The 55,022-nt window shown below is 71.6% G+C and carries 56 protein-coding genes; 35 read left to right on the forward strand and 21 right to left on the reverse strand.

The window, feature by feature from the left end; translation table 11 throughout:
• Positions 1 to 203: 203 nt before the first annotated feature.
• From pstB to ABZY57_RS05205, 6 genes are all read right to left on the reverse strand, one after another.
• Positions 204 to 980 (reverse strand): phosphate ABC transporter ATP-binding protein PstB, encoded by a 777-nt coding sequence (gene pstB, locus ABZY57_RS05180; RefSeq protein ID WP_356508290.1) that lies wholly within the window; start codon positions 978 to 980, stop codon positions 204 to 206.
• Positions 981 to 1,008: 28 nt separating this feature from the next.
• Positions 1,009 to 2,091 (reverse strand): phosphate ABC transporter permease PstA, encoded by a 1,083-nt coding sequence (gene pstA, locus ABZY57_RS05185; RefSeq protein ID WP_356508292.1) that lies wholly within the window; start codon positions 2,089 to 2,091, stop codon positions 1,009 to 1,011.
• Positions 2,091 to 3,080: a phosphate ABC transporter permease subunit PstC gene (pstC, locus tag ABZY57_RS05190; protein ID WP_356508294.1), complete on the reverse strand. Its 990-nt coding sequence runs from the start codon at positions 3,078 to 3,080 to the stop codon at positions 2,091 to 2,093. The genes pstA and pstC overlap by 1 nt, the downstream gene beginning before the upstream one ends.
• A 131-nt stretch (positions 3,081 to 3,211) precedes the next feature.
• Positions 3,212 to 4,348, reverse strand: a complete 1,137-nt coding sequence (gene pstS / locus ABZY57_RS05195; protein ID WP_356508296.1) for a phosphate ABC transporter substrate-binding protein PstS — start codon at positions 4,346 to 4,348, stop codon at positions 3,212 to 3,214.
• Between the two features lie 379 nt (positions 4,349 to 4,727).
• Positions 4,728 to 5,684, reverse strand: a complete 957-nt coding sequence (locus ABZY57_RS05200) for a CHAD domain-containing protein (RefSeq protein ID WP_356508298.1) — start codon at positions 5,682 to 5,684, stop codon at positions 4,728 to 4,730.
• Positions 5,665 to 7,995, reverse strand: coding sequence for an RNA degradosome polyphosphate kinase (locus ABZY57_RS05205; RefSeq protein ID WP_356508300.1), 2,331 nt, complete (start codon positions 7,993 to 7,995; stop codon positions 5,665 to 5,667). Before ABZY57_RS05205 ends, ABZY57_RS05200 begins: the two co-directional genes overlap by 20 nt.
• Before the next feature lie 459 nt (positions 7,996 to 8,454).
• On the opposite strand from ABZY57_RS05205, the gene ABZY57_RS05210 reads away from it, so the two are divergent.
• Complete coding sequence (locus ABZY57_RS05210; RefSeq protein ID WP_356508302.1) at positions 8,455 to 8,739, forward strand: hypothetical protein; 285 nt, start codon at positions 8,455 to 8,457, stop codon at positions 8,737 to 8,739.
• A 56-nt stretch (positions 8,740 to 8,795) separates the two neighbouring features.
• On the opposite strand, the gene mshD is transcribed toward ABZY57_RS05210, so the two are convergent.
• Positions 8,796 to 9,728, reverse strand: coding sequence for a mycothiol synthase (mshD, locus tag ABZY57_RS05215; protein WP_356508304.1), 933 nt, complete (start codon positions 9,726 to 9,728; stop codon positions 8,796 to 8,798).
• A 296-nt stretch (positions 9,729 to 10,024) separates the two neighbouring features.
• Here mshD and ABZY57_RS05220 point away from each other — a divergent pair, with 296 nt between their 5' ends.
• Complete coding sequence (locus ABZY57_RS05220) at positions 10,025 to 11,845, forward strand: 5'-nucleotidase C-terminal domain-containing protein (RefSeq protein ID WP_356508306.1); 1,821 nt, start codon at positions 10,025 to 10,027, stop codon at positions 11,843 to 11,845.
• A 62-nt stretch (positions 11,846 to 11,907) separates the two neighbouring features.
• Here ABZY57_RS05220 and ABZY57_RS05225 read toward each other — a convergent pair whose 3' ends face one another.
• On the reverse strand, positions 11,908 to 12,687 hold the full coding sequence (locus tag ABZY57_RS05225; protein WP_356508308.1) for an alpha/beta hydrolase: 780 nt from the start codon (positions 12,685 to 12,687) through the stop codon (positions 11,908 to 11,910).
• A gap of 124 nt (positions 12,688 to 12,811) precedes the next feature.
• Between ABZY57_RS05225 and ABZY57_RS05230 the strand changes: the two genes are divergently transcribed.
• A complete protein-coding gene (locus ABZY57_RS05230; protein WP_356508310.1) occupies positions 12,812 to 13,381 on the forward strand; it encodes a helix-turn-helix domain-containing protein in 570 nt (189 codons plus the stop codon).
• A 76-nt stretch (positions 13,382 to 13,457) separates the two neighbouring features.
• The gene (locus ABZY57_RS05235) at positions 13,458 to 14,438 is read left to right on the forward strand and encodes a phosphatidylinositol-specific phospholipase C (protein ID WP_356508312.1); all 981 of its coding nucleotides are present in this window, start codon (positions 13,458 to 13,460) and stop codon (positions 14,436 to 14,438) included.
• On the opposite strand, the gene ABZY57_RS05240 is transcribed toward ABZY57_RS05235, so the two are convergent.
• The 5 genes from ABZY57_RS05240 to ABZY57_RS05260 all read right to left on the reverse strand — a co-directional run bounded on the left by ABZY57_RS05240 (position 14,418) and on the right by ABZY57_RS05260 (position 19,954).
• Positions 14,418 to 15,866: a HAMP domain-containing sensor histidine kinase gene (locus tag ABZY57_RS05240; protein ID WP_356508314.1), complete on the reverse strand. Its 1,449-nt coding sequence runs from the start codon at positions 15,864 to 15,866 to the stop codon at positions 14,418 to 14,420. The genes ABZY57_RS05235 and ABZY57_RS05240 overlap by 21 nt on opposite strands.
• Positions 15,863 to 16,606: a response regulator transcription factor gene (locus ABZY57_RS05245; RefSeq protein WP_356508315.1), complete on the reverse strand. Its 744-nt coding sequence runs from the start codon at positions 16,604 to 16,606 to the stop codon at positions 15,863 to 15,865. Before ABZY57_RS05245 ends, ABZY57_RS05240 begins: the two co-directional genes overlap by 4 nt.
• Before the next feature lie 52 nt (positions 16,607 to 16,658).
• Positions 16,659 to 17,876 (reverse strand): trypsin-like peptidase domain-containing protein, encoded by a 1,218-nt coding sequence (locus ABZY57_RS05250; RefSeq protein WP_356508317.1) that lies wholly within the window; start codon positions 17,874 to 17,876, stop codon positions 16,659 to 16,661.
• 214 nt (positions 17,877 to 18,090) lie between these two features.
• A complete protein-coding gene (locus ABZY57_RS05255; protein ID WP_356508319.1) occupies positions 18,091 to 19,113 on the reverse strand; it encodes a LacI family DNA-binding transcriptional regulator in 1,023 nt (340 codons plus the stop codon).
• Positions 19,114 to 19,183: 70 nt separating this feature from the next.
• A complete protein-coding gene (locus ABZY57_RS05260) occupies positions 19,184 to 19,954 on the reverse strand; it encodes a response regulator transcription factor (protein ID WP_356508321.1) in 771 nt (256 codons plus the stop codon).
• Between the two features lie 510 nt (positions 19,955 to 20,464).
• On the opposite strand from ABZY57_RS05260, the gene ABZY57_RS05265 reads away from it, so the two are divergent.
• The 13 genes from ABZY57_RS05265 to ABZY57_RS05325 all read left to right on the forward strand — a co-directional run bounded on the left by ABZY57_RS05265 (position 20,465) and on the right by ABZY57_RS05325 (position 30,284).
• A complete protein-coding gene (locus ABZY57_RS05265; RefSeq protein WP_112449116.1) occupies positions 20,465 to 20,719 on the forward strand; it encodes a MoaD/ThiS family protein in 255 nt (84 codons plus the stop codon).
• A gap of 10 nt (positions 20,720 to 20,729) precedes the next feature.
• Positions 20,730 to 22,172, forward strand: a complete 1,443-nt coding sequence (locus ABZY57_RS05270) for a hypothetical protein (RefSeq protein ID WP_356508324.1) — start codon at positions 20,730 to 20,732, stop codon at positions 22,170 to 22,172.
• A gap of 130 nt (positions 22,173 to 22,302) precedes the next feature.
• The gene (locus ABZY57_RS05275; protein ID WP_356508326.1) at positions 22,303 to 23,016 is read left to right on the forward strand and encodes a DUF2993 domain-containing protein; all 714 of its coding nucleotides are present in this window, start codon (positions 22,303 to 22,305) and stop codon (positions 23,014 to 23,016) included.
• 164 nt (positions 23,017 to 23,180) lie between these two features.
• Positions 23,181 to 23,264: a putative leader peptide gene (locus ABZY57_RS05280; protein ID WP_350206375.1), complete on the forward strand. Its 84-nt coding sequence runs from the start codon at positions 23,181 to 23,183 to the stop codon at positions 23,262 to 23,264.
• Between the two features lie 203 nt (positions 23,265 to 23,467).
• On the forward strand, positions 23,468 to 24,313 hold the full coding sequence (locus tag ABZY57_RS05285; protein WP_356508328.1) for a sulfurtransferase: 846 nt from the start codon (positions 23,468 to 23,470) through the stop codon (positions 24,311 to 24,313).
• A gap of 68 nt (positions 24,314 to 24,381) precedes the next feature.
• Positions 24,382 to 24,672, forward strand: coding sequence for a DUF1416 domain-containing protein (locus ABZY57_RS05290; RefSeq protein ID WP_243339454.1), 291 nt, complete (start codon positions 24,382 to 24,384; stop codon positions 24,670 to 24,672).
• Between the two features lie 176 nt (positions 24,673 to 24,848).
• Positions 24,849 to 25,112: a DUF3099 domain-containing protein gene (locus ABZY57_RS05295; protein WP_356508330.1), complete on the forward strand. Its 264-nt coding sequence runs from the start codon at positions 24,849 to 24,851 to the stop codon at positions 25,110 to 25,112.
• Between the two features lie 113 nt (positions 25,113 to 25,225).
• Positions 25,226 to 26,029, forward strand: a complete 804-nt coding sequence (locus ABZY57_RS05300) for a hypothetical protein (RefSeq protein WP_356508332.1) — start codon at positions 25,226 to 25,228, stop codon at positions 26,027 to 26,029.
• Positions 26,026 to 26,868 carry a hypothetical protein gene (locus ABZY57_RS05305; protein ID WP_356508334.1) on the forward strand — a complete coding sequence of 281 codons (843 nt, stop codon included), beginning with the start codon at positions 26,026 to 26,028 and terminating at the stop codon, positions 26,866 to 26,868. The genes ABZY57_RS05300 and ABZY57_RS05305 overlap by 4 nt, the downstream gene beginning before the upstream one ends.
• Entirely contained in the window at positions 26,865 to 27,803 is a 939-nt protein-coding gene (locus ABZY57_RS05310; protein WP_356508336.1) for a hypothetical protein, read from the forward strand. The genes ABZY57_RS05305 and ABZY57_RS05310 overlap by 4 nt, the downstream gene beginning before the upstream one ends.
• Positions 27,804 to 28,105: 302 nt before the next feature.
• Complete coding sequence (locus ABZY57_RS05315) at positions 28,106 to 28,678, forward strand: FABP family protein (protein WP_356508338.1); 573 nt, start codon at positions 28,106 to 28,108, stop codon at positions 28,676 to 28,678.
• 146 nt (positions 28,679 to 28,824) lie between these two features.
• Entirely contained in the window at positions 28,825 to 29,283 is a 459-nt protein-coding gene (locus ABZY57_RS05320; RefSeq protein WP_356508340.1) for a Fur family transcriptional regulator, read from the forward strand.
• Positions 29,284 to 29,315: 32 nt separating this feature from the next.
• Positions 29,316 to 30,284 (forward strand): folate-binding protein, encoded by a 969-nt coding sequence (locus tag ABZY57_RS05325; protein ID WP_356508342.1) that lies wholly within the window; start codon positions 29,316 to 29,318, stop codon positions 30,282 to 30,284.
• Positions 30,285 to 30,294: 10 nt separating this feature from the next.
• Here the strand turns inward: ABZY57_RS05325 and dtd are convergent, their stop codons facing one another.
• Positions 30,295 to 30,720 (reverse strand): D-aminoacyl-tRNA deacylase, encoded by a 426-nt coding sequence (gene dtd / locus ABZY57_RS05330; RefSeq protein WP_356508344.1) that lies wholly within the window; start codon positions 30,718 to 30,720, stop codon positions 30,295 to 30,297.
• Positions 30,721 to 30,927: 207 nt separating this feature from the next.
• On the opposite strand from dtd, the gene ABZY57_RS05335 reads away from it, so the two are divergent.
• The 6 genes from ABZY57_RS05335 to ABZY57_RS05360 all read left to right on the forward strand — a co-directional run bounded on the left by ABZY57_RS05335 (position 30,928) and on the right by ABZY57_RS05360 (position 35,265).
• Positions 30,928 to 31,494: an ABC transporter substrate-binding protein gene (locus ABZY57_RS05335; RefSeq protein WP_356508346.1), complete on the forward strand. Its 567-nt coding sequence runs from the start codon at positions 30,928 to 30,930 to the stop codon at positions 31,492 to 31,494.
• 66 nt (positions 31,495 to 31,560) lie between these two features.
• Positions 31,561 to 32,805 (forward strand): GNAT family N-acetyltransferase, encoded by a 1,245-nt coding sequence (locus ABZY57_RS05340; RefSeq protein ID WP_356508348.1) that lies wholly within the window; start codon positions 31,561 to 31,563, stop codon positions 32,803 to 32,805.
• 56 nt (positions 32,806 to 32,861) lie between these two features.
• Entirely contained in the window at positions 32,862 to 33,632 is a 771-nt protein-coding gene (locus tag ABZY57_RS05345) for a putative protein N(5)-glutamine methyltransferase (protein ID WP_356508495.1), read from the forward strand.
• Between the two features lie 88 nt (positions 33,633 to 33,720).
• Positions 33,721 to 34,167 (forward strand): helix-turn-helix transcriptional regulator, encoded by a 447-nt coding sequence (locus ABZY57_RS05350; protein WP_356508350.1) that lies wholly within the window; start codon positions 33,721 to 33,723, stop codon positions 34,165 to 34,167.
• A gap of 80 nt (positions 34,168 to 34,247) precedes the next feature.
• The gene (locus tag ABZY57_RS05355) at positions 34,248 to 34,802 is read left to right on the forward strand and encodes a hypothetical protein (protein WP_356508352.1); all 555 of its coding nucleotides are present in this window, start codon (positions 34,248 to 34,250) and stop codon (positions 34,800 to 34,802) included.
• A gap of 124 nt (positions 34,803 to 34,926) precedes the next feature.
• Complete coding sequence (locus ABZY57_RS05360) at positions 34,927 to 35,265, forward strand: DUF2516 family protein (protein ID WP_356508354.1); 339 nt, start codon at positions 34,927 to 34,929, stop codon at positions 35,263 to 35,265.
• Positions 35,266 to 35,323: 58 nt separating this feature from the next.
• Here the strand turns inward: ABZY57_RS05360 and ABZY57_RS05365 are convergent, their stop codons facing one another.
• From ABZY57_RS05365 to ABZY57_RS05375, 3 genes are all read right to left on the reverse strand, one after another.
• On the reverse strand, positions 35,324 to 36,559 hold the full coding sequence (locus tag ABZY57_RS05365; protein ID WP_356508356.1) for a SpoIIE family protein phosphatase: 1,236 nt from the start codon (positions 36,557 to 36,559) through the stop codon (positions 35,324 to 35,326).
• A 261-nt stretch (positions 36,560 to 36,820) separates the two neighbouring features.
• Positions 36,821 to 37,870 carry an NlpC/P60 family protein gene (locus ABZY57_RS05370; protein ID WP_356508358.1) on the reverse strand — a complete coding sequence of 350 codons (1,050 nt, stop codon included), beginning with the start codon at positions 37,868 to 37,870 and terminating at the stop codon, positions 36,821 to 36,823.
• A 151-nt stretch (positions 37,871 to 38,021) separates the two neighbouring features.
• The gene (locus tag ABZY57_RS05375) at positions 38,022 to 38,831 is read right to left on the reverse strand and encodes a class I SAM-dependent methyltransferase (protein ID WP_356508360.1); all 810 of its coding nucleotides are present in this window, start codon (positions 38,829 to 38,831) and stop codon (positions 38,022 to 38,024) included.
• A 250-nt stretch (positions 38,832 to 39,081) separates the two neighbouring features.
• Here ABZY57_RS05375 and mshA point away from each other — a divergent pair, with 250 nt between their 5' ends.
• Both mshA and ABZY57_RS05385 read left to right on the forward strand, forming a co-directional pair.
• Positions 39,082 to 40,383, forward strand: a complete 1,302-nt coding sequence (gene mshA / locus ABZY57_RS05380; RefSeq protein ID WP_356508497.1) for a D-inositol-3-phosphate glycosyltransferase — start codon at positions 39,082 to 39,084, stop codon at positions 40,381 to 40,383.
• On the forward strand, positions 40,376 to 40,885 hold the full coding sequence (locus ABZY57_RS05385; protein ID WP_356508362.1) for a YbjN domain-containing protein: 510 nt from the start codon (positions 40,376 to 40,378) through the stop codon (positions 40,883 to 40,885). The genes mshA and ABZY57_RS05385 overlap by 8 nt, the downstream gene beginning before the upstream one ends.
• On the opposite strand, the gene ABZY57_RS05390 is transcribed toward ABZY57_RS05385, so the two are convergent.
• Positions 40,857 to 42,230, reverse strand: coding sequence for an MFS transporter (locus ABZY57_RS05390; protein WP_356508364.1), 1,374 nt, complete (start codon positions 42,228 to 42,230; stop codon positions 40,857 to 40,859). The genes ABZY57_RS05385 and ABZY57_RS05390 overlap by 29 nt on opposite strands.
• 163 nt (positions 42,231 to 42,393) lie before the next feature.
• On the opposite strand from ABZY57_RS05390, the gene ABZY57_RS05395 reads away from it, so the two are divergent.
• Together ABZY57_RS05395 and ABZY57_RS05400 are read left to right on the forward strand one after the other, a co-directional pair.
• Complete coding sequence (locus ABZY57_RS05395; protein WP_356508365.1) at positions 42,394 to 43,155, forward strand: phosphoglyceromutase; 762 nt, start codon at positions 42,394 to 42,396, stop codon at positions 43,153 to 43,155.
• 405 nt (positions 43,156 to 43,560) lie between these two features.
• A complete protein-coding gene (locus ABZY57_RS05400; protein ID WP_356508367.1) occupies positions 43,561 to 44,031 on the forward strand; it encodes a hypothetical protein in 471 nt (156 codons plus the stop codon).
• A gap of 104 nt (positions 44,032 to 44,135) precedes the next feature.
• Here the strand turns inward: ABZY57_RS05400 and ABZY57_RS05405 are convergent, their stop codons facing one another.
• Positions 44,136 to 44,288 (reverse strand): hypothetical protein, encoded by a 153-nt coding sequence (locus tag ABZY57_RS05405; protein ID WP_356508369.1) that lies wholly within the window; start codon positions 44,286 to 44,288, stop codon positions 44,136 to 44,138.
• Positions 44,289 to 44,400: 112 nt separating this feature from the next.
• Positions 44,401 to 45,078: a phosphate signaling complex protein PhoU gene (gene phoU, locus ABZY57_RS05410; RefSeq protein WP_030858619.1), complete on the reverse strand. Its 678-nt coding sequence runs from the start codon at positions 45,076 to 45,078 to the stop codon at positions 44,401 to 44,403.
• 226 nt (positions 45,079 to 45,304) lie between these two features.
• On the opposite strand from phoU, the gene ABZY57_RS05415 reads away from it, so the two are divergent.
• Together ABZY57_RS05415 and ABZY57_RS05420 are read left to right on the forward strand one after the other, a co-directional pair.
• Complete coding sequence (locus ABZY57_RS05415) at positions 45,305 to 46,549, forward strand: ATP-binding protein (protein WP_356508371.1); 1,245 nt, start codon at positions 45,305 to 45,307, stop codon at positions 46,547 to 46,549.
• The gene (locus ABZY57_RS05420; RefSeq protein WP_030387286.1) at positions 46,546 to 47,226 is read left to right on the forward strand and encodes a response regulator transcription factor; all 681 of its coding nucleotides are present in this window, start codon (positions 46,546 to 46,548) and stop codon (positions 47,224 to 47,226) included. Before ABZY57_RS05415 ends, ABZY57_RS05420 begins: the two co-directional genes overlap by 4 nt.
• Positions 47,227 to 47,316: 90 nt before the next feature.
• Here the strand turns inward: ABZY57_RS05420 and ABZY57_RS05425 are convergent, their stop codons facing one another.
• A complete protein-coding gene (locus ABZY57_RS05425; RefSeq protein ID WP_356508374.1) occupies positions 47,317 to 48,000 on the reverse strand; it encodes a DUF461 domain-containing protein in 684 nt (227 codons plus the stop codon).
• Between the two features lie 613 nt (positions 48,001 to 48,613).
• On the opposite strand from ABZY57_RS05425, the gene ABZY57_RS05430 reads away from it, so the two are divergent.
• The 6 genes from ABZY57_RS05430 (at position 48,614) to ABZY57_RS05455 (ending at position 54,983) form a co-directional block, all read left to right on the forward strand.
• Entirely contained in the window at positions 48,614 to 49,096 is a 483-nt protein-coding gene (locus tag ABZY57_RS05430; protein WP_003953493.1) for a CarD family transcriptional regulator, read from the forward strand.
• A 247-nt stretch (positions 49,097 to 49,343) separates the two neighbouring features.
• Positions 49,344 to 50,099: a 2-C-methyl-D-erythritol 4-phosphate cytidylyltransferase gene (gene ispD, locus ABZY57_RS05435; RefSeq protein WP_356508376.1), complete on the forward strand. Its 756-nt coding sequence runs from the start codon at positions 49,344 to 49,346 to the stop codon at positions 50,097 to 50,099.
• A complete protein-coding gene (gene ispF, locus ABZY57_RS05440; protein ID WP_356508378.1) occupies positions 50,089 to 50,643 on the forward strand; it encodes a 2-C-methyl-D-erythritol 2,4-cyclodiphosphate synthase in 555 nt (184 codons plus the stop codon). Before ispD ends, ispF begins: the two co-directional genes overlap by 11 nt.
• Before the next feature lie 105 nt (positions 50,644 to 50,748).
• A complete protein-coding gene (gene cysS / locus ABZY57_RS05445) occupies positions 50,749 to 52,149 on the forward strand; it encodes a cysteine--tRNA ligase (RefSeq protein WP_356508380.1) in 1,401 nt (466 codons plus the stop codon).
• Positions 52,150 to 52,258: 109 nt separating this feature from the next.
• A complete protein-coding gene (rlmB, locus tag ABZY57_RS05450) occupies positions 52,259 to 53,230 on the forward strand; it encodes a 23S rRNA (guanosine(2251)-2'-O)-methyltransferase RlmB (protein ID WP_356508382.1) in 972 nt (323 codons plus the stop codon).
• Between the two features lie 187 nt (positions 53,231 to 53,417).
• Entirely contained in the window at positions 53,418 to 54,983 is a 1,566-nt protein-coding gene (locus ABZY57_RS05455) for a DoxX family membrane protein (RefSeq protein WP_356508383.1), read from the forward strand.
• Positions 54,984 to 55,022 lie beyond the last annotated feature (39 nt).

The following is a 55,022-nucleotide window of genomic DNA, read 5'->3' on the forward strand; positions in this document are numbered from 1 at the left end:
ACACCCCCCCCCCCCCCCACCGCCATTCGATCGCCGGTGAGTGGTTTTCACTCGTGTGCTCTTCCGACCTGCGCCCGGCACGCGACGGGGGCCGGCCCCCCCCCCCCCGGGGGCGCCGGCCCTTTCGCCTTGCGGTGGCACCGCCATGCAGCACCGCAGGACGCTTGTCGGCCACGCGGCGGAGCCGCGTGGTGTCTCGTGGTCTAGCCGAAGCGGCCCGAGATGTAGTCCTCGGTCGCCTGCACGGACGGGTTCGAGAAGATCCGGTCCGTGTCGTCGATCTCGATCAGCTTGCCGGGCTGGCCGACCGCGGAGAGGTTGAAGAAGGCCGTGCGGTCGGAGACGCGCGCCGCCTGCTGCATGTTGTGCGTCACGATGACGATCGTGAAGCGCTCCTTGAGCTCGCCGATCAGGTCCTCGATGGCGAGGGTGGAGATCGGGTCGAGGGCCGAGCAGGGCTCGTCCATCAGCAGGACCTGGGGCTCGACCGCGATGGCGCGGGCGATGCACAGACGCTGCTGCTGGCCGCCGGAGAGGCCGGAGCCGGGCTTGTTCAGGCGGTCCTTGACCTCGTTCCAGAGGTTGGCGCCCTGGAGGGACTTCTCGACGATCTCGGTGAGCTCGGACTTCTTGAAGGAGCCGTTGAGGCGCAGACCCGCGGCCACGTTGTCGAAGATCGACATGGTGGGGAAGGGGTTCGGGCGCTGGAAGACCATGCCGACCGTGCGGCGGACCGCGACCGGGTCCACGCCGGGGCCGTACAGGTTCTCGTCGTCCAGCAGCACCTTGCCCTCGACGCGGCCACCGGGGGTGACCTCGTGCATGCGGTTCAGGGTGCGCAGGAAGGTGGACTTGCCACAGCCGGAAGGGCCGATGAAGGCGGTCACGGAGCGGGGCTCCACGGTCATCGAGATGTCGTCGATGGCCTTGTGCGTGCCGTAGAAGGCGGACAGTCCGCTGACGTCGATTCGCTTCGCCATGGTGGTCACTTCGCTTTCTGTGGTCGCGTCAGCGACCGGTCTTGGGAGCCTTCCAGCGGGCGATGCCGCGAGCCACCAGGTTGAGGATCATGACGAAGGCGATCAGGACGAGCGCTGCGCCCCATGCCCGGTCGTAGGAGGCTTCACTACCGACCTTGTACTGCTCCCAGATGTACAGGGGGAGCGAGGACTGGGCGCCTTCGAAGGGGTTGTTGTTGATCAGCTGGGAGCCGAAGACCAGCAGCATGATCGGCGCGGTCTCTCCCGCGATACGGGCGACGGCCAGCATCACGCCGGTGGAGATTCCGCCGATCGCGGTGGGGAGCACGACCTTGAGGATCACGCGCCACTTCGGCACACCGAGGGCCAGGGCGGCCTCGCGCAGCTCGTTCGGGACGAGCTTGAGCATCTCCTCGGTGGAGCGGACCACGACGGGCATCATCAGGATCGACAGGGCCATCGCGCCGGCGAAGCCGGAGGGGCCGAAGCCGAGCATCAGGTTCCAGGTCGTCAGGATGAACAGACCCGCGACGATGGAGGGGATGCCGGTCATGACGTCGACGAAGAAGGTGACGGCCTTGGCGAGCGAGCCCTTGCCGTACTCGACCAGGTAGACGGCGGTCAGCAGGCCGATGGGGGCCGAGATCGCCGTGGCCAGGGCGACCTGCTCGATGGTGCCGAGGAGGGCGTGGTAGACGCCGCCGCCGGGCTCGAAGCTGGTCACGCCGTTCATCGAGTGGCTGAGGAAGTCCGCGTCGAGGACCTCCATGCCGCGGCTGATGGTCGTCCACAGCAGCGAGAGCAGCGGGGCGAGGGCGAGGACGAAGCAGACCCAGACGACGGAGGTCGCGACCCGGTCCTTGGCCTGGCGGCGGTTCTCGACGATCGAGCTGGCCGTGTAGGTGATGATCACGAACAGGGCGGCCGCGAGCAGACCCCACTGGACCTTGCTGTGGAGGCCGAAGAGGACGCCGAGGCCGGAGCCGAGCGCGACCGAGAGGACGGCGATGCCGGCCGGTGCCCAGCGGGGCAGGTGGCCCTGCGTCAGGTTGCTGGGGGCGGCGGACCGGGCGGCCCGGGAGGGGCGCGGGTCCTGGAGTGCGTGGCTCATCAGGCGTTCGCCCCCGAGAAGTCCTTGCGACGGGCGATGATCAGCCGGGCGGCGCCGTTGACCAGCAGGGTGAGCAGGAAGAGCACGAGGCCGGAGGCGATCAGGGCGTCGCGGCCGAACTCGTTGGCCTCGTCGAACTTCGCGGCGATGTTCTGTGCGAACGTGCCGCCGCCCGGGTCCAGGATGTGGCCGGAGATCAGGAAGCTCGGGGAGAGGACGGTCGCGACGGCCATCGTCTCGCCGAGCGCGCGGCCGAGGCCCAGCATCGAGGCGGAGATGACGCCGGAGCGGCCGAAGGGCAGGACCGACATCCGGATGACTTCCCAGCGGGTCGCGCCGAGGGCCAGTGCGGCCTCCTCGTTCATGCGCGGAACCTGCAGGAAGACCTCGCGGCTGACGCTGGTCACGATCGGCAGGATCATGATCGCGAGCAGGATGCCGACGGTGAAGAGCGAGCGGGCGACGCCGACCTGGGTCTTGTCGAAGACGTAGGTCCAGCCCATGTACTCGTCGAGCCAGAGGTTCAGGCCGGCGAGCTGCGGGACGAGGAAGAGGGCGCCCCAGATGCCGTAGATGATCGACGGCACGGCGGCCAGCAGGTCGACCACGTAGGCGAGGGGGGCGGCCAGCTTGCGCGGCGCGTAGTGCGAGATGAACAGGGCGATGCCGACGGCGACCGGAACCGCGATGGCCATCGCGATGATCGAGCTGACGACGGTGCCGAAGAGCAGGACGGCGATGCCGAAGACGGGGGGAGTGGCCGAGGCGTTCCAGTCGAACGTGGTGAGGAAGTTGCCCTCGTTCTCGGCCAGCGCGATGGAGGCGCGGTAGGTGAGGAAGATGGCGATCGACGCCATGATCACCAGGAGCAGGATGCCGGAGCCCTTGGAGAGGCCCGCGAAGATCTTGTCACCGGCGCGGCCGGTGGACCTTCCGCTCTTGGAGACAGGCGGAGCCGTGTCTATCTGGGTGGGTGTGGTGGAAGCCATGGTCTTTCCGGTCTGGATGGGGGGCAGGCCCCCTGGCGGCGGTGCACCGGATCCCCTGGGTGGAGGGGAGGGTCCCCGGGCCGGTCCGCTCCCCGGACGGGGGGAGCGGACCGGATGTCCGGGGGTCTTGGTCAGGCGAGCTTCGCGATGACTTCGCGGACCTTGGCGTTGATCTCGGCCGGGATCGGGGCGTAGCCGTTCTCGGTCAGGACCTTCTGGCCGGCCTCGGACGCGGTGTAGTTCAGGAAGGACTTCACGGTCGGCAGGGTCTCGGGCTTGTTGCCCTTGTCGCAGACGACCTCGTAGGTCACCAGGACGATCGGGTAGGCGCCCTCGGCCTTGGTGGCGTAGTCGAGCTTGAGCGCCAGGTCGTCGCCGGTGCCGGAGATCTTGGCGGCGGCGATGGCCTTGGAGGCGTTCTCGCCCGTGGCCTTGACCGGAGCGGCGGCGCCCGTGGCGATGTCCACGGTCTTGATGCTCTGCGAGGAGGCGTACGAGAGCTCGAAGTAGCCGATCGCGCCGTCAACAGCCTTGACCTGCGAGGCTACACCGGAGGAGCCGGAGGCGGCCTGGCCACCCGGGGCCGGCCACTTCTTCGCGGCCTCGTACGTCCAGGCCTCGGGAGCGGCGGTCTTGAGGTACTTGCCGAGGTTCTCGGTGGTGCCCGAGTCCTCGGAGCGGTGGAACGCCTGGATCGCGGTGGCGGGAAGCGTGACGCCGGGGTTCAGCTTCTTGATCGCCTCGTCGTCCCACTTCTTGATCTTGTCGTTGAAGATCGCGGCGAGGGTGGGGGCGTCCAGCGTCAGCTTGTCCACGCCGGCGACGTTGAAGCCGATGGCGATGGGGCCGCCGACCATCGGCAGGTCGATGCCCTGACCGCCGGTGCAGATCTTCTTCGACTCCTCGACGGCTTCGGGCTTCAGCGCCGAGTCCGTGCCGGCGAAGCCGACGGTGCCCTGGTTGAACGCGACGATGCCCTCACCGGAGGAGGAGGACTTGTAGTTCACCTCGACGCCGGGGCAGGCCGCCATGTAGTTCTTGACCCACAGGTCGACGGCGTTCTTCTGCGCGGAGGAGCCCGAGGCGAGGAGCTTGCCCTTGGCGCCCTCGCACTTGATGTCGCCCACGGCGGCGGAAGGCTTGCCCGAGGCGCCGGCGTCGGTCTTGGTGTTGTCGTCCGAGCCGCACGCCGTGAGGACCAGGGCGCCGGACACGACGAGCGCCCCGAGGGCGGAGGCACGAAGCATGTTCTTGCGCTGAAGCTTCACTTTCGGGTGTTTCCTTCCAGAAGCCGCCGGCCGCTTTCTGAATCGGGGCGGCGTGCGAAGAGGACTACGTCGGATGCCCGGAGGAATCATCCGTATTCGCGGCGACTCGCTCCCTGCTTCTACGAAGTTAGGCAGATCAGGTGAAGCGGCCGACCGCGGTAAGTGAACGGATGGTGAACCGTGGCGGACGGGGTGGTGTGTCCGGGCGGCAGCTCGGCTCGGCGTCATCTCCCGTTATCCCGCCGTTACCGTTACGTGACCGCGTCGGCGTGGGTCCGGTGCGGCGCCGTCGCCGGACGTCTGCCCCCGGAACTCCGCACCTCACACGCCGGCGGGGCTGAAAGTGGCCGCGCCGCCGGCGGGCCCGGGGCCGCCGGGGTCAGACGCCCGCGTGGCTGGAATCGGCCGGTTGCCAGATGTGCTGGAAGGTGGCGCGGGAGGCTTCGACCTCGTGGCGCTGGTCCGCGTGCAGGACGCCCAGGGCGTACGCCGTCGCCGGGGCGATGCGGGGGGTGCGGGCCGCCGTGGCCGAGGCCGCCGCCGCTTCCGCGGCGTCGCGGTGGCGGGTCAGGGCCTCGCCCGCGGCCGTCAGGCGGGCCACGTCGCCGCCCAGGGCCTCCTGGGCGTAGCGGTGGACGCGCAGCAGGCGGCGTACCTCGTTCCACGAGCTGTCGTGGTCGGCGTCGTACGGGTGCGACGGCGAGGGGGCGGGGAGGGAGTGCACCGCCGTGGACAGGCGGGAACGGGCCACCTCGGCGAGGGGGGCCAGGACCTCGTCCACCCGGCCGCGGGCCGCCACCGGGTCCAGCGGGACCTCGGAGGCCAGTACGGCCACCGCGTCCGCGACCGCGTGGAATCGGGAGGAGCCGAGCGCCTGCAGGGTCGCGGAGTGGGCCCGGGTCCGGGCCAGGGTGAGCTGGCGCTCCAGCAGGGCGCCCGCGCGGGCCGATCCCACGGTCAGCGAGCCCGCGGTGCCCCTGGGCGCCGGCACCTCGGGGCTCCCCGACAGCCGCTGCAGGGCGTCCATCAGCCGTGACAGCCGGGCCCCGTACGCGTGCTCGTCGGCCAGCGTCGTCGAGAGCCAGACCAGCTCGGTGCGCAGCGAGTCCGCCCACGAGGAATCGGCCACCGCCCTGAAGGTGGACAGGGAGCAGGAGATCCGGCGCGCAGCCCCCCTCAGGCTGCGCGCCGCCTCGCTGCCCTCGGCACTGCCGCTCGCGGCGCCCTCCTCGTGCAGGCGCAGGCCCCGCAGGAACGCGGTGGCCTGCGCACGCAGGTACGTACCGAGCACGGTGCCTGCCGTCGTCGCGGGCAGGTCATGTTTTGGCTGAGCCACGCCGGCGCCTCCGGGCGTCAATGAGCATCTCCTGAACGTGCCGCAGCGGCTGGCCCTCGCTGTCCGTGCTGTGCCGGGTCCATTCGCCGTCCGGGCCGAGGTGCCAGGAGCTGGTGGCGTCGGACATGCCGGTTTCCAGCAGCCGGTCCAGTGCCGCGCGGTGGGCCGGGTCGGCGACCCTGACCAGTGCCTCGATACGGCGGTCGAGGTTGCGGTGCATCATGTCGGCGCTGCCTATGTAGACCTCGGGTTCGCCGCCGTTGCCGAAGGCGAAGACCCGGGAGTGCTCCAGGAAGCGGCCGAGGATCGAGCGGACCCGGATGTTGTCCGAGAGCCCGGGGACACCGGGGCGGATCGCGCAGATGCCGCGGACCCAGATGTCGATGGGCACGCCCGCCTGCGAGGCCCGGTAGAGGGAGTCGATGAGCGCCTCGTCGACGATCGAGTTCATCTTGAGGCGGACGTACGCGGGGCGGCCCGCCTTGTGGTGGGCGGCCTCCTTGTCGATCCGGGAGATCAGGCCGTCGCGCAGCGAGCGCGGGGCCACCAGCAGCCGGCGGTAGGTCTCCCGGCGCGAGTAGCCGGACAGCCGGTTGAAGAGGTCGGAGAGGTCCGCGCCGACCTGGGAGTCGGCGGTGAGCAGGCCGAGGTCCTCGTAGAGCCGTGCCGTCTTGGGGTGGTAGTTCCCGGTGCCGACGTGGGAGTAGCGGCGCAGGGTGTCGCCCTCCTGGCGGACGACGAGCGACAGCTTGCAGTGGGTCTTGAGGCCGACGAGGCCGTAGACGACGTGGCAGCCGGATTCCTCCAGCTTGCGGGCCCACTTGATGTTGGCCTGCTCGTCGAAGCGGGCCTTGATCTCGACGAGTACGAGGACCTGCTTGCCGGATTCGGCGGCGTCGATGAGGGCGTCCACGATCGGCGAGTCGCCGGAGGTCCGGTACAGCGTCTGCTTGATCGCCAGGACGTCAGGGTCGGCGGCGGCCTGCTCCAGGAAGGCCTGCACGGAGGTCGAGAAGGAGTCGTACGGGTGGTGCAGGAGCACGTCCCGCTCGCGCAGCGCCGCGAAGATGTCGGGCGCGGACGCGGACTCGACCTCGGCGAGGTCGCGGTGCGTGCCGGCGACGAACTTCGGGAACTTCAGCTCGGGGCGGTCCAGGGAGGCGATCCCGAAGAGGGCGGTGAGGTCGAGGGGGCCGGGGAGCGGGTACACCTCGGACGGGTTGACCTTCAGCTCCTGCACGAGCAGGTCCAGGACCCCGGGGTCGATGGACTCCTCGACCTCCAGGCGCACCGGCGGGCCGAAGCGGCGCCGCATCAGTTCCTTCTCGAGGGCCTGGAGGAGGTTCTCCGCGTCGTCCTCTTCCACTTCGAGGTCCTCGTTGCGGGTCACGCGGAACATGTGGTGCGCGAGCACCTCCATGCCGGGGAACAGCTCCTCCAGGTGCGCGGCGATCACGTCCTCCAGCGGGACGTAGCGCTGCGGGGAGGCCTCCAGGAAGCGGGAGAGGAGCGGGGGGACCTTGACCCGGGCGAAGTGGCGGTGGCCGCTGACGGGATTGCGTACGACCACGGCCAGGTTCAGGGAGAGGCCGGAGATGTACGGGAACGGGTGCGCGGGGTCCACGGCCAGCGGGGTGAGCACCGGGAAGATCTGGTTGCGGAACAGGGTGAAGAGGCGGGCTTGCTCCTTCTCGGTGAGGTCGGGCCACCGGATGAGGTGGACGCCTTCCTCGGCGAGCTGCGGGGAGATGTCCTGCTGGAAGCAGGCGGCGTGGCGGGCCATGAGCTCGCGCGAGCGGGTCCAGATGAGGTCGAGGACCTCACGCGGCTGCAGGCCCGAGGCCGAACGGGTGGCGACGCCGGTCGCGATGCGGCGCTTGAGGCCGGCGACGCGGACCATGAAGAACTCGTCGAGGTTGCTGGCGAAGATCGCCAGGAAGTTCGCGCGCTCCAGGAGGGGCGTGGCGGGGTCCTCGGCGAGCTCCAGGACGCGCTCGTTGAAGGCGAGCCAGCTGCGCTCCCGGTCGAGGAAGCGGCCCGGGGGCAGCTCTCCGGTGTCCTTCTCGTCGTAGGCGTCCAGGTCCGCGTCGAGATCCGGTTCCAGATCGACGTGCGGGCGGTGGGCGGCTATGGACCCCAGGCGGGCGTGGGCGCCGGTTGCGGCGCGTGCTGCGACGGCCTCGGGCGTGGCGGCGCGCGCGGCCGCGGAATCAGAGACGTCGGCGGCGCTGGGTGCGGACGGCGAGGCGAACTTGTGCGCCGGCTGCTGCGTGGGGACCTCGGAAGGGGCTGCGCTGGGCTTGTGGCTCATGACTCCATTCTTCCGCGCGCGAGGGAGGACAGGCGCGTCGAAAGTGTCGGCCGTCAGTCGGAGTCGGGGCTGCATGCGGTCAGCTTCACGACCGCGCATTAATGCCCGGTTAATGGCGTATGGCTTCCAGGGTCCGGGCGGGGGTCGGCTGATGCCGACCGGGGGCGCTGTCGTGCCGGTCGGACGGAGGCGCCAGCGGGTGCGTGGGGCCGGGGGGTGATCTAGCGTCGGTGGGAGGGAGGGATGTCCTGCCGAGCCGGTCCGGTACGGGAACCGGGCCCGGGGCCGTACGCGGTCGCGCGTGCTCGGCGCCGTTCCCACGTGGTCCGGTGCGGCCGGGGCTCAGCGCGTCCGGTGTCCGGCGCGTCCGGGTCCTGGCACCTTGCGGGCCCGGTGCGTCGGGGCTCGTCCGGGTCGCGGCCCGGGCCGCGTGGAGATTCCGGAGAGCAGGTGCGTCCCATGCGCACGTCGGCCCGTATCGCAAGTGTCCTCACCGGTCTGACCCTCGCCCTGGGAGGCGCGGCCCTGACGGCTCCCGCCGCCCCGGCCGCCCCCGCGGACGTCTCGGCCTGCATCAACCAGGTCGAGCGGGAGCTGAAGGGCGGCGAGGCTCCGGCATCCGTCCACACCGCGTGCTACATCGCGGTGACCGGGGCCCATGGCACGTGTGTGGCCGGCCTGGCCGAGGGCATCGGGGTGACCAAGGCGACCGCGGAGAGCGCCTGCAAGCTGGGCGCCGAGTAGGAACACCCGGCCCCCAGCCCACCACCCGCGTCCGCAGCCCCGTGGGGCGGCGCGGGTCAGCTCTCCGTGCGGTACATCAGGTCCACCTCGTGGGTGGAGAAGCCGAGGCCCGCGTACACGGCCAGGGCCGCCGGGTTGTCGGCGTCCACGTAGAGCATCGCCGTGGGCAGGCCCGTCGCGGCCAGGTGGCGCAGGCCGATCGCGGTGAGGGCCTTGCCGAGGCCGCCGCCCTGCGCGCCGGGGCGTACGCCGAGGACGTAGACCTCTCCCAGCTGCTGCTCGGCGTGCACCTTCGTCCAGTGGAAGCCGATCACCTCGCCGTCGCGCTCCGCGAGGAAGAAGCCCTTGGCGTCGAACCAGGGCTGCGCGATGCGGTCGTTCAGGTCCCGCTGCGTGAGCGAGCCCTGCTCGGGGTGGTGGGCGAAGGCCGCCGCGTTGACGGCCAGCCAGGCGGCGTCGTCGGTGCCGGGCACGAAGGTGCGTACGGTCACGCCGGCGGGGAGCACGGCCTCCGGCAGGGGGTCCGCGTCCGCGCCGAGCGGGCGGCGGAGCTGGCGCAGTTCGCGGAACAGGGTCAGGCCGAGCACCTGCGCGAGGTGGCGGGCCGCTGACTTGCCGCCGTGCGCCCACACCCGGATGCGCTTGCCGGAGGCGGCCAGCAGGGCGCTGCCCAGCGCCCGCCCGTGCCCGCGCCCGCGCATCGCGGGGTGCACGACGAGCTCGGCCGCGGGGGCCTCCACCGGGTCGGTGTCCTCCAGTTGCCCGTACGCGGTGAGTCGCCCGTCGACGGTGAGGAGGAAGTGGCGGATCCCCTCCCGCGCTCCGCCGCGCAGCTGGAGCCGGCCCTGCTCGGACACGGCGGTGGTGCCGTCGGTGCGGGCCGCGTCCTCGATCAGGGCGAGAACGGCGTCGGCCTGTTCGTCCGTCAGTTCGTCGAGGGTCTGGATCTGCCGTCCCGGCTCCAGGACCACTGCTGCGTCGTCAGTCATGGAACCGAGCCTACGACCACCGTGGGGGGCCGGAGGGGTGCGGCCCGGACGGGAGCCGGTCCGGGCCGCGCGAACGGGCCGCGGACCGGCCGCGTGTCGTCCCGGACAGCCCGCGGACAGCATCCGGCCGGTCCGCGGACGGGTGCGCCGACGGGTGCGCCTACGGGTGCGCCTACGGGAGCTCGTCCCCTGCGTGTAACCAGCTCGATACCCTGTACCCCCTGTCGCGCTACGCGCGTTGACTCTAGGCTTCGGCAGACCTCCCAAGATGTATCGCTGTCCACAAAGGGGACCAAATGTCAGCGACGCCACAACGGCACCGCCGAAACCGCCGGTTGGCCCTCACCGCTCTCGCCGTTGCCACGGCGGGCGGTGCGATGATCGCCGCCGCCCTTCCGGCCGGAGCCGCGAGTGGTGACGGATACGGCTCTGACGGCCGCACCGTCGACGTACAGATGCTGTCGTTCAACGACCTCCACGGCACGCTGGAGCCCCCGCAGGGCTCCTCGGGCACTGTGACCGAGCGTCAGGCCGACGGCACCACCAAGGCCATACCCGCGGGCGGTGTCGAGTACCTCGCCACCAGCCTGCGCGAGGCCCGCAAGGGCCACCGCTACTCCGTCACCGCGGCGGCCGGCGACATGATCGGCGCCAGCCCGATGGTGTCCGGCCTCTTCCACGACGAGCCGGCCATCGAGGCGCTCAACGACCTCGACCTCGACGTGAGCAGCGTCGGCAACCACGAGTTCGACGAGGGCAAGACCGAGCTGCGCCGCATGCAGTACGGCGGCTGCCACCCGGTCGAGGGCTGCTTCGAGTACGGCAAGGAGTTCGGCGGCGCCGAGTTCAAGTACCTCGCCGCGAACGTGGTGGACCAGAAGACCAAGCGCCCGATGATGAACCCGACCTTCATCTGGAAGAAGGGGGACGTGAAGATCGGCTTCATCGGCGTCACCCTGGAGGGCACGCCCGACATCGTGACCGCCGACGGGGTCAAGGGCCTCACGTTCGGCGACGAGGTCGAGACGATCAACAAGTACGCCGCCGAGCTGAACAAGCAGGGCGTGAAGTCGATCGTGGCGCTGATCCACGAGGGCGGCCTGCCGGCGAGCGGCGCGTACAACTACGACTGCGACGTGCCGGGCGCCGGCGCCGGTATCTCCGGGGCCATCGTCGACATCGCGAAGAACGTCTCGCCGACGGTCGACGCCCTGGTCACCGGCCACACCCACCAGGCGTACGCGTGCAACATCCCCGACCCGGCGGGCAATCCGCGCACGGTCACCTCGGCCGCCTCGTACGGCCGGCTGTACACGGACACCACCCTGACGTACGACCGCGCGACCAAGGACATCGTCCGTACGCCGGTCAAGTCGCCGAAGCCGCTCCAGAAGGTCGTCACCCGGGACCAGCCCAAGGCCCCGGACCTGACCGCGCTGATCGAGCGCTGGAACGCGCTGGCCGCGCCGATCGCGAACCGTCCGATGGGCTACATCTCGGCCGACATCCCGGGCCGCGGCTCGTCGGAGTACGAGAAGCCGCTCGGTGACGTGATCGCCGACGCGCAGCTGGAGGCCCTGGCCCCGGCGGACAAGGGCGGCGCCCAGCTCGCCCTCATGAACCCGGGCGGCATCCGCGCGGACCTGGCCTACAAGGCCGCCGGCGCCGAGGGCGACGGGGTGGTGACCTACGGGGAGTCGTACACGGTCCAGCCGTTCACCAACATGATGACGGTGGTCGACCTGACCGGCGCCCAGCTGATCACCGCGCTCCAGCAGCAGGTCAGCGGCCCGGTCAACGGGGTGAGCCCGAAGATCCTGCAGGTCTCCAAGGGCTTCTCCTACACCCTGGACACCACCAGGGCGGGCGCGGACCGCATCGTCGTGGACTCGGTGAAGCTGAACGGCGAGGCGATCGACCCCGCCCGGACCTACCGGGTCGCGATGAACGAGTTCCTCGCGGGCGGCGGTGACGGCTTCGGCGTCCTGAAGGAGCACAAGAACAAGCTGGTCGGCGCGTCCGACCTGGACATCTTCAACGCCTACCTGACCGGGCACTCCTCGGCGTCCGCGCCGCTGGCCCCGCCGGTGGCGGACCGGATCACGGTCATCAAGTAACACCTGAGGAAGAAGGGGCGGTGGGCCACTGGCCTGCCGCCCCTTCGGCGTTCCCGGGGTGCTCAGTGCGCTGCCAGGAAGGCGCGGACGGCCTCGTGGAACTCCGCGGGGTTCGTGAACGGCAGGAAGTGGTCGGCGTCCAGGGGCGTGTACGAGGTCCCGGGCCGCTGGGTGACCATCGCGTCGGCCTGTACCTGGGGCAGGGAGGTGCTGCGCGTGCCGTGGATCAGCAGGGCCGGGCAGCCGCTCGCGAGCCAGGTGGCCCGGTGGTCGCCGCGGCAGGCCTCGACGGAGTCGAGCATGTCCTGCGGGTGGAACGGCAGCCGCCAGCCTCCCGCGGTCAGCGGGCGCAGGGCTTGGGCCACGAACTGGGAGCCCACCGGCCCGGCCGCCTCGAGGAGTTCCTCGCGGGTGGGGGCGGTGTACCGCATGCCCCGCAGGAAGGCCATCCACCCGCCGTCGCTGGGGTCGATCTCCACGGCGGCCTCCGCGTTGACGAGTACGGAGATCCGGTCGGGGTGGGCGGCGGCCAGGTGGACGGCGTTGAGTCCGCCGAGCGAGTAGCCGAGGAGCGCGACGGGTGCGTCCAGGCCGAGGTGGTCGAGCAGGGCGACGGCGTCGGAGACATAACCGGCACGGCTGTAGTCGGCGGCCCGGTCGGAGTCCCCGTGGCCCCGCTGGTCGGGGGCGATGACCCGCCAGGTGTCGCCCAGGGCCTCGGCGAGCGCGGCGAAGGCGAGGCCCTCGGACATGCCGCCGTGCAGGGCGAGCAGGGGGCGGCCGGGCCCGCCGAAGTCCAGGTAGGACAGGGTGCGGTCGTCGATCTTCAGCTCGTGGCGCATGGCGTTGCTCTCCCCGTGTGTGCGGGTCGGTGGGCGTGAGTTCAGCCTGCCAGGAGTTGGGCAAGCGCGCAATACGACTGTGTAAGGCGCGTGCCCAAATCGTGGGCGCGGCTACGATCCGGGCATGGGAAATCGCGAGGACCTGCTGGCCGGAGCCCGGCGCTGCCTGGAGGAGAAGGGGTACCTCCGCACGACCGTGCGGGACATCGCCTCGGCCGCGCAGGTGAGCATGGCCGCGATCGGCTACCACTTCGGCACCCGCGAGGCGCTGCTCAACCAGGCGCTGTTCGCGGCCATGGACGAGTGGGCCGCCGGGTCGGGCAGGCTCGCGGGGCAGGGCGACACCGCGCGGGAGCGCTACGCCGACACCTGGGACCGCAAGATCCGGGACTTCGGTGAGATGCGCTGGCTCTGGACCGCCTCCGTCGAGGCCTTCGTGCACGCGCAGTCCTCGCCCGAGCTGCTCGCCGTCCTGGCCGAGGGCCAGCGCCACAACCGGCGCATGGTGGCCGCGCAGTTGCGCGGAGTCCCGGTCGAGGAGGTCGCGGAGGAGGACGTACGGAGCCTCGGGTCGGTGCACATCGCGCTGCTGACCGGGGTCATGGTGCAGTGCCTGACCGATCCGGAGCACGCGCCGGACGGCCGGTCCCTCGCCCAAGGACTGCGTGCGATGGCGGACTTGCTCGAAAGCTGACGCCTACCCGTGGGTAGTAATGCACGGCTCCGCACGCCATAATCCGGGCCACCACTGGGTCGGCAAAGGGGCGGGCATGGGCGTGGGCACGGGTATGGGTACGGGCACGGATGCGGGCACGGCTGCGGGCACGAGCGCGGGTACGGGGCTGCGGCGGCGCGGCTTCCTGACGGGGGCGGCGGCCCTGGGCGGCGCGGCCCTGCTCGGCGCCGGCGCCGGGACGGCCTCGGCCGCCACTGGTGCCGCCACCGGTGCCACATCCACGACGGCCACCGCACTCGGCACCCAGGACTGGATGAGCGGGCTCGGCGACTCCACCGCCCTCCAGAGGATGACCATCCCCGGCACCCACGACTCGGGTGCCACCCGGGGCGGGCTCTACGTCGCCTGCCAGAACACCTCCATCGCCGACCAGCTCGGCTCCGGGATCCGCTTCCTCGACGTCCGCTGCCGGGTGACCGGCGGATCGTTCGCGATCCACCACGGCGCGTACTACCAGAACCTGATGTTCGGCGACGTCCTCGCCGCCTGCTGGAACTTCCTCGCCGCGCACCCCTCCGAGACCGTGCTGATGCGGCTCAAGCAGGAGTACTCCGAGGAGAGCGACGCCACCTTCCGCGCCGTCTTCGACGACTATCTGAACAACCGGGGCTGGAGCCCGCTCTTCACCATCGCGGACTCGCTCCCCACCCTCGGCCAGGTCCGCGGCAAGGTACTGCTGCTCCCCGACAACGGCGGGCTGCCCGGCGGCCTGCGCTACGGCGACGGCAACGTCTTCGACATCCAGGACGACTACATGGCCGAGCCCTTCGCCAAACGGGGCAAGATCGAGAACCACTTCCGCAAGGCCGTCCAGCAGCCCGGCAAGTTCTTCATGAACTACACGAGCACGGCCGCCGCCTTGCCGCCCCGCTGGAACTCCGACCGGCTGAACCCGCAGGTGCACGCCTTCGTCGACGGCTCGGAACTGGCGGGCCGGACCGGGCTCGGGATCGTCCCGATGGACTTCCCCAACACCCGCTCCGGCCTGGTGGCCTCACTGATCCGGCACAACTGACGCCTGCGCGGGCGGCGGAGACGGGGCGCCCGGGATGCTGAGGACCGCCTCCGTGCCCGGGCCGCCGTCCGCCGGGGCGCGCAGTGCGGCCGTCCCGCCCGCGCGCTGCACCGTACGGGCCACGATCGACAGGCCGAGGCCGCTGCCGGGCAGGGCCCGGGCGGACGGGGAGCGCCAGAAGCGCTCGAAGACGTGCGGGAGGTCGTCGGCCGGGATGCCCGGACCGCGGTCCCGGACGGTCAGGGCGCCCGCGCGCAGCGACACGGTGACGGTGCTGCCCGGCGGGCTGAACTTCACCGCGTTGTCCAGGACGTTGACGACCGCCCGCTCCAGGGCCGCCGCCTCGCCGCGTACGTACCAGGGCGCCAGGTCCGAGTCGAACTCCAGCTCCGGACCGCGCAGCCGGGCGCGGGACAGGGCCGCGCCCGCGATCTCGTGCAGGGCCACCACACCGAGGGGGCCGGGGGCTGCCGCGTCCGGACGGGACAGCTCCTGCAAGTCGCCGATCAGCGAAGCCAGTTCCGTCATCTGCGCCTTGACCGAGGCCAGCAGCTCCCTGCGGTCGTCCGGCGGGATGGCCCGGCCGGTCTCCTCGCTGCGTGCCAGCAGCTCGATGTTGGTGCGCAGCGAGGTGAGCGGGGTGCGCAGCTCGTGCCCGGCGTCCGCGATCAGCTGGGCCTGGCGCTCCTGGGAGGAGGCGAGCGCGGCCGTCATGGAGTTGAAGGAGCGCGACAGGCGGGCGATCTCGTCGTCGCCCTCGTCGGGGATGCGGACGGTGAGGTCCTCGGTACGGGCGATGTGCTCGACGGCGCCGGTCAGTTCGTCGACCGGGCGCAGGCCCGTACGGGCCACCCACAGGCCGGCGACGCCGGCGCCGAGGATGCCGACGCCGGAGACGAAGACGAGCACCCAGGCCAGGGTGGACAGGGGCTTCTCGATGTCGGCCAGTGGTTTGGCGATGGAGATGCCGAAGACCGGCGAGCCCGGCTGGGTCTGCGCGGTCCGGGTGTAGACGCGCATCTCGGTGCCGTCGGCGGTGGTCGCGTCGTGCAGGGCGCCGGTGCGGGCCCCGCCCGCGGCGATCTCCTTGTCCAGCGCGGTCACCGGCAGGGTCGTGGTCCCGCTGACCCAGCAGTGGTTGCCGTCGGCCGTCACGATCTGCACGACCGCGTTGAGGTTCCCGGCGATCTCCTGGCCGGGCTGGCTCGGAGGCTTGTCCACGCAGGCGCCGTCGCGGATGGTCCGCAGCACCTGCGCGGACACGTTCGTGGCCATCAGGGAGCCGTCCAGCTGGTCGCGCAGCTGCGTGCGCACCATCACCCAGGACACCGCGGCGACCGCCGCGACGGCGAGCGCCACCGCGACGGTGACCAGCAGGGCGAGGCGGGAGCGGAGCGGGAGGGCGCGGAATCTGGCGGTGGGGCTCACTCAGGACCGCCGGTGTCGCCGGCCCCCGCGGCGCGCAGTACGTAGCCCACCCCGCGCACGGTGTGGACCAGGCGGGGCTCGCCCCCGGCCTCGGTCTTGCGGCGCAGGTACATCACGTACACGTCCAGGGAGTTGGAGCTGGGCTCGAAGTCGAAGCCCCACACGGTCTTGAGGATCTGCTCGCGGGTCAGGACCTGGCGCGGGTGCGCGAGGAACATCTCCAGCAGGGTGAACTCGGTACGGGTCAGCTCCACCGGGCGGCCGCCGCGGGTGACCTCGCGGGTGGCGAGGTCCATGCGCAGGTCGCCGAAGGTCAGCGCGTCCTCGGCCTCGCCGCCCCCGGGGGCGGGGGCGGCGTAGGAGCTGCGGCGCAGCAGGGCGCGGACGCGTGCGAAGAGCTCGTCGAGCTCGAACGGCTTGACCAGGTAGTCGTCGGCGCCCGCGTCGAGGCCGGTGACGCGGTCGCCGACCGTGTCGCGGGCGGTCAGCATCAGGACCGGCGTGGTGCTGCCGGCGGCACGCAGGCGGCGGGCGGCCGTCAGGCCGTCCATCCGCGGCATCTGGATGTCCAGGATGATCAGGTCGGGGGCGTACGAGGCCGTCTTGTCGAGGGCGTCGAGCCCGTCGACGGCGGTCTGCGTGCCGTACCCCTCGAAGGCCAGGCTGCGGCGCAGGGCCTCGCGTACGGCCGGTTCGTCGTCGACGACGAGGATGCGCTGCTGGTCGCCTTCGGCGCTCATTCGGGGTCCCCCCAGGTGGTGGTCGGTCTCCTACCAGGCTCGCACGGGCGGGCTAGAAGGAGGTCCCGAAACCGTTCGCGGTGTTGCCGGTGCCGCTGTCGCCGGTGTCGCCACTGCCGCCCGGGCCGCCCTTGCGGAGGGAGGGGAGGTCGGCCTTGATGGTGTTGACGGGGATGGCGAAGCCGAGGCCGACGCTGCCGGCGGTGCCGCTGCCGCTGGAGGGGGAGTAGATCGCGGAGGGCATGCCCACGATCTCGCCGTTCATGTTGACGAGGGCGCCGCCGGAGTTGCCCGGGTTCAGGGAGGCGTCCGTCTGGATGGCCTTGTACGAGGTGGTGTCCGTGCCGGTGTTCCCGTTGAACTGCCGGCCGCCGTAGGAGAACGGGAAGCCGTCCTGCGGGGACTGCTGCTTCTCCGACTTCGGGACGTTCACCTCGCGGTCGAGCGCGGAGACGATGCCGCTGGTGACCGTGCCGGTGAGGCGGTCGGGGGAGCCGATGGCGACGACCTCGTCGCCGACCTTGAGGCCGTCGGAGTTGCCGAGGGCGGCGGGCTTGAGGCCGCTCGCGCCCTCCAGCTTGATGAGGGCGAGGTCCTTGTCCGGGTCCGTGCCGACGGTCTTCGCGGTGTACTTCTTGCCGTCGCTCATCGTCACCTGGATCTGGCTCGCGCCGTCGATCACGTGGTTGTTGGTGACGATCTCGCCGTCGGCGGTGATCACGATGCCGGAGCCCGTGCCCTGGCCGGAGGAGGTGCGGGTGTCGATGCGGACGACGGAGGGGCTCACGTGCTCGGCGACGCCGGTGACGGTGCCGCTGTTCGACTGGGAGATGGTGCTGCCGTTGACGCCGGTGCCCGTGCCGCCGGTCTTGGCGAGCATCTGCTGGACGGCGGCGGCCGTACCGCCGCCGACGACCGCGGCCGCGAGGGCCACGGCGGCGAGGAGGGCGACCGGGCGCTTGGCGCGGGCGTGGCCCGGGGCCGCGGCGGGGGCCGCCGGGGCGGCTCCGCCCCAGGTGGCCCAGCCGCCGTTGCCGCTGCCGCCGTTGCCGCTGCTCCGGGGGACGGTCTCGCCCTGGATGACCGGGGGCGTGTGAGCCTCGTGCCAGCCCGGGGCCGGGGCGGCCGGGGGGTAGGACGGCGGCGGCGGGTACGCGGCGTCCTGTGCGAGCCGGTCACGACCGCGCTGCCAGTCCTCGCCCCACGGGGCGGGCTGCTCGGGGCGGTTCTCCTGGGGGTACTCGCCTTCGCGGCGGAGGTTCTCGGTCATGGATACGACTGTGTCCGCCGATGATGAGAGCTTCCTGAGTCCCCGCTGAGAAGCCCGACAGAACCGTGTATGCCCGATATAAGCCCGGGCTGGGCCCGGACCCCCTGGGGCTCCGCCCCGGGGAACGGGCGAAGGGCGGGTAGGGGAGCCAGCCCCCGTTTCAGGGCCGACCCAGTCGCACCCGCGCGGCGGTGCGACCGGACAGCTCGACGGCCTAGCGGCAGCCGCAGGAGCGGCGGATGACCAGGGCCGACGGGAACTGCTTCAGGCGTTCGCGGCGGGAGCCCGCCACCCGCAGGGCGTCGTCCAGGACGAGGTCCACCGCGGCGCGGGCCATCGCCGGGCGGTCCGAGGCGATCGTGGTGAGGGGCGGGTCCGTCAGGGCCGCCTCCTTGACGTCGTCGAAGCCGGCCACGGCCAGCTCCCCGGGCACGTCGATGCGCAGCTCCCGCGCGGCGCGCAGGACGCCGATCGCCTGGTCGTCCGTAGCGCAGAAGATCGCCGGCGGGCGGTCGGGCCCGGCCAGCAGCTCCAGGGCGACCTTGTACGCGTCGTAGCGGTTGTACGGGGCCTGGAAGAGCCGGCCCTCCACCGAGCGGCCGGATTCGAGCATGGCCCGCCGCCAGCCCTCGACGTGGTCGGCCACCGGGTCGCCGACCTCGGGGGTGTTCTCCACGCCGCCCAGGCAGGCCACGTACGGATGCCCGTGTTCGAGGAGGTGCCGGGTGGCGAGCTGCGCGCCGCCGATGTCGTCCGTGACGACGGCGACGTCGTCGATGGCCTCGGGGCGCTCGTGGAGGAGGACCACGCGGGCGTCCCAGGCCTCGATCTCGGAGGCGGCCTGCTCGCTCATGCCCTGGCTGACCAGGATCAGCCCGGAGACCCGCATCCCGAGGAAGGCCCGCAGGTAGTGGACCTCGCGCTCGGTGCGGTAGTCGGAGTTGCCGACCAGCACCATCTTTCCGCGCTCGGCGGCAGCCTGCTCCACCGCGTGCGCCATCTCCGCGAAGAACGGCTGGCGGGCATCGGGGACGATCATGCCTATGAGGTCGGTGCGCCGTGAGGCCATCGCCTGGGCGACCCGGTCCGGGCGGTAGCCCAGCTCCTTGATCGCGGCGAGGACACGCTCGCGCGTGGCCGGGGCAACCGGCCTGGGTCCGTTGTTGATGACGTAGCTCACGACGGCGGTAGAAGTACCCGCAAGTCGTGCCACGTCATCCCGCGTCACCTTGGCCACGCGCGGAAGTCTACGCGGGGTGACCTACCTCTGGGCAGGGCGTCCGGAGGAGGTCGTTCCCACGGCCCTCCTAGTCCGTACGGGTGAGTGCCGCGGCAGCCCGCGCGGAGGCCTCGGCCGCCGCCTTCGTGGCCGCCTGCGCGGCCGCTTCGGCCGCCGCCCGTTCCACCTTCTCCGGGGTGACGAAGCGGTACCCGACGTTGCGGACGGTTCCGATCAGCGACTCGTGCTCGGGCCCGAGTTTCGCGCGCAGACGCCGTACGTGCACGTCGACGGTGCGGGTGCCGCCGAAGTAGTCGTAGCCCCACACCTCCTGGAGGAGCTGCGCACGGGTGAAGACCCGGCCCGGGTGCTGGGCGAGGTACTTGAGGAGTTCGAACTCCTTGAAGGTCAGGTCCAGGACCCGGCCCTTCAGCTTCGCCGAGTACGTCGCCTCGTCGACCGACAGGTCGCCGTTGCGGATCTCCATCGGGGAGTCGTCCGAGCCGAGCTGCTGGCGGCCCGTGGCGAGGCGCAGCCGCGCTTCGACCTCGGCCGGTCCCGCGGTGTCGAGGAGGACGTCGTCGATGCCCCAGTCGGCGGTGACGGCCGCGAGGCCGCCCTCGGTGACGACGAGGATCAGCGGGCAGCCGGGCCCCGTGGAGCGGAGCAGCTGGCACAGCGACCGCACCTGGGGCAGGTCGCGGCGGCCGTCGACGAGGATCACGTCGGCGCCCGGGGTGTCCACGAGGGCGGGGCCCTCGGCGGGGGCCACCCGGACGCTGTGGAGCAGCAGGCCGAGGGCCGGCAGCACCTCGGTCGAAGGCTGCAGGGCGTTGGTCAGGAGCAGGAGTGAGCTCACGCCCGACCACCCGCCCGGGTCGGACGGTGGTACTGGTGGTGTGCTTGCGCAGGTGCGTGCGCCTGTACCTCTGCCCGCACCTGCACTTGCACGACGGTTCGCTGGTCCATCACGTCGGTTCCTCCTCGGTCCCGTCGAGGACTTTCGCGGCACTGCTTCGTACGACTTGCCCGGTGTCCGGCCGTCCCCGCGCCCTGAGGCCCGGACGGACACCACTGTTCTCGGTTCGTTCAACGTTCTGAAAGCACAAAAGGACCCGGGGGCTACGTTGCCCGGATCCTCTCGCCAGCAGAATAGCCCACCCGGCCCGGCCTGGCCGAGGCTTCGCAGGGTTCCACTTCTGTGGTTCCCACCACCTCCGGGACCTGCATATGCGCCGGTTTCACCGGATCGGTGGACCCGGTGCGGGCCGCCCGGGCGCACGTGGGGCGCGCGGAGGCACGCCGGGATCGGAGGCGCGAGGGTTCATGATGGAGGCCGACGGCAGAGCGCCGACGAGAGGAGCGTGCAGTGGCAACCGGAACCATCCGCTACTGGGCGGCGGCGAAGGCCGCGGCCAAGACGGCGGAGGAGCCGTACTCGGCGCGGACACTGGCCGAGGCGCTCGACGCCGTGCGGGAACGCCACCCCGGGGAACTGACCCGGGTCCTGCTGCGCTGCTCCTTCCTCGTGAACGAAGAGCCTGTGGGCAAGCGCCCGCACGATTCCGTCGAGCTGACCGAGGGGGGCACCGTCGAGGTGCTCCCGCCGTTCGCGGGCGGGTGAGCGGAGCCCCATGAGCACGCCTGAGGAACAGCAGCAACAACAGCAACAGCAGTTTCTGGAGCAGCAGCAGCAGCAACAGCAACAGCCGGATCCGTACGGGACCCAGACCTGGCAGTCCGCCACGTGGGACACCTCGTACCAGCCGGTGCAGGCCCCGCTGGACGGCGTACCGGCGCAGTACCCGGTCGCCCCCGAGGGCTGGTTCCGCGAGGAGCCGCAGGCCCAGGGGCAGGGGCAGCCTCAGGCACCCGCCTCCGGTCAGGAGTGGGGGCAGCAGCAGGCGTACGCGGACCCCTACGCGGATCCCTACGCGGCTCCGGCCTACCCGCAGGCCTCGGCCCCGGACCACTGGTTCCGCGACGAGGAGCAGGCGCAGCAGGTGCAGCAGGCAGCGCAGGGACAGCAGGCACCGCAGGGACAGCAGGCACCGCAGGGACAGCAGGCACCGCAGGCCTCGCAGCCGCAGGGCGAGCCCCCGCAGCAGTGGGGGGAGACGGCGTACCTGCCTCCCTACCCCGGCCCGTCCGACCCACCGGCCCCCGGCCGGGAGTGGGCCGCGGAGTCGGCCCCGTACCTCCCGCAGCAGGCCGCCCAGGCCCCGGAAGGGGTTCTGGCCGCGCACGCGGTGGCGGCCGACGGGGCTGCGGAGGAGGAGCCCGCCTGGTCGCCGCCCACCCTCGCCGGCAACACGCTGCGCGCCGTGGACCCGGCCCAGGCCCGCGCCGAAGGCCGCTCTCCGATCATCGATCCCGGTCCGCAGGCGGCCATACTGACGGCCGCCCTCGGACTGGTCATCGCGGCCGCCGCCGCTCTGAGCGAGTTCGCGCTGCTCGCGCCGCTGATCGCCCTCCAGGGCCTCACCGCGGCGGGCTGGTTCCGGCTCAACGGCATGTGGCCGGCCCGTCAGGGCATCGCCCTGGCCTTCGCCGGGGCGGTCGTCGCCGATGTGGCGGTGCTCGCGGTGGACGCGCCGTACGGCCCCGGCGCGATCGTCGGCACCCTCGGTGCCTGGGTGCTGCTGACGCTGGTGCTCCAGCTGCGCAGCCACGCGGATCCGGACGAGCGGATGTACGGGCTGATGGCCTCGGTGGCCTCGGCCGCGCTGGCCATCGTCTGCGCGGGCTACCTCGCGGCCGACTCCGCGGCCGTGAGCGTGGGCGCCGCCGCCGTGGCGGTGGCCGTCTTCGCCCGGGCGCTCCCGCTGCCCACCGCGCCCTCGGTCGGCGTCTCGCTGGCCGCCGCGGCCGGTGCGGGCATCGCCGTGGGCGGCCTGACCTCCGTCGGAGCGGGCGGCGCGCTGATCGGCCTGGCGGCCGGGGTGTGCGCGCTGATCGGGCTGCGCGTGGCCGCGTACGACTATCCGTCGAAGTTCGTCCACATGACGGCCGGTGTGGCGCTGCCGCTGGCAGCGGCGGCCCCCGCGGTCTACCTGATCGGCAGGGTGGTGGGCTGAGGCTCCCGCCTCCCCTCCTGAGCGCCCGCCCCGCTTGCCCGGGGCGGGCGTCGTCGCACCGGCTCACAGCGCCCTCACGGCCGGACATGGTCCACTGGCCCGACGTACCAATCGTCTGGGGGGTGGGCACGTGCGTGTCCTGCGTGTCGTTGTGATCATCGGAGTGGTGCTCGGTGGCCTGTTGGTCGGGCTGGACCGATGGGCCGCCGGCTATGCCGAGGGCCGGCTGGCGGATCAGATACGGGCCCGGCAGGGCCTGTCCGGAGTGGAGGTGGACGTCCACGGGTTCCCCTTCCTGACCCAGCTGCTCACCCGGGACCTCGACCAGGTCGACCTGAAGGTGGCGGGCGTGGACGTGGAGACCGCGGACGGCCGTACCACGCACCTGTCCCGGCTGCGGGTCGCCTTCCGGGGGGTGGAGCTGAACGGCGACTACAACGGCGGCACCGCCCGGACCGCCAAGGGCTCGGCCCTGGTCACGTACGCCGACCTGACCGCGGCCGCCCAGCCCGGGGTGACGGTCGCCTACGGCGGGGCGCCGGGCAAGCTGAAGGTCACCGCGCGCGTGGAGTTCCTCGGCAGGACCCTCAGCCGCAGCGTGGTGTCGACGGTCTCCCTCGTCGACTCCGGCGACGGGAAGGGATCGACGATCGTCCGGGTCCGCGCCGACGAGGTGCCGGGTGAGGGCCTCCCCGGGATCGAGTCGGTGGTCCGCAAGAAGACCGACTTCGACCGGCGGATCGACGGCGGTCTGCCGTCGGGGGTCCGGTTGACGGAGCTGACCTCGGACGAGGCCGGTGTGGTGCTCACCCTGGGCGGTAAGAATCTGGCTGTGGCCGGATAGTGAGACGGGTGGGTCCGATCCGCAGATGGGAGGGCCGTACGGGGCTCCGAGGGCCCCTCGCCGGGAGAGCCGCGAGGGACCCGATCCCAGTATGCGGACGATCCTGTCTCGACATATGACACGGCGGTGACAGGGCGGCCGATTCGTCCCTACGATCCATGGCTATGAAGCATCAGCAGGCGGACCTCACGAAGCGACGGGCAGTAGACCTGTGTCGCGTCGCCGCCATGCTCTGTCGATCCATGTGACGTGTGAGCGCATCCCGCTCCATAGCCGGACGACGGCCTTCCGCTTTCCCGTGCGACCACCTCTGCCTCCCGCCCTCCTGAAGCCTCCCCGCAACAGGATCCGCCGGGGGCACCTCCCAGCGGTAGCCGGGAGGAGTACCCGGACGCACGCCCATCGCACCACCAGCACCGCCCCGCCGCACACTGCCCCGGAGGAGAACACCATGAGCCGCAGCGACGTCCTCGTAGACGCCGACTGGGTCGAGGCCCACCTGAACGACGCGAACGTCGTCATCGTCGAGGTGGACGAGGACACGTCCGCGTACGACAAGAACCACATCACCAACGCCGTCCGGATCGACTGGAAGAGCGACCTCCAGGACCCGGTCCGCCGCGACTTCGTGGACCAGGAGGGCTTCGAGAAGCTCCTCTCCGCCAAGGGCATCTCCAACGACGACACCGTCGTCCTCTACGGCGGCAACAACAACTGGTTCGCGTCCTACGCCTACTGGTACTTCAAGCTCTACGGTCACCAGGACGTCCGCCTGCTCGACGGCGGCCGCAAGAAGTGGGAGCTCGACTCCCGCGACCTGGTCGACGGCACCGATGTCCCGAACCGCCCGGCCACCGAGTACAAGGCCAAGGCCCAGGACACCTCGATCCGCGCCTTCCGTGACGACGCGGTCGCCGCGATCGGCACGAAGAACCTGGTCGACGTCCGCTCGCCCGACGAGTTCTCCGGCAAGCTGCTCGCGCCGGCGCACCTCCCGCAGGAGCAGTCGCAGCGTCCGGGCCACATCCCGAGCGCCCGCAACATCCCGTGGTCGAAGAACGCCAACGACGACGGCACCTTCAAGTCCGACGAGGAGCTCACCGCCCTCTACCAGGCCGAGCAGGTCGACCTGGCGAAGGACACCATCGCGTACTGCCGCATCGGTGAGCGCTCCGCACTCACCTGGTTCGTGCTCCACGAGCTCCTCGGCCAGGAGAACGTCAAGAACTACGACGGCTCGTGGACCGAGTACGGCTCGCTGGTCGGCGTGCCGATCGAGCTCGGCGCCAACAAGTAGTTCCGGGCAGCAAGCATTCCGGGCATGCGACGCCCGTAGTCATACCTCTCTAGGACAGGACAGAGAACATGTGTGGAGCAAAGATCGGCGGGCCCGACCTCTCGACGCTGAAGCCCGGTGAGACGGCCATCCAGGGCCAGGTCACCAAGGACGGCGAGCCCATCAGCGGCTACGTCCGTCTGCTGGACTCGACCGGCGAGTTCACCGCCGAGGTCCCGACCTCGGCCACCGGCCAGTTCCGCTTCTACGCGGCCGAGGGCTCCTGGACGCTGCGCGCCCTCGTGCCCGGCGCCCAGGCGGACCGCGCCGTGGTCGTCGTCGAGTCCGGCGGCGTCACGGACGTGGCGATCGCGGTCTGAGCACCGCACCTGTGACCGTGTGACGACATGACCGTGTGACGGCATGACCGTGTGACGGAACGCATGACCGGCCGAAGGGCCGCACCCCCGGGGGTTGGACGCCATCGGATCGGGGTGCGGCCCTTCGTGTCGTTCCGGACCTCCCCGGGAGTGCGGGGCGGCCCTACCCTGGAGGCATGTACGCCCGGCGCCGGCGCGTCTACTTCCTGCTCATGGGCGGATGCCTCTTCCTCTTCGTCTCCGCCTGGTCCTTCGTGCGCCTGTGGTCCGTCGAGGCCGCCGTGGCCCTGTGCGTGGTCGCCATGGTCATTCCGCCGGTCGCCGCGATCGTCGCGAACCGGCGCGGCCCGGACGACCGCTGGTGGGACGACCCCTCGGGCGATCCGAAGTCCGACGAGTGGTGGGACGAACTGGATGGAAAGCGGCGTCACGAGGACTGAAACCCGTTGAGATAAAAATGTAATAAGGGTGATCACAACATCTCCCCACGCGAGGGTGTCTTCTGTGTACGCGGACGATCGATCCGCGATCCAGTCCTGTGGGGGGACTTCTTTTGGAACATGAACAGACCATCCCTGAGCAGCGGAAAGAGGCGGAGAGCGCCCCGGAACCGGGCACTCCGGACGCGGCTGCGGCTGCTCCCCGCCGCCGCGGCACCCGCACGGTCCTCCTGATCGCCGGCGCCGTCGTCCTGGGCGTCCTGGCGGGCACGATCACCGGTTACGCGATCCAGTACGACCGCGAACCCACCCCGCTGGCCCCGCTGGCGCAGCAGGTGATCGAGATCCCGGATCCGCTCGCGCCCATCGACTCGACCACCCTGCGCTCCATCAATGCCAACCGCTGGGTCAAGACCGACGACGACCTGACCAAACTGCTGCTCGACGCCCCCGGGAACGCCAAGGCCGGGATGTCCGGCACGGAGTCCCCGGACGCCTTCGCCGCGGACTGGTACAAGGCGCCCGGTCAAGGTCTCACCTTCCAGACCAGGCATGGCGTGCGCCGTATCGCCGCCCGGAGCTGGTCCGAGAACGATCGCGATTTCTTTACGGTCCGCCTGTTCCAGTACCGGGACCGGTCGGGAGCGTCCGGGTACCAGAGTGACCACTCCTACATGAGCGGCAAGGAGTACGCGGGCAACGAGGGCAAGGACTTCCCCGGCGTCCCCGCGCAGTTCGGGCACATGTGGATCGACTCGAAGAGCACCCAGGAGCCCGGCTACCACCCGGTGCGCTCGGCGCGCGTCATCGCCCGGCGCGGCGACATGGTCATGGAGATCAAGTACGAGAACAACCGTGGTGACGTCGATGAGGACCGCCTTGTCGACGTCGCCAAGCGTCAGTGGGAGCGGCTGTGAGCGAGGAGCGCACCACAGAACAGCAGATGATCGGCGGGCAGCAGCCGGACCCGGGCACGGCCCCTGCGCAGGCGCCGGTCGCCGGGCCCCCGCTCAAGGCCGGCCGCAAGATGGTCGCGCTGATCGCCGGCGGGCTGGGCGTCGTCGCCCTCCTCGCGGGTGGTGGCTTCGCGGCATCGGAGCGCATGGACCAGGCGGACCGGAGCGCGCCGACGCGCTACTGGGTCCCGGACGGACCGCAGCCCACCGGGTCGAGCTGGCGGCCCCCGGTCGTACCGACGAACGACCTGACGGCCAGGATCCTCCCGCTGCCCGCCGAGTACGAGCTGGGACCCGACATCGGCCTGGAGGGCAACGACTTCTACGTCTCCGGCGAGCAGGCGTTGCAGACGTTCAAGGAGGCGCGGACCGGCCTCTCCGGCGCAGCGCGCGCCGAGCGGGACAAGGCGCTGGCGGACCTGAAGCTCAAGGGGGTGGCCGGGCGCAGCTATCTGCAGTCCCGGAAGGGCTGGGTCGCCGAGGTCCACCTCACGCAGGCCGATCCGAAGGCCGTCGCCTCGCTCTCGAAAATCGGCAAGGAGTTCCTGGAGCTGGCCTCGGGCGACGGCGAGGCGCCCAAGGTGGACGGGTTCCCGGACGCCACGTGCGTCCAGAACGTCCTCGGCCGGGAGAAGGTCGAGGACAAGGACAGGATCGGCACAGTCGACTGCCTGGCCGTCGAGGGCGACCTGCTCGTCAGCTTCCGGATGTACGGGGCCAGACCGTTCTCCGCGAAGGACGCCACCGACCTGTTCAAGATCCAGCTGAAGCACTTGAAGTCCCCCGGGGAGTCCGCGTGAGCGAGCAGAGCAGCACCGAGGTCGTGGCGGCGACCCCCGAGGACGCCGCGGCGCAGCCAGCCGTGGCGACGGACACCGTTCTCGACGCGATCCCCCGCACCGTCGCCGACGCGAACCCCGCACACGTTCCCGCCGCGCCCAAGGACCGCCGGAAGCTGTTCGCCGCGCTCCGCTGGACCGCCGCCGTCCTCGTCTTCGCCGCCGTCGGCTCCGGAGTCGCGTACGGGATCACCCAGCCCGAGCGCACGGACATCCCGGGGCTGTCCACCGATTCCGACGGCCGCTGGGTCTACCCGAAGCTGTCCAAGCCGCAGCTGCCGGCGGGCGCCGCCCTGCCCTTCGCCAAGGACAACCCGGACGGCATCCACTACGCCGGCCTGACCCAGCTGCTGCTGCCGCCGCCCATCGGTTCCACCCCCGACTCCACGCTGAAGCTGGAGAAGGACGAGGTGGTCACCGTCGACACCTTCGTGTCGGAGTACCAGGACAGCCTCCGCGAGAAGCTGAGGACGGACCTGGGCCACGAGGGGCTGCGCCAGATCGTCGCCCGCGGCTGGACCACCCCGGACGGCACGCGCACCCGTATCTACCTGCTCCGCTTCCACTCGTCCGGCTTCGTCGACGCCTTCACCGGATGCCGCGTCTCCATGGGCCTGAGTGGCGCCCTCGTGCTGCAGGCCGACAGCGTGTGGGCCAAGGTCAAGGCCACGCAGCGCACCGATCTGGGGCACGGGAGCTCCGGGTACGCCACCCAGGGCAACACCAGCGACCTGTCCCTGTACGAGGAGGCGGAGCCGACGGGGGACGAGCGGTTCAGGGTCGGGTGCATCCAGTCCGGCGACATCCAGGCCGTCGTCCTGCAGAGCGGCAAGGGCGAGGTGGCGGCCGTCCCCTTCCACCAGACGGCCGTCCTGCAGCACCAGCTGCTGCGCTGAGCCGGAGGCGGGCCCCGCGCGCGGAGGCGTCGTACGGGCTACCTCACACGGTGCCCCGGTCCCCAGGCCAGTAGGCTTGGGGACCGGCCCCGTAACGCCACCCTTAACACTCCGAGGAGCACCCCGTGCTTGAGGCAGTCTTCACCTCCCTGCTGGTCCTGGTCTGCGTCGGCGTCCTCGCCTTCTCCGTCCTGGCCGTGAAGAAGCTGTACCAGGGCCAGCGCTGATCCCCTCGGATCTGCCGCCGACCGCCCCGGATACCGGAACCCCTCCCACAGATCGCCTGAGCTGAGCAGCCATTCATGATCCAGATCCCGTCCGACCTGAACCCGGGCCTCGTCCCCCTCGCCTTCCTCCTCGGCAACTGGGAGGGCGCAGGCGTCTTCGACTTCCCCGGTGAGGAGAAGTGCAACTTCGGCCAGGAAGTCGTCTTCAGCCACGACGGCCGGGACTTCCTGGAGTACACCTCCCGCACCTGGGTGCTCGACGCCGAGGGCAACAAGGTGCGGCCGCTGGAGTCCGAGTCGGGCTACTGGCGCATCGACAAGGACCGCAAGGTCGAGATCGTCATGGTCCGCGACCAGGGCGTCGTCGAGGTCTGGTACGGCGAGCTCGCCGACAAGAAGCCGCAGATCGACGTGGTCACCGACGCGGTCGCCCGCACCGCGGCCTCCGGCCCGTACAGCGGTGGCAAGCGGCTCTACGGCTACGTGAAGAGCGACCTGATGTGGGTCGGCGAGAAGGCCACCCCCGAGGTGGAGCTGCGCCCGTACATGTCGGCGCAGCTGAAGAAGGTCGTCACCCCCGAGGAGGTCGCGGAGATGGCGCGCAACCTTCCGGACATGCCGGACGACGGCATCGCCTTCTTCCGCTAGGCCCCCGGGCCGAGCGAGGTCCACGCACGCACGGAGCCCCCGGCCGCCTCGGCCGCCGGGGGCTCCCGCACGCGCGGCGCCGTCCCCGGACCCTTCCCGTAGCCGCCCCGCTCCCCGTGCGCGGGCCCGAGGCCTACACTGGCCGGGTGGTGACCACCGACAGCACCGAGAACCTCGCCGCCGGCGGCGGCGACTGGAAGAGCGACCTGCGCCAGCGCGGATACCGCCTGACCCCGCAGCGCCAGCTCGTGCTGGAAGCCGTGGACGCCCTGGAGCACGCCACCCCCGACGAGATCCTCGTCGAGGTGCGCAAGACGGCCTCCGGGGTCAACATCTCCACGGTCTACCGCACGCTGGAGCTCCTGGAGGAGCTGAAGCTCGTCTCGCACGCCCACCTCGGGCACGGGGCCCCCACGTACCACCTCGCCGACCGGCACCACCACATCCACCTGGTCTGCCGCGACTGCACCGAGGTCATCGAGGCGGACGTGGACATCGCCGCCGAGTTCACGTCCAAGCTCCGCGACACCTTCGGCTTCGAAACCGACATGAAGCACTTCGCGATCTTCGGCCGCTGCACGACCTGCGCCGCCAAGCAGCACTAGGACTGGCCGGGGCAGGGTCGTAGGCTGGTGCCATGACCAGCAGCCCCTTGCTCCATCTCCCCGGCGCCGTGCAGGCCGAAGGCCGCGACGAGGGCGTCGCCGCCCACTACGGAGAGCTGTACGGAGAACAGCGCGCACTCGCCGACGGCCGCGGCTTCGTCGACCTCTCCCACCGCGGGGTCGTCACCGTCACCGGCTCGGACCGGCTGAGCTGGCTGCACCTGCTGATCACTCAGCACGTCACCGAGCTTCCGGCCGGCCAGGCCACCGAGGCGCTGATCCTCACCGCGAACGGCCACATCGAGCACGCGCTCTACCTCGTGGACGACGGCGAGACGACGTGGATGCATGTCGAGCCCGGCACCAAGGAGGCCCTCGTCGCCTACCTGGAGGCCATGAAGTTCTTCTACCGCGCGGAAGTCGCCGACCGGACCGCCGAGTTCGCCGTCGTGCACCTGCCGGCCGGCTCCATCGCCGAGGTCGCCAAGGAACTCGCCGTACGGGAGACCCCGTACGGCCGCGACGTGTTCCTGCCGCGCGACGACCTGGAGGCCTTCGCCGCCTCCCACGGTCCGGCCGCCGGGCTGCTCGCGTACGAGGCCCTGCGGGTCGAGGCGCACCGTCCGCGGCTCGGTCTGGAGACCGACCACCGCACCATCCCGCACGAGCTCGGCTGGATCGGCACCGCCGTGCACCTGCAGAAGGGCTGCTACCGCGGCCAGGAGACGGTGGCCCGCGTCCACAACCTGGGGAAGCCGCCGCGCCGCCTGGTCTTCCTGCACCTGGACGGCTCCGAGGTGCTGCTCCCCGCGCACGGCGCGCCCGTACGCCTGGCCGCGGACGGGGAGGAGGGCCGCCAGCTGGGCTTCGTGACCACCTCGGTCCGCCACCACGAACTCGGCCCGATCGCCCTCGCGCTGGTCAAGCGGAACGTCCCGGTGGACGCCCCGCTGCTGGTGGGCAAGACGGCCGCCGCGCAGGAGGTCGTCGTCGCGCCGTGACGACCGCGCGCTAGATGTCGATGACGATGGTGAACGGGCCGTGGTTGGTCAGCGAGACCCTCATGTCCGCGCCGAACCGGCCCGTCGCCACCGTCGCGCCCAGCGCCCGCAACTGCTCCACGACCGCGTCCACGAGCGGCTCGGCGAAGGCCCCGCCGGCGGCCGCGTTCCACGTGGGGCGGCGGCCCTTGCGGGCGTCTCCGTAGAGGGTGAACTGGGAGATCACCAGCAGCGGCGCGTTCACGTCGCTGCAGGACTTCTCGGCCTCCAGGATCCGCACCGACCAGAGCTTGCGCGCCAGCAACTCCGCCTTCTCCGGGGTGTCGTCGTGGGTCACCCCCACCAGCACGCACAACCCCTCCCCGACGATCTCCCCGACGGTCTCGCCGGCCACCACGACGCTCGCGCCGTCCACCCTCTGCACCACTGCTCGCATGACACCTGTGTACCAGGCGTGCACCCGTCCGGGGCCGATCGGGTGGAGTGGGACTGCGTCAACGCCACGGGGAGTGGCACGATGCACGCAGGCGGTGCCCCCAGCACCGGTCGAGGGGACGGACACGAACGCATGAATACTTCTGGTACCTCCGCACCTGCTTCTGCGCCCATCGGACCCGTGGGCTCCGGAGCGCCCGTCACACCCATGGCGTCCGCGACGTCCGGGGCCTCCGCCGAGACCACGGCCACGGCGCCCCGCCCGCCCGCGCAGCGGACCGGCGCCGCGGACGTCCCGTCGGCTGCGACCACCGCGCTCGGCCTGCCGGAGCTGCGCGGGCTGCGCCGCGACGCGCAGCGCGACGAGGCCGACCTGAGCTACGTGCGCCGGCTGCTCCAGGGCCGCATCGACATCCTGCGCGCCGAGCTCGCCCGGCGGACGGACCCCGAGGCGCCGGTGGTGGACCGGCTCTCGGAGATCCTCGCGGACGCCCCCTCCAGCCGCAGCGCCTCGGCCCGGCACGTCACGCTCGGCACCCCGCACGGGGAGGAGTACCGGCTGCTGGCGGCCGAGATGCTCTCCGACGTGGAGCTGTCGGACCTGGGAGCGCGCACGGACGAGGAACTCCACGAGGGCATGGGCCGGTTGGTGCGCTACGAGCAGCAGGTCTCGCGGCGCCGCCAGCAGCTCCAGCGCACGGCCGACGACTGCAGCGCGGAGATCACCCGGCGCTACCGGGAGGGCGAGGCCCAGGTGGACGACCTGCTCGCCTGAGGAGGCGGGGGCCCGCGGAAAAATGCGGGCGACGGGGGCGGGCCGGTCCGATTAGCGTGGGTGGCTATGAGCGCTGACGTCCGGCCGATCGCCGTGTCCGAACTTCCCGACTGGCTGCGTGCCGTGCAGAACGGTTTCCTGAACGCGGCGCCCGGCAGCGCCGCGGACGTCGCCCAGCTGACCGAGAACTTCGACTTCTCCCGGACACAGGGCGGGTTCGACGGTGACACCGGCCGGTGCGTGGCGACCTTCCGCTCCTTCCCGCAGGAACTGACCGTGCCCGGCGGGGCGTTCGTCCCGTCGAGCGCCGTTTCGAACGTGACCGTACTGCCCACCCACCGCAGGCAGGGCCTGCTGACCCGGATGATGGCCGCGGAGCTGACCGCAGCCCGCGCGCGCGGCGACGTGCTGTCGACGCTGATCGCCGCCGAGTACCCGATCTACGGGCGGTACGGGTACGGGCCCGCCACCTCCGTCTCGGAATGGGAGATCGACGTACCGCGCACCGGACTCGACCCGCGGCAGCCGGTCCCCGGCGACGGCGGGAGGATCGACCTCGTGGACGAGGCCGAGGTACGGAAGGTGGGCCCGGCGCTGCACGAGCGGCTGCGGGCGGCCACGCCCGGGGCGGTGAACCGCGACGCCCGTTGGTGGCGGCTGGCCACGGGTGTGGAGGAGCTGTCGCACCGGCCGTACAAGGCCGCCTTCCACGCGGTGTACCGCACCGCGGAGGGCGAGGTGGCCGGCCTGGTGCGGTACTCCGCGGACGACAAGTGGACGGACGCGAAGGTTCCGCAGAACACCGTGCAGGTACGGCAGTTGCTCGCCGCCACCCCGGAGGCGGAGCGGGCGCTGTGGCACTTCCTCTGCTCCATCGACTGGGTGGTGAAGGTCCGTACCGGCTACCGCGCCCCCGACGACCTCGTCACCGGGCTGCTGCCCGACGCGCGCTCCGCCCGGCTGGTGACCTCGGCGGACTGGCTGTGGGTGCGGCTGCTGGACGTCGTACGGGCCCTCGGCGCGCGGACATACGCCGTGCCCGGGGTCCTCGTGCTGGAAGTGCTCGACAAGACCGGTCCCGCGGGCGGGCGCTACCGGCTCGACGCGGGCGCGGGGGACTGCGTGCGCACGGAGGAGCCGGCCGATCTGCGCCTGGACGTGGGCACACTGGGGGCGCTGTACCTGGGCGACGAGTCTGCGGTGCGGCTGGCGGCGCTCGGCGCGATCACGGAGGAGCGCCCCGGGGCACTCGCGCTCGCGGACGCGGTGTTCCGTACGGCGCGGCGGCCGTGGTGCCCGGACATCTTCTGAGCCCGTCCGTGCGTCCGTGCGGGAAATCGGGGAGATCGGGATACGAGGACTGGGGACTGAGGTACTTGGCGACACTGGTGGAATCCCTGCGCGCGGCCGGCTGCGTCTTCGCGGAGGAGGAGGCGGAGCTGCTGACGGCCGCCGCCGAGGACGCGGGGCATCTGGAGGGGCTGCTGGCCCGGCGGGTGGCGGGCGAGCCGCTGGAACACGTCGTCGGCTGGGCGGAGTTCTGCGGGCTGCGCATGGCCGTCGGCGAGGGGGCCTTCGTGCCGCGCCGGCGCAGCGAGTTCCTCGCGCGGGAGGCGGCGGAGGCGGCCCGGCCCGGCGCGGTGGTCGTGGACCTGTGCTGCGGGGTGGGCGCGCTCGGCGCCGCCGTGGCCGCGCAGGTGCCGGGGGCCGAACTGCACGCGGCGGACATCGACCCGGCCGCACTCGCCTACGCCCGGCGCAACGTGGCCCCGTACGGCGGCCGGGTGTGGGAGGGCGACCTCTACGCACCCCTGCCCGCCGGGCTCCGGGGCCGGGTGGACGTCCTGGTGGTCAACGCCCCCTACGTCCCGACCGGGGAGATCGGCCTGCTGCCGGCGGAGGCCCGCGACCACGAACCGCCCGTCTCCCTGGACGGCGGGGCGGACGGCCTGGACGTCCACCGCCGGGTCGCCGCCGGCGCCCCGCCCTGGCTCGCACCGGGCGGCAGCCTGCTGATCGAAACGAGCACCCGCCAGGCCCCCGTCACGGCGGCGGCCCTGACGGCGGCAGGCCTGTCGGCGCGCACGGTGACCTCCGAGGAGTACTACGCGACGGTGGTCATCGCGACGGCGCCGTAGCCGGCGCCGCAGGGGGGCGGAGGTCTGGAGTGGGAGCTATTGCAAGCACCTGCTTGCAATAGTTAGCAAGGTGCGGCAGGATCGGGTCATGGCATCGCTCAACGTCGGCAACCTCGGCGAGTACCTGCGCGAGCAGCGGCGGCAGGCACAGCTTTCACTGCGCCAGCTGGCCGATGCGGCGGGGGTGTCGAATCCGTACCTCAGTCAGATCGAACGCGGGCTGCGCAAGCCGAGCGCGGACATCCTGCAGCAGCTCGCCAAGGCGCTGCGGATCTCCGCCGAGACGCTGTACGTGCAGGCCGGAATCCTGGACGAGCGGGACCGGGACGCCGTGGAGACGACGGCCGTGATCCTCGCCGATCCGTCCATCAGCGAGCAGCAGAAGCAGGTGCTGCTCCAGATCTACGCGTCCTTCCGCAAGGAGAACGCCGCAGAGAACGCCGCAGAGAACGCCGCGGAGGCCGAGGAAAAGGCCGGGGCGGGAGCGGAAGGCGCCAGCGACAGCGGCGATGCCGAGACACGCCGTACGAACTGAGCACGCACCGAGTACGCACCGAGTACGCACCGATTACGCACTGAGCACGAACTGAGACCGTGATCCGGGAGGACCACCACATGGCCATCGCCGATGACCTGAAGAAGACCCTCACCGACCCGACCCCCCTCTACTTCGCCGCCGGCACCGCCGACCTCGCCGTGCAGCAGGCCAGGAAGGTGCCCGGGCTGATCGAGCAGCTGCGCGCCGAGGCCCCCGCGCGCATCGAGGCCGTGAAGAACACCGACCCCAAGGCCGTGCAGGAAAAGGCCAAGGAGAAGGCCAAGGAGGCGCAGGAGGCGGTCACCGCCACGGTCGCCGAGGTGTTCGGGGCGATCGACGCGAAGAAGCTCGGGGAGACCGCCCAGGACCTGGCGCTGCGCGGGGTCGGCGTGGCCGCCGAGTACGCGGTCAAGGCCAAGGAGGCCTACGACAAGGTCGCCGAGCACGGCGAGCAGACCGTACGGGCGTGGCGCGGCGAGGTCTCCGAGGAGATCGTCGACATCGCCGTGGTCGTGGAGCCGGAGGCCGCCGAGCCGGTGGCGGAGCCCGCCGCCGAGCCCGCGCCGAAGAAGGCTCCGGCCCGCAAGGCCGCGGCCAAGAAGGCCGCCGCCGAGCCGGCCGACCAGAGCTGAGAGCGGCGCGACGGACCGGGCACCCGCGGGGCGTCCGGTCCGTTGTGGTTTGGGAAAGGGGCTCTGCCGGTAGCGTGGAGGCAGGTGGCATCCGGTGAGCGAGGCGTGAGAAGGCGGTCAGGCGATGTTGATGAACGGGTTCGATAACGGAGTGCTTCCGTTGCTCGGGTTCGCCATGCTCGGGCTCGCCGTGGTGGCCTTCGTGCTGGCGCTGACGGCCCGCGAGGACGCGTACCGGGCGGCCGGGAAGCAGACCAAGACCTTCTGGCTGGTCATCCTCGGCATCACCGTGCTCGTGGACGCCTTCCTCGGGATGCTCTTCCTGGAGATCGCCGGGCTGGTCGCCAGCATCGTGTTCTTCGTCGATGTGCGCCCCGCCCTCAAGGAGGTCTCGGGCGGCGGCGGCCGACGCGGCGGCAGCAGCAGCGACGGACCGTACGGCCCCTACAACGGCGGCCGCTAGACAGGCGGGCGGTGGGGCGCGGGCCGTACGCGGCCTGCCGGCCCGGCCGTGCGGCCCGTCAGCCCTCGGCGCGGGAGAGGAGGACGACGGCGACGTCGTCCGTCAGCTCCCCGCCGTTGAGGCGGCGGGCTTCGGTCACGGAGGCTTCGAGCAGCCCTTCGCCGCTCAGCCCGTCGGCCAGGTGGCGGTTGATCATCTCGACCATGCCGTCCTGCCCCAGCCGCTCCTTGCCCTGTCCGATCCTGCCCTCGATCAGGCCGTCGGTGTAGAGCATCAGGCTCCACGTGCCGCCCAGCTCCACCTGGCGGCGCGGCCAGCGGGCCCGGGGCAGCAGGCCGAGGGCCGGGCCGCTGTTCTCGTACGGGAGCAGTCGCGCGGGGCGGCCCGGCCGGGAGATCAGCGGCGCCGGATGGCCCGCCAGGCACAGGCCCGCGCGCCGGCCGTCGGGGGCGATGTCCACCGTGCACAGCGTCGCGAAGATCTCCTCGCAGGGGCGCTCGACCTCCAGGACCTCCTGGAGCGTGGCGAGCAGGTCGTCGCCGCACAGGCCGGCCAGGGTCAGAGCCCGCCAGGCGATGCGCAGCTCGACGCCGAGGGCGGCCTCGTCCGGGCCGTGGCCGCAGACGTCGCCGATCATCGCGTGGACGGTGCCGTCGGGGGTGCGGACGGTGTCGTAGAAGTCCCCGCCGAGGAGGGCCCGGCTGCGGCCGGGGCGGTAGCGGGCGGCGAAGCGGAGGTCGGAACCCTCCAGGAGCGGGTGGGGGAGCAGCCCGCGCTCCAGGCGGGCGTTCTCCTGGGCGCGCAGTTTCGATTCTGCGAGCTTGTACTGGGCGATGTCCGCCCGTTTTCTCTCCACCGCGTAGCGGATGGCGCGGCTGAGCAGCCGTCCGTCGAGCTCGTCGCGGAACAGGAAGTCCTGGGCCCCCACGCGTACGGCCTCTGCGGCGCGCTCCGCGTCCTCCTCGGAGGTGAGCACGAGGACCGCGTGCCGCGGGGCGATGCGGAGCACTTGGCGCAGGGCGCCGAAGGGGTCGGCGGCGTCGCCGGCGCCGCTGTGCGGGAGCGCGAGGTCGAGCAGCACGCAGTTCACGTCGGGGGTGAGCAGCCGGGCCGCCTCCGTGAGGTTGCGGGCGCTGCGCAGCCGGATGCGGTGGCCGTCGGCGTCGAGGATCTCGGGGACGGTGAGGCCGCCGGCGGGGTCGTCCTCGATCACCAGCAGGGTGAGCGATGACATGCCGCCCGGGCCGCTCTCGGTGGCCGGGATGTCCCTCTGCCGCGGTACGGGTACGGGCATCGTCTCCGGTTCCTTCCCGCCCCCTCGGGGGTTCGCTCGTCCGGCGACCCTAGCGGCGGGAGGAGGGAAGCGGAATGGCGGGTCCGGTGCGGGGCTCCGGCATATGCCGTTATCGGGTGGGAAAGTCCGTGTCGACGAATGACCAACGTCACGGCGCAGGGGTACGACATCCCGCCCACCGAGACGTAGCGCCCCGGGGGCGGCCCGTCCCCGGCGGCCGGCCGTCCCCGGCGGCGCCACCTGTCGGTGAGCGGGCCGTCGCTACGCGTCCGGTCTGACCACTGCCTTGATCGGCATGGAGCCCGCGCCCGCCATGGTGACGTTGCGGCCCGGGCGGGGGGCGTGGACCATCGCGCCGTCCCCGACGTACATCCCGACGTGGCTCGCGTCGTCGAAGTAGATGATCAGGTCGCCCGGCCGCATGTCCTTGACCGCGACCTTCGGCAGCCGCAGCTGCTCCTGCGAGGTGCGCGGGATCCGCTTGCCCGCCGCGAGCCAGGCCTGCGAGGTCAGCCCGGAGCAGTCGAACGAGCCGGGTCCCTCCGCGCCCCACACGTACGGCTTCCCTATCTGGGCGGCGGCGAACCGCACGGCCCGCTTGCCCGCGTCGGTGGCCGCGGCGCCCGAGGAGCCGGTCATCGCGCCCGTGGACAGCCAGTCGGTCTGCGCCTTGCGCTGCGCTTCCGCCTCGAGCTCCAGCAGCCGGGCCTTCTGCTCGGCCTCCAGCTTGCTCTCGAGCTCCTCCGCCGCCTTGATCTTGTCCTCGACCTGCTTCTTCGCGGCTTCCTGCTTGACCCGGTTGGCCTCCAGGGTCTCCCAGTGGGCGCTCGCGTCCCGCGCGTACTGCTGCAAGTCGGTCTGGGTGCGGTTCAGTTCGGAGAGCAGGTCCGAGGTGGCCTTCTCGCCCTGGCGCAGCCGGTCGTTGCCGTCCAGGAACTGCGTCGGGTCGTTGCTCAGGGCCAGTTGCGCGCCGGGCGGCAGTCCCCCCGAGCGGTACTGGGCGCGGGCCGCCGCCCCCGCGCGGCCCTTCAGCGCGGTGATGCGGTCCTGGCCCGCGAGGACCAGGTTGGCGATCTCCACGATCTTGTCGGACTGCGCCTTGGTCTCGCTCTCCGCGAGGTTGAAGGCGTCCGTGGCGGCGCCGGCCTCGCGGTAGAGGCCCTCTATCTCCTTGCGGACCTGCTCCAGGGACTTGCCCTGCTGGGGCTCCGGCGCAGCGAACGCCGTGCCGGCCAGCGCGCCGGGAGCGGACAGCAGCGCCATCGCGCAGAGCAGAGTGAGGGCGATCGAACCCCGTCGTCGTTTCCTCATGGTCCCCCCAGACACCAAATTGATTAATCGTCAGTAACTTGTGACTGCCTTCGGGATGGTGCCACGAGTCGGTGAATTCCAACACCCTTGTGGATATCCATGCGATCCGCCCCGAGCGCCGCCGCGGCCCCCCTGGCACCGGCGGCCCCCGTCACCCCGAAGGCCTCAACGCGTCCCACCGCACCGTGAGTTCCCCCTGACGCCACCGCACCGGCCCGTCCGCCAGCGGCCAGTCCCCGGCCAGCGCCCGCGCCGTCCGGATCCAGCGCTGCCGCGCCCCGTAGGAGGCGTACGGAGCCGCCGCCGCCCACGCCCGGTCGAAGTCGCGCAGGAACGCGTGCACCGGCTCGCCCGGCACGTTGCGGTGGATCAGTGCCTTCGGCAGCCGCTCCGCCAGATCCGAGGGGCGCTCCAGGGAGCCCAGCCGGGTGGCGAAGGTCACCGTGCGCGGCCCTTCGGGCCCCAGCGCGACCCAGACGTGCCGCCGCCCGATCTCGTCGCAGGTCCCCTCCACCAGCAGCCCTTCGGGAGCGAGCCGGGCACACAGCCGCTCCCACACCGCCTCGACCTGCTCCTCGTCGTACTGGCGCAGCACGTTCGCCGCCCGGATCAGCGCGGGCCGGACCCCGCCCTCCAGCGGCACCTCGAAGCCGCCGTGCCGAAAGCTCAGCCCCTCCCGCTCGTACGGCTTCGCACCCGCGACCCGGGCCGGTTCGATCTCGATGCCGACCACCCGCACCCGCGGGGCCGCCTCCCGCAGCCGTGCCAGGAGTTCCACCGCGGTCCAGGGCGCCGCCCCGTAGCCGAGGTCCACCGCGACCGGGTCGTCCGCGCGCCGCAGCGCCGCTCCGTGCGTCGCCGCGATCCAGCGGTCCATGCGGCGCAGGCGGTTCGGGTTCGTCGTCCCGCGGGTCACCGTGCCGACGGGGCGACGAGGGGGAGGGGTGGAGCGGGAGGCCATGTGCAGAGAGTAAGCGGAGGGTTCCCGCGCGATAAAAATCCGGCACGGCAGCAGGAAAAGCTCCCGTCCCGGAATGCGGGGGACGGCCGTCCGGGTTGCACTCCTAGAAGAGCGCCGACAGCGCTCTGCGTGTCATGCCGTCCGAGCGAGAGGAACTGCTCCCTTGAGCCAGTACGTGTCCCGCATCGGCGGCAGCATCGGCGGCCGGTTCGGCGCGGCCCGTTCCGGCACCCGCCACGAGCCGCCCCGCCTGCGCCTGCCCGCCGCCGTCGGCGGCCACCGCAAGCCGCGCCGCGTCGCCATGCTCAGCGTGCACACCTCACCGCTGCACCAGCCCGGCACCGGCGACGCCGGCGGCATGAACGTCTACATCGTGGAGCTGGCCCGGCGCCTGGCCGCGATCAACATCGAGGTCGAGATCTTCACCCGGGCCACCACCGGCGGCCTGCCGCCCGTGGTCGAGCTCGCGCCCGGAGTCCTCGTACGGCACGTGGACGCGGGCCCGTACGAGGGCCTGGCCAAGGAGGAGCTGCCGGCCCAGCTGTGCGCCTTCACCCACGGCGTCATGCAGGCCTGGGCCGGCCACCGCCCCGGCTACTACGACCTGGTCCACTCCCACTACTGGCTCTCCGGCCACGTCGGCTGGCTCGCCGCCGAGCGCTGGGGCGTCCCGCTCGTGCACGCCATGCACACCATGGCCAAGGTCAAGAACGCGGCGCTCGCCGAGGGCGACACCCCCGAGCCCGCCGCCCGCGTCATCGGCGAGACGCAGATCGTCGACGCCGCCGACCGGCTCATCGCGAACACCGCCGAGGAAGCCGACGAACTCGTCCGCCACTACGCGGCCGACCCCGGCAAGGTCGCCGTCGTCCACCCCGGCGTGAACCTCGACCGCTTCACCGTCGCCGACGGCCGCGCCGCCGCCCGCGCCCGCCTCGGGATGCCGCAGGACGCCGTCATCCCGCTCTTCGCGGGCCGCATCCAGCCGCTCAAGGCCCCCGACATCCTGCTGCGGGCCGTCGCGGAGCTCGTGGACCGGGACCCGGCGCTGCGCGCCCGGCTGTTCGTGCCCGTCGTCGGCGGGCCGAGCGGCAGCGGGCTCGCCAAGCCGGAGGGGCTGCAGAAGCTCGCCGCGAAGCTCGGCATCGCGGACCTCGTGCACTTCCATCCGCCGGTGGCTCAGGACGCGCTCGCGGACTGGTTCCGCGCGGCGTCCGTGCTGGTCATGCCCTCGTACAACGAGTCCTTCGGGCTGGTCGCCATAGAGGCGCAGGCCACCGGCACGCCGGTGCTGGCCGCGGCTGTCGGCGGGCTGCCCGTCGCCGTCGACGACGGGGTCACGGGGATCCTCGTACCCGGCCACGACCCGGTCGACTACGCCCGTGAGCTACGGCGCTTCGTGGACGAGCCGGGGCTGTCGGACCGGCTGGGCGGGGCGGCCGCGCGGCACGCGCAGTTCTTCGGCTGGGACACCGCCGCGAGCGGCACGGCCGACGTGTACACGGGGGCGATGCACGATCACCGCCGTCACGTACGCTCCCACCATGGCTGACGCTGACGCTGACCTCACCGACACCGCCGCGATCATCGAAGCGACGCTGACCGGCGCGGAACTGAGCTGGGAGAGCCCGTCACCGGGCTCGTACGTGGTCCAGCTCCCCGGCACCCGCAAGCTGAGCACCACCTGCTCGCTCAAGGCCGGGAAGCACTCCCTGTCGGTCAACGCCTTCGTGATCCGCCACCCGGACGAGAACGAGGCCGGCGTCCACCGGTGGCTGCTGGAGCGCAACCTCAAGCTCTACGGCATGGCCTACGCGGTCGACGCGCTCGGCGACGTCTACCTGACGGCCCGCCTCCCCCTGTCCGTGATCACCCCCGGCGACCTGGACCGGCTGCTCGGCACGGTCCTGGAGGCCGCGGACGGGGCCTTCAACACCCTGCTGGAGCTGGGCTTCGCCGGCGCGATCCGGCGGGAGTACGAGTGGCGGGTCTCGCGGGGCGAGTCCACGCGCAACCTGGACGCCTTCAAGAACCTGACGCAGCCGTCGGCGTAGCCGCCGGGGGTTCGGGAGCTCCGGCCCCCGGGCCGGAGGCGGCGGCGAGGCCGGGCCGGCCGTCCGGCGCCGGCGCCGGCGCCGGGAGTTCCGCTCCCGGACGCCCGCGCCTCGAACGCGGGCGGGACTGGGGGTGCTCACCCTCGGGGAGCGCCCGCATCAGCAGCCAGTAGCCCCCCGCCGCCACCGTGCCCAGGACCGCCGTAGCGCCCCACAGCCACGCCGCGCCGAAGTGCTCGATCGTGAAGCCCGCCATCAGCGGGGCGATCAGCGAGGCCACCGCCCACGACATCGTGTACATGCCCTGGTAGCGGCCGCGCCCGTGCAGCGGGGAGAGCCGGGCGACCAGGCCCATCTGGGTCGGCGAGTTGATGATCTCGGCCAGGGTCCACACGCAGACGGTCAGCGCCAGGCTCCACACCGAGCCGCCGAAGGCCGTCAGCCCGAAGCCGTACCCGGCCAGCAGCGCCGAGATCACCAGCAGCCTCTGCGGATCGCGCCGCTCGATGAACCGGGTGACCGGGATCTGCAGCAGCACGATCAGCACGCCGTTGACCCCGATGACCAGCCCGTAGTCGGCCGTGGAGAACCCGGCCGCACCCATCGCGAGCGGCAGCCCGAACGAGCCCTGCATGAAGATCAGCGAGATCAGGAACGACAGCCCGACGACGCCCATGAACCGCCCGTCCCGCAGCACCGTCCCCAGGCCGATCTCCGGCTCGGCGGCCGCCTTCTCCTCCGCCGTCCTCTGCGGCCGGGACTCCGGCAGCTTGAGGTAGACGAGCACCGCGCAGACCAGGGTCAGGGCCGCCTCGCCGAGGAACCCGGCCAGGTAGCTGTACTCCGCGACGAAGCCCGCCACGGTCGCGCTGACGGCGAAGCCGAGGTTGACGGCCCAGTAGTTCAGCGCGAAGGCCCGTACCCGGTCCTCCGGGCGGACGATGTCGGCCATCATCGCCTGCACCGCCGGCCGTGAGGCGTTGGAGGTCATGCCGACCAGCAGAGCCACCGCGGCGATCGCCGCCGGGTGCTCCATGAAGCCGAGCAGCGCCACCGAGAACGCGGTCGACGCCTGAGCCACCATCAGCGTGGGCCGCCGCCCCAGCCGGTCCGTGAGCACGCCGGCGACGAGCGAGGACACCACACCGCCGAGCCCGTGCAGGGCCACCACAAGTCCCACGAAGGAGGCCGAATAGCCCCGGTCCAGGGTCAGGTACAAGGTCATGAATGTGGCGACGAAGGCCCCGAGCCTGTTGACCAGCGTGCTCGTCCAGAGCCACCAGAACTCCCGCGGCAGCCCCGCCACGCTCTCGCGCGCGGCGCGTCTCACACTGGCAACGGACATAGGGAATCCCCCCGGAGATGTAAGCGTCCCTCTAGTCGTTCGGACCCTACGGATCCGGGCCCCGGGGAGCCACTGGATTGACGGCCGGCGTCAATCGGGGGACCGTCACCACACCGTGGACACCGCGCGCGAGCGGACGGGCGTGTCCATTAGGCTCGTACGCATGGCCGACGCACCGTACAAGCTGATCCTCCTCCGCCACGGCGAGAGCGAATGGAACGCGAAGAACCTGTTCACCGGCTGGGTGGACGTCAATCTCAACGAGAAGGGCGAGAAGGAGGCGGTCCGCGGCGGTGAGCTGCTCAAGGACGCCGGTCTGCTCCCCGACGTCGTGCACACCTCGCTCCAGAAGCGCGCGATCCGCACCGCGCAGATGGCGCTGGAGGCAGCCGACCGTCACTGGATCCCGGTCCACCGCTCCTGGCGCCTGAACGAGCGCCACTACGGCGCCCTCCAGGGCAAGGACAAGGCCCAGACCCTCGCCGAGTTCGGCGAGGAGCAGTTCATGCTGTGGCGCCGCTCGTACGACACCCCGCCGCCGGCGCTCGAAGACGGTACGGAGTTCTCGCAGTCCGAGGACCCGCGCTACGCCTCCATCCCGCCGGAGCTGCGCCCGCGTACCGAGTGCCTCAAGGACGTCGTCGTCCGCATGCTCCCGTACTGGTACGACTCGATCGTCCCGGACCTGCTGGACGGCCACACCGTCCTGGTCGCCGCGCACGGCAACTCCCTGCGCGCGCTGGTCAAGCACCTCGACGGGATCTCCGACGCCGACATCGCGGGCCTGAACATCCCGACCGGCATCCCGCTCTCCTACGAGCTGGACGCCGACTTCAAGCCCCTCAACCCGGGCGGCACCTACCTCGACCCGGACGCCGCCGCGGCCGCCATCGAAGCCGTCAAGAACCAGGGCAAGAAGAAGTAGGAAAAGCGATCATGCCCCTGACCTGCGCACACGGCGCAGATCAGGGGCATTCGTCTGCCCTGGGCCCACTGTGGGCCCTCAGCGTGGGGGACCGTCCGGCCGCAGAGCCCTGCCGAGAGCCTCGCGAGGACGGTCCCGGCTGCTCGGCATCAGGTGAGCCACTGCTCGGCGAGGCGCTTCTGTCCGTCCTCGAAGGACTTGGACTTCCGCTTGCCGTCGGGGGCGAAGTAGCGCGCCCTGATCGACTTTTCTGAGAGCGACCTGACCCGCTACAGGGCGCGATTCGTACCGCCCCGGCAAGCCGAGCCCCACCTCGTGTATCGCGGCGACCCTTGGTGTGAGACCTAGTGCCCGAACCCCGTGCCGTGTTCATGCCATCGAACATCGATGTCATAATCGGACGTTGTGTGGACAACGCTTGCGCCGCTCATCGGCGTCCTGCTCGGCGGGCTCATGTCGGTGCTGGCCCAACGCTCGGCAGGACGCGCCTTGGAACGCGGCGAGGCGCGCCGCAGTGTCCGTGAACGTGCCGAGGCGCGCCGCAACGAGCGTCTCACGCACCTCATCGCATTTCTGTCCGCGGTGCAGGAAGCAGAACGAGTCGCGGTGGATCGGCATCACCACAACCTGGCTGACGAGCAGTGGCAGGCCCGGGCAAGGCAGGTCCTCGACAGGGTGTGGGTGACGCAGAAGACGATCCACGTACTGTGCGCGTCCGAGGTCAGCGAAGCGGCACGCAGCCTCGCGTGGGCAGTGCAGGAGGTGATCAGGAAGGGCCCTGAAGACCCGGGAGAGCCACAGGACGAGAAGGTCTGGGCGCACATCCATCCCAGCCGACAGGCATTCCTTGATCTCGTGCGCGACCAGCTGAGTTGAAGCCCCGGGGAGGGATTCGGCAGAAGCACCGTACGACGCGAAGGGCCCCGGCCGACGGTGTGTCGGACGGGGCCCTTCGCGTACGGGTGGCCGGGCGGGCGGCCTCAGCCGCCGCACTGGCAGGGGGCGCCGGACTGGCAGCCGCAGCCGCAGCCCGAGCCGCAGCCGCAGGCCGCGAGCAGGGGCAAGCGCAGGCGCAGGCCCTCCGGAGGCTGCGCTTCCTGCTCCGGGGTGATGGGGACGGGGGAATCGGACATGGATCCTCCTCGTAGGCGTCGTGCCTTCGCCCTCATTCATGCCCAGCCCGGCCCCCGCGTCAACGGCGCATTGGGGGCTCGTTGTTGATCCGGCCCCCGGTGGGCCTCCGGCTCAGACGCCCTCGACCTGCGTGGGCGCCTGGAGCTCGTCCGCGTGCTCACCCGTCACCAGGTAGACGACGCGCTTGGCTACCGACACCGCGTGGTCCGCGAACCGCTCGTAGTAGCGGCCCAGCAGGGTCACGTCGACCGCCGTCTCGATGCCGTGCTTCCAGCGGTCGTCCATCAGGTGCTGGAACAGCGTGCGGTGCAGCTGGTCCATCTCGTCGTCGTCCTGCTCCAGCTGGAGCGCCAGGTCGACGTCCTTCGTGATGATGACCTCGGCCGCCTTCGCCATCAGCCGCTGCGCGAGCTGCCCCATCTCCAGGATGGTCGCGTGCAGGTCCCGCGGGACCGCCGTGTCCGGGAAGCGCAGCCGCGCGAGCTTGGCCACGTGCTGCGCCAGGTCGCCGGAGCGCTCCAGGTCGGCGCTCATGCGCAGCGAGGTGACGACGATGCGCAGGTCGGTGGCGACCGGCTGCTGGCGCGCGAGCAGCGCGATGGCACGGGCCTCCAGGTCGTGCTGGAGGTCGTCCACCTTCTGGTCGGCGGCGATGACGCTCTCGGCGAGCTTCAGGTCGGCGTCGAGCATGGAGGTCGTGGCCCGCCCGATGGCGGAGCCGACCAGCCGGGCCATTTCGACCAGGCCTTCACCGATCGAGTCCAGTTCCTCGTGGTACGCGTCACGCATGTCTCGTGTCCCTCTCTCGACCTACTACTGCCTACTGCAAGTACTGCCCGGCGAGCGGGCCGGTGCGGCCATCGGCCCCACGTTGCCACGGTGAACCCCGAACGCGACCGACTCCGGCACCGCAAGTGAATCAGCACGGTCGTCAGGGTGAACTCTGGGCGACGACTGTTCGAGGTGCCACCCGAACGGCTGTGGAAGTGTCCCCCCGCCTGCTTAACCTGGAGTCATGGACGTGAACGCGGCGGTCGCCGCAGCTGCCGCGATCGCCGGTCTTTGCACCGGTGTGATCGCGATGCTGGCGTTCCGCTGGAGCGAGCGCGACCAAGCCCGCCCCACCCGGAGCTCCATGCGCCCCGACATCAACGCGGTGCTCCCACCGGGAGTGGACACCGTCCTCTCCGTACTGCGCTCCTCCGCCGTCGTGCTCGACGAGGGGGACGCGGTCGTCAAGGCCAGCTCGGCGGCCTATGCCCTCGGCCTGGTCCGCGGCGGCAAGCTGGCCGTGGAACCCATGCTCCACATGGCCCGCGACACCCGGCGCGACGGGGAGATACGCCAGGTCGAGCTCGACCTGCCCCGGCGCGGCACCGGCCGCGGCGAGGCGCTCGCCGTCTCGGCGCGCGTCGCCCCGCTCGGCTCCCGCCTGGTGCTCCTCCTCGTGGAGGACCTCACCGAGGCCCGCCGCATCGAGGCCGTCCGCCGCGACTTCGTCGCGAACGTGTCGCACGAGCTCAAGACCCCGGTCGGCGCGATCTCCCTGCTCTCCGAGGCCGTCATGGACGCCTCGGACGACCCCGAGGCGGTCCACCGCTTCGCCGGCCGCATGCAGATCGAGGCCACCCGCCTGATCAACCTCGTACAAGAACTCATCGACCTCTCCCGGGTACAGAACGACGACCCCCTGGAGGACGCGGAGCCCGTCCGCGTGGACACGCTCGTGGCCGAGGCCATAGACCGCTGCCGCCACACGGCCTCCGCGAAACAGATCACCATGGCCGCCGGCGGCACCGCCGACCTGCGGGTATGGGGCAACCGGGGGCAGCTCGCGGCCGCCCTCGGGAACCTCGTCGAGAACGCCGTCAACTACAGCCCCGCCCGCACCCGCGTCGGCATCGCCGCGCGCCGGGTCACCGCGCCGGGTGGAGACTTGATCGAGATAGCCGTGACCGACCAGGGCATCGGCATCCCGGAAAAGGACCGCGAGCGCATCTTCGAACGCTTCTACCGCGTGGACCCGGCCCGCTCCCGCGCCACGGGAGGAACCGGCCTGGGCCTTGCGATCGTGAAGCACGTAGCGGCTTCGCACGGCGGGGAGGTGTCGGTATGGAGCTCGGAGGGTCAGGGCTCCACGTTCACCCTGCGACTCCCCGAAGCGGCCGCGCCGGCCCCGACGACGGCCCCCGCACCCGCCAACACCCTGCTCGAACCTCACACCGCACCAGCCATCCCTGCCCCGGAGGTCCTTCCGTGACCCGAGTGCTCGTCGTCGAGGATGAGGAATCCTTCAGCGACGCCCTGTCCTACATGCTCCGCAAGGAGGGCTTCGAGGTCGCGATCGCCGCGACCGGGCCCGACGGGCTCGACGAGTTCGAGCGCAACGGCGCCGACCTCGTCCTCCTCGACCTGATGCTCCCCGGCCTGCCCGGCACGGAGGTCTGCCGGCAGCTCCGCGGCCGCTCCAACGTCCCCGTGATCATGGTGACCGCCAAGGACAGCGAGATCGACAAGGTCGTCGGACTGGAGATAGGAGCCGACGACTACGTCACGAAGCCCTTCTCCTCGCGGGAGCTGGTCGCCCGCATCCGCGCGGTCCTGCGCCGCCGCGGCGAGCCGGAAGAGGTCACCCCGGCGGCGCTGGAAGCGGGCCCCGTCCGGATGGACGTCGACCGCCACGTGGTCACCGTCGCCGGCGGGAAGGTGGACCTCCCCCTGAAGGAGTTCGACCTGCTGGAGATGCTGCTGCGCAACGCGGGCCGGGTACTGACCCGCATGCAGCTCATCGACCGGGTCTGGGGCGCCGACTACGTGGGTGACACCAAGACCCTCGACGTCCACGTCAAGCGCCTGCGCGCCAAGATCGAGCCGGACCCGGGCGCGCCGCGCTACCTGGTCACGGTCCGCGGCCTCGGCTACAAGTTCGAGCCGTAAACGGCACGCGTACCCGTGTACGTACGGGAACGGCCCCCGTCCGCATCGAGCGGACGGGGGCCGTTCCCTTTGAGTACGGTGCTTCGCGCCTCAGTGACCGGCGGACGCGGACGCCGACGCCGACGCGGACCCGGAGGGGGACCCGGACGGGCTGCCCGAGGGGGAACCGGACGGGGAGCCCGAGGGGGAACCGGACGGCGAGCCCGAGGGGGAGCCGGACGGGGAACCCGAGGGGGAGCCGGACGGCGTGGGGCCGGCGGCCGCGGCGGCGGTCGGGCCGTAGCCGGCGTACATGCCGGTGGCCGGGACGACGAAGCCCTCGAGCTCGACGTCACCCGTGGTGCTCAGCTGGAAGACGATCTTCTGGACGTTGCCGTCCACGATGGAGTCCCCGCCGAGGACCACGGCGGAGGCGTTGCCCTGGCCGCCCAGGACGACGGAGCCGCCGGCCGGGACGACCACCTTGGAGCCGCCGCCCGCGGGCTTCAGCGTCACGACGGCCTTGCCGCCCGGAAGGGTGATGCCCTCGAGCGTCTGCTCCTTGGTGCCGGTGTTGAACACCGTCGCGGAGACCGCGGCCGGGCCCTTCTTGTCCTTCTCCTGGGTGATCACCAGAGCGTTCTGGACCTTGATGTCGCCCTTGGTGACGGCGGCATTGTCCGGCTTGACCTGGAGAGTCGGAGCGTCGTGGCCCGCGGCGCAGGCGCCCAGCGAGACGATCGAGAACACGACGGCGGTGGCGGCGAGGGCGCCGCGTCGAAGGCTGCGGCTCACGGGGGAGGCAACTCCTTGGACGTACGGAACGGAAGGGTGGACGCCTCGGAGCAGCGAAGTAAAGCCGCTCTAAGGATGTGTCAGCGCGCTTAGGTTACCGAGCCGCCGCCCCGCCCCCGCACCCGACCCTCCGCAGCGTGGGGCCGGGCCCCGCGCGAGGTCCCGCCCCCGCACCGGCGGGTTCCGTCACCGCCGCGCCGGGGCCGGGTGATCTTCCATTCGTGAAAAGGCCCGCTCGCAAAGCCCGGGGCGTCTCCGGTGATCAATTTCCGGATTTCGCCGAACGCCGTCCGGTGATCAATTCGGGATTGGGCCGGAACGGACGCCGTACGGGTGGCCGCCAGTCGAACGGAGTAGTTCGGTTTCCCGACCTGGAAGGCGTCAAAACGGGACGTACGCCACATCGTCGGGGCTCCCGGGCGGGTGTAACGTAGCCGTTTCGCCCGGTCCGCACAGGCGCTCCGACCTGCGAAGACCCCCTTCCGGAACCCTCCCGCAGCACGTTCGTGTCGCTGTTGTCAAGCCCTGAGATGGGCCCTGACCTGCGAAAACGCCATTCATAACGGTCGATTCTCGTGTTACCCTGGATAGCCACGGAAGGGGTACCTGTCACATGACGTTCAAGGTTGGCGACACCGTGGTCTATCCCCATCACGGGGCCGCGCTGATCGAGGCTATCGAAACTCGCCAGATCAAAGGCGTGGACAAGACCTACTTGGTGCTCAAGGTCGCTCAGGGCGACCTGACCGTTCGTGTGCCTGCGGACAATGCGGAGTTCGTCGGCGTTCGCGACGTAGTCGGCCAGGACGGGCTGGACCGGGTCTTCGAGGTGCTTCGTGCACCGTACGCAGAAGAGCCGACGAACTGGTCCCGGCGCTACAAGGCAAATCTGGAAAAGCTCGCTTCTGGCGATGTCATCAAGGTCGCCGAGGTCGTGCGTGACCTGTGGCGTCGTGAGCGTGAGCGTGGGCTTTCCGCAGGTGAGAAGCGCATGCTCGCAAAGGCGCGTCAGATCCTGGTGAGCGAGCTCGCGCTCGCCGAGAACACCAACGAGGACAAGGCCGAGGCCCTCCTCGACGAAGTGCTCGCGTCCTGACGCGATCATTCGTACGCTCTGTCGTACACAGTTGTGCCGCGGTGCCCGATGACAAGGAGACTTGTTGCCGGGCGCTGCGGCATGTCTGGACCCATACCTGACGTAACGATGCCTGTACTCACTGGCGTGCCGGGTCCGGGCAGCCGACTCGACCGGTCGTCACGGAAGGGGCGAGGGGCGTCGCACCCGGCACCCTTCAGGCCATACCCATGTCGGCCGAAGTCACAAACCTGGCTCGGAGCTACTGATGTCTGACGAATCGCGCCCCCACCGCACCGCCGCGGTGATCCCGGCCGCCGGCCGCGGGGTCCGCCTCGGCCCCGGAGCCCCCAAGGCCCTGCGGACCCTGAGCGGCACCCCCATGCTCGTCCACGCCGTACGCGCCATGGCGCGCTCCCGAGCGGTCGCCCTCGTCGTCGTCGTGGCGCCGCCCGCCGACACCACCGAGGTGCGCCGGCTGCTCGACGAGCACGCGCTGCCCGAGCGCACGGAGATCCTGGTCGTCCCCGGCGGAAGGACCCGGCAGGACTCCGTACGCGCCGGCCTGGACGCGCTCCCGGCCGACATCACGGCCGTCCTCATCCACGACGCGGCCCGCCCCCTGGTCCCCGTCGACACCGTCGACTCCGTCGTCGAGGCGGTCCGCGACGGCGCGCCCGCCGTCGTCCCCGCCCTGCCGCTGGCCGACACCGTCAAGGAGGTCGAGCCCGGCCGGCCCGGCGAGCCCGAGCCGGTCGTCGCCACCCCCGTACGGGCCCGGCTGCGCGCCGTACAGACCCCGCAGGGCTTCGACCTCGCCACGCTCCGCCTCGCGCACGAGAAGCTCGCAGCGGGCACAGCCGACGGCGAGGGCGCCACGGACGACGCCGGCATGGTGGAACAGCTCGGCGTCACCGTCGTGGTGGTCCCCGGCCACGAAGAGGCCTTCAAGGTCACCCGCCCGCTCGACCTGGTCCTCGCCGAGGCCGTACTCGCCCGCCGGAGGGCCACCGATGCCTACTGATTCCGCCGCACCCACCCCCGCCGCACCCACCCCTGCCGTACCGAGCCCCGCCGCCGCGGCACCGCTGATCCCGCTCGTCGGCATCGGCACCGACGTGCACGCCTTCGAGACCGGCCGCGAACTGTGGTGCGCCGGCCTTCTCTGGGAGGGTGAGGACGGCCTCGCCGGGCACTCCGACGGGGACGTCGCCGCGCACGCCGCCTGCGACGCCCTCTTCTCCGCCGCCGGCGTCGGAGACCTCGGCGCGCACTTCGGCACCTCCCGCCCCGAGTGGTCCGGCGCCGCCGGAATCACCCTTCTGGCGGAAGCCGCCCGGATCGTCCGCGCCGAAGGCTTCGAGATCGGGAACATCGCCGTCCAGGTGATCGGCGTGCGCCCGAAGATCGGCAAGCGGCGCGAAGAGGCACAGAAGGCGCTCGCCGCCGCGGCGGGCGCCCCCGTCTCCGTCTCCGGCACCACCACCGACGGGCTGGGGCTCACCGGCCGCGCCGAAGGCCTCGCCGCCATCGCCACGGCCCTCGTGTACCGGACGAACCGGGCCTAGTACCCCGTACGGACACACCCCTCCCGCACCTCTTCGTCAACAAAGCGGGCCCCGCGTGCCGAAAGGGTCGCGGGGCACTGCTACAGGCGCACTACCCTGGATGCCGTGACTATTCGCCTGTACGACACCAGCGCCCGGCAGATCCGCGACTTCGTCCCGCTCGTCCCGGGCTGCGTCTCGATCTACCTCTGTGGCGCCACCGTGCAGGCGGCCCCTCACATCGGGCACGTCCGCTCGTACCTGAACTTCGACATCGCGCGCCGCTGGTTCACCTACCGCGGCCTCGACGTCACCTTCATCCGCAACGTCACCGACATCGACGACAAGATCATCGCGAAGGGCGAGGCCCAGGGCCGCCCCTGGTGGTCCATCGGCTACGAGAACGAGCGCGCCTTCAACGACGGCTACAACGCGCTGGGCTGCCTCCCGCCCACGTACGAGCCGCGCGCCACCGGCCACGTGCCCGAGATGATCGAGATGATGCGCGGCCTCATCGAGCGCGGCCACGCCTACGTCGCCGACGGCAGCGTCTACTTCGACGTGCGCTCCTTCCCCGGCTACCTGGAACTCTCCAACCAGGACATCGACGACCTGCGCCAGCCCGCCGAGTCGGGCATCACCGGCAAGCGCGACCCGCGCGACTTCGCCATGTGGAAGGCCTCCAAGCCGGGCGAGCCCGACTGGGAGACCCCGTGGGGCCGCGGCCGTCCCGGCTGGCACCTGGAGTGCTCCGCGATGGCGCACAAGTACCTCGGCAGCGCCTTCGACATCCACGGCGGCGGGCTCGACCTGATCTTCCCGCACCACGAGAACGAGATCGTCCAGGCCAAGGCCTTCGGCGACGAGTTCGCGAAGTACTGGATGCACAACGCCTGGGTCACCCTCTCCGGCGAGAAGATGTCGAAGTCGCTGGGCAACTCCGTCCTCGTCTCCGAGATGCTCAAGGTCTGGCGCCCGATCGTCCTGCGCTACTACCTCGGCACCCCCCACTACCGCTCGATGATCGAGTACAGCGTGGAGTCGCTGCGCGAGGCCGAATCCGGCTTCGCACGCATCGAGGGCTTCATCCAGCGCGTCATCGAGAAGGCCGGCGGCTCCGTCGAGCCCGCCGCCGAGGTCCCGCCCGCCTTCGCCGAGGCCATGGACGACGACCTCGGCGTCCCGCAGGCGCTCGCGATCATCCACACGACCGTCCGCCAGGGCAACAGCGCGCTCGCCGCCGACGACAAGGACGCGGCCATCGCGCGCCTGTCAGAGGTACGGGCCATGCTGGGCGTCCTCGGCCTCGACCCCCTCGACCCGCACTGGGCCGGCGAGGCGGACCGCGGGGAGGACCTCCACGGAGCCGTGGACACCCTCGTACGCCTGGTCCTGGAGCAGCGCGAATCGGCGCGCGCCCGCAAGGACTGGGCCACTGCCGACGCCATCCGCGACCAGCTCCAGCAGTCGGGCCTGGTCATCGAGGACAGCCCCACCGGACCCCGATGGACGCTCGGCCCCCGCTGAGCCCACCGGAGCAGTCCCACTGGCGCACTCGGATTGGGCCGCCCGGCGTTCCGGGCGGCACACTCTTCATACGTACATATCGCAGCATCGAAGAAATCAGGTAGAGGTCATGGCCGGGAACAGCCAGCGCAGGAACCGTCGCACGTCCAACAAGAAGGGCGCGACGGTCGGCAGCGGTGGCCAGCGGCGCAAGGCCCTGGAAGGCAAGGGCCCCACGCCCAAGGCCGAGGACCGCAAGAAGCACAAGGCCAACCGCATCAGCAACGCCATGGCCCGCCAGGCGGCCAAGCGCCGCCCCGCCCCGCGCCGCGGCGGTCCCAAGGGCACCAGCGAGATGGTCGTCGGCCGCAACCCGGTCTTCGAGGCGCTGCGCGACGGCGTACCCGCCGTCACCCTGTACGTACAGCAGTTCATCGACAACGACGAGCGCGTCCGCGAGGCCCTCCAGCTCGCGGCCGAGCGCGGCAACATCAACCTGATGGAAGCCCCGCGCCCCGAGCTCGACCGGCTGACCAACGGCCTCAACCACCAGGGCCTGGTCCTCCAGGTCCCGCCCTACGAGTACGCGCACCCGGAGGACCTCACCGCCGCCGCGTACGAGAACCACGAGGACCCCCTCATCGTCGCCCTCGACGGCGTCACCGACCCCCGCAACCTCGGCGCGATCGTCCGCTCCGTCTCCGCCTTCGGCGGCCACGGCGTGGTCATCCCCGAGCGCCGCGCCGCCGGCATGACCGCCGGCGCCTGGAAGTCCTCGGCCGGCACCGCCGCCCGTACCCCGGTCTCCCGGGTCACCAACCTGACCCGCGCCATCCAGGAGTACAAGAAGGCCGGCATCACCGTCGTCGGCCTCGCCGCAGAGGGCACCCACGAGGTCCACGAGCTCGAAGCGCTCGGCGGCCCCGTCGTCATCGTCGTCGGCTCCGAGGGCAAGGGTCTCGGCCGCCTCGTCGGCGAGAACTGCGACTACCTCGTGCGCATCCCGATGCCGGGCGGCGCCGAGTCCCTCAACGCCGGTGTCGCCGCGGGCGTCGTCCTCTACGAGGCCTCCCGCCGCCGCGCCACCCGCGGCCGCGTCTGAGCACTGAGCACCACCGGCAGCAGCCGGCCGGGCACCGGCGCGGCCGCCCGCTTGATCCACTTGGCTCATCGGACGTGACCCGTGAGCGTGCCACCCCGCCCCTCACGGGCGGGGTGGCTTGATTTGACGGGTCTCGGACACATCGCTGATGTCAAGGCAGTGTCCTAAACACTCATCACTCGGTTAGATGAGTGTGGACACCAGAACGCCAGGGTTCGACGACCAGCCCGCGCTGAGCATGGTCAAGGTGCCGTGCGACCCCGCACAGGTCATCGTCAACCACGCCAGCTTCCGCGTGCGGCTCGCACCGAGCCCCAGCGCGCGTCCCAGGCCCTCGGGCGCCCCCGGGCTCGCCCCGGTACTCAGCGGGGCCCTCGCGGCCGCCGGAGCAGGAGCCTCCCGCCGCCGGCCCGTCGTCTGGAGCGGCAAGTCCGCCCCCGGCGACACCGCCGCCGGCGCGGCCATGGGCGGCCTGCTCCAGGCCGTACGCGAGCACGGGCGCGGCCACGGGGAGTACGACGGCGGGACCACCCAGGTCATCCCGCGCATCGATCTCGCCCACGACCTCGCGGACGACACCCTCGCCACCCCGACCGTCATCGGCCAGCGCAGTTACGGCGACTCCCCCGACGACACCGACACCCGCAGGCAGCCCGTCGTGGGGGGCCTCTCCCACCCGCACGAGGCCTACGACGCCGCCCATTCCGAAGGCACCGGATCCGCGGACTCGCGCCGGGCCCAGGGCGACGCACGCGCGCAGGCCTCGTACTACCCCGGCCGCCGCATGAACCTCGGCGTCGTGCTGCTCCCGCTGCGCGTCTTCCTCGGCTTCATCTCCATCTACGCCGGCATGGGCAAGCTGTGCGACCCCGTCTACTTCGACGGCGGCGAGCGCGGCTCCATGGTCACCTGGCTGCAGACCCTGCAGCCCTGGGCACTCGCCGAACCGCTGCGCGACTTCGCACTCGCCCACCCGGTCGGCGCCGGTCTCAGCGTGGCCTTCCTCCAGGTCATCGTGGGCGTACTGACGGTCTTCGGCCTGTGGCAGCGGTTCGCCGCCTGCTTCGGCGCGCTGCTGTCCGCCGCGCTGCTGATGACGGTGAGCTGGAAGACCGTCCCCGCCTATGACGCGCCCGACATCATCTACCTCGCCGCCTGGAGCCCGCTGATCATCGCCGGCGCCCCCGTCTACTCCCTGGACGGCCGCCTCGCGAGCGAGGCCTGGCGCACCCTGGGCCCGCGTTCCGAGGTCTGGCGGCTGCGCCGCCGGGTCCTCCGCCGCGGGGCCGTCATGGCCACCGTCGTCTGCGGGCTCACCCTGCTCGTCGGCTCGCTCCTCGGCGGAGCCGTCCGCTCCACCACCGTGGTCACCGTGCCCGGACCGGGCGAGGCCCCCAGCAACTACCTCCCCGGGCGGCCGCTGCCGAGCACCTCCAAGCAGCAGCAGCCGGTGAGCCCCAGCCCCGGTCAGGCTTCGAAGCGGGCCGCACAGCCCTCGGCCGGAGCTTCCTCGCCGGCCGCCAAGACCGGTCGCGGGACGGCCGGTTCGACCTCCCCGACGGCCGGCTCCGGCTCGCCCACCGCCACCCGCGGCACCACGAGCGGCAGCCGGACCCCGCGCAGCACCCCCCGCCAGTCCACCCCGCAGAAGCCCCCGGCCAGCTCCACGGGGACGAGCGGCGGCGGCTCCACCGCAGGAACGGGGAGCACGGCTCCCAAGCAGCCCGACCTGCTGGGCGGACTCCTCGGCTGACAGGCACACCTGCGAGACGAAGGCCCGGTACGCGAGAGC

It is taken from the genome of Streptomyces sp. NPDC006450 (assembly GCF_040612195.1).
In the GTDB taxonomy this organism is placed as follows: domain Bacteria; phylum Actinomycetota; class Actinomycetes; order Streptomycetales; family Streptomycetaceae; genus Streptomyces.

What these genes read in the sequence shown, in the direction of transcription:
- pstB (WP_356508290.1), bottom strand. Translation starts at nt 980, where the DNA reads ATGGCGAAGCGAATCGACGTCAGCGGACTGTCCGCCTTCTACGGCACG.
- pstA (WP_356508292.1), bottom strand. Translation starts at nt 2,091, where the DNA reads ATGAGCCACGCACTCCAGGACCCGCGCCCCTCCCGGGCCGCCCGGTCC.
- pstC (WP_356508294.1), bottom strand. Translation starts at nt 3,080, where the DNA reads ATGGCTTCCACCACACCCACCCAGATAGACACGGCTCCGCCTGTCTCC.
- ABZY57_RS05205 (WP_356508300.1), bottom strand. Translation starts at nt 7,995, where the DNA reads ATGAGCCACAAGCCCAGCGCAGCCCCTTCCGAGGTCCCCACGCAGCAG.
- ABZY57_RS05210 (WP_356508302.1), top strand. Translation starts at nt 8,455, where the DNA reads ATGCGCACGTCGGCCCGTATCGCAAGTGTCCTCACCGGTCTGACCCTC.
- mshD (WP_356508304.1), bottom strand. Translation starts at nt 9,728, where the DNA reads ATGACTGACGACGCAGCAGTGGTCCTGGAGCCGGGACGGCAGATCCAG.
- ABZY57_RS05220 (WP_356508306.1), top strand. Translation starts at nt 10,025, where the DNA reads ATGTCAGCGACGCCACAACGGCACCGCCGAAACCGCCGGTTGGCCCTC.
- ABZY57_RS05225 (WP_356508308.1), bottom strand. Translation starts at nt 12,687, where the DNA reads ATGCGCCACGAGCTGAAGATCGACGACCGCACCCTGTCCTACCTGGAC.
- ABZY57_RS05230 (WP_356508310.1), top strand. Translation starts at nt 12,812, where the DNA reads ATGGGAAATCGCGAGGACCTGCTGGCCGGAGCCCGGCGCTGCCTGGAG.
- ABZY57_RS05235 (WP_356508312.1), top strand. Translation starts at nt 13,458, where the DNA reads ATGGGCGTGGGCACGGGTATGGGTACGGGCACGGATGCGGGCACGGCT.
- ABZY57_RS05245 (WP_356508315.1), bottom strand. Translation starts at nt 16,606, where the DNA reads ATGAGCGCCGAAGGCGACCAGCAGCGCATCCTCGTCGTCGACGACGAA.
- ABZY57_RS05250 (WP_356508317.1), bottom strand. Translation starts at nt 17,876, where the DNA reads ATGACCGAGAACCTCCGCCGCGAAGGCGAGTACCCCCAGGAGAACCGC.
- ABZY57_RS05270 (WP_356508324.1), top strand. Translation starts at nt 20,730, where the DNA reads ATGAGCACGCCTGAGGAACAGCAGCAACAACAGCAACAGCAGTTTCTG.
- ABZY57_RS05280 (WP_350206375.1), top strand. Translation starts at nt 23,181, where the DNA reads ATGAAGCATCAGCAGGCGGACCTCACGAAGCGACGGGCAGTAGACCTG.
- ABZY57_RS05285 (WP_356508328.1), top strand. Translation starts at nt 23,468, where the DNA reads ATGAGCCGCAGCGACGTCCTCGTAGACGCCGACTGGGTCGAGGCCCAC.
- ABZY57_RS05290 (WP_243339454.1), top strand. Translation starts at nt 24,382, where the DNA reads ATGTGTGGAGCAAAGATCGGCGGGCCCGACCTCTCGACGCTGAAGCCC.
- ABZY57_RS05295 (WP_356508330.1), top strand. Translation starts at nt 24,849, where the DNA reads ATGTACGCCCGGCGCCGGCGCGTCTACTTCCTGCTCATGGGCGGATGC.
- ABZY57_RS05315 (WP_356508338.1), top strand. Translation starts at nt 28,106, where the DNA reads ATGATCCAGATCCCGTCCGACCTGAACCCGGGCCTCGTCCCCCTCGCC.
- ABZY57_RS05325 (WP_356508342.1), top strand. Translation starts at nt 29,316, where the DNA reads ATGACCAGCAGCCCCTTGCTCCATCTCCCCGGCGCCGTGCAGGCCGAA.
- dtd (WP_356508344.1), bottom strand. Translation starts at nt 30,720, where the DNA reads ATGCGAGCAGTGGTGCAGAGGGTGGACGGCGCGAGCGTCGTGGTGGCC.
- ABZY57_RS05335 (WP_356508346.1), top strand. Translation starts at nt 30,928, where the DNA reads ATGGCGTCCGCGACGTCCGGGGCCTCCGCCGAGACCACGGCCACGGCG.
- ABZY57_RS05340 (WP_356508348.1), top strand. Translation starts at nt 31,561, where the DNA reads ATGAGCGCTGACGTCCGGCCGATCGCCGTGTCCGAACTTCCCGACTGG.
- ABZY57_RS05350 (WP_356508350.1), top strand. Translation starts at nt 33,721, where the DNA reads ATGGCATCGCTCAACGTCGGCAACCTCGGCGAGTACCTGCGCGAGCAG.
- ABZY57_RS05355 (WP_356508352.1), top strand. Translation starts at nt 34,248, where the DNA reads ATGGCCATCGCCGATGACCTGAAGAAGACCCTCACCGACCCGACCCCC.
- ABZY57_RS05360 (WP_356508354.1), top strand. Translation starts at nt 34,927, where the DNA reads ATGTTGATGAACGGGTTCGATAACGGAGTGCTTCCGTTGCTCGGGTTC.
- ABZY57_RS05365 (WP_356508356.1), bottom strand. Translation starts at nt 36,559, where the DNA reads ATGCCCGTACCCGTACCGCGGCAGAGGGACATCCCGGCCACCGAGAGC.
- ABZY57_RS05370 (WP_356508358.1), bottom strand. Translation starts at nt 37,870, where the DNA reads ATGAGGAAACGACGACGGGGTTCGATCGCCCTCACTCTGCTCTGCGCG.
- ABZY57_RS05375 (WP_356508360.1), bottom strand. Translation starts at nt 38,831, where the DNA reads ATGGCCTCCCGCTCCACCCCTCCCCCTCGTCGCCCCGTCGGCACGGTG.
- ABZY57_RS05385 (WP_356508362.1), top strand. Translation starts at nt 40,376, where the DNA reads ATGGCTGACGCTGACGCTGACCTCACCGACACCGCCGCGATCATCGAA.
- ABZY57_RS05390 (WP_356508364.1), bottom strand. Translation starts at nt 42,230, where the DNA reads ATGTCCGTTGCCAGTGTGAGACGCGCCGCGCGCGAGAGCGTGGCGGGG.
- ABZY57_RS05395 (WP_356508365.1), top strand. Translation starts at nt 42,394, where the DNA reads ATGGCCGACGCACCGTACAAGCTGATCCTCCTCCGCCACGGCGAGAGC.
- ABZY57_RS05405 (WP_356508369.1), bottom strand. Translation starts at nt 44,288, where the DNA reads ATGTCCGATTCCCCCGTCCCCATCACCCCGGAGCAGGAAGCGCAGCCT.
- phoU (WP_030858619.1), bottom strand. Translation starts at nt 45,078, where the DNA reads ATGCGTGACGCGTACCACGAGGAACTGGACTCGATCGGTGAAGGCCTG.
- ABZY57_RS05415 (WP_356508371.1), top strand. Translation starts at nt 45,305, where the DNA reads ATGGACGTGAACGCGGCGGTCGCCGCAGCTGCCGCGATCGCCGGTCTT.
- ABZY57_RS05430 (WP_003953493.1), top strand. Translation starts at nt 48,614, where the DNA reads ATGACGTTCAAGGTTGGCGACACCGTGGTCTATCCCCATCACGGGGCC.
- ispD (WP_356508376.1), top strand. Translation starts at nt 49,344, where the DNA reads ATGTCTGACGAATCGCGCCCCCACCGCACCGCCGCGGTGATCCCGGCC.
- ispF (WP_356508378.1), top strand. Translation starts at nt 50,089, where the DNA reads ATGCCTACTGATTCCGCCGCACCCACCCCCGCCGCACCCACCCCTGCC.
- rlmB (WP_356508382.1), top strand. Translation starts at nt 52,259, where the DNA reads ATGGCCGGGAACAGCCAGCGCAGGAACCGTCGCACGTCCAACAAGAAG.
- ABZY57_RS05455 (WP_356508383.1), top strand. Translation starts at nt 53,418, where the DNA reads ATGAGTGTGGACACCAGAACGCCAGGGTTCGACGACCAGCCCGCGCTG.